The sequence below is a fragment of the Paenibacillus sp. P5_B5 genome (assembly GCF_056400365.1).
Genome location: NZ_JBFULK010000016.1, coordinates 57,672 through 100,016 on the forward strand (window position 1 = coordinate 57,672; position 42,345 = coordinate 100,016).

The following is a 42,345-nucleotide window of genomic DNA, read 5'->3' on the forward strand; positions in this document are numbered from 1 at the left end:
CATTCTCGTACTGCTTCAGAATATCCTGAAGCTTAAGTGCTAAGCCCATTCGACCCTGTACTTTAAGTGAACCTAGCATAAAGGCTATCGTCGTGTTCAGATCATTGTTCAGAGTTTAATGAAATTAGCTGATGAGAGAATCAGTGTACAGGCTGCCTCATATGGAGTCCCTTCGACTACTTCCACAACACCGTTGTCAAAGCGGATTTGGATCGGTGTTTCATGATCCAAATTGAACTGATAGACATCGTGCAGTGGCATGATATATTCCGGATTTTGTTTGGTTTTCTCAATAAGCTCATCTAAATATGGCTTATACGACATCCCATTCAACCCTCTATATAACCGAATATTATAAATTATATAATATTATACTCTATTCTTGTAGACTTCGGTTTAAATTCTACTTCCCAGGGAACTAAAATCTGCACCATTGAACCTCTCATGGCTAAAGCCACGAGATTCTTGGGTAGTCCGCTCTACTGAACAGAATTAGTGCAAAGTGCACCACCAAGCTATCCCCGCAGTTCCTGCGGTTACCGCGATTATGCAGATAGTAGTCTTTTGCCTTCGGCAAGAATATTCAAACTTGCGTTCATGTCCCTATCCCATTCGCTATGGCAAGAAGGGCATTCCCATTGTCGCAAGTTAAGGTTTTTAACGTCTTTGTTTCTGTATCCACAACACGAACAGAGCTGAGAGGAAGCGAATGTTTTGCCTACAACAACTACAATACGCCCATACCACTTTGCTTTATACTCAAGCATCGTTCTAAACTGATACCAAGACACTTCGCTAATCGCTTTGGCAAGTTTGTGGTTCTTCATCATGTTAGATACCTGCAAGTCTTCAATCGCAATGATGTCGTGGTTTTTGACAATATGCGTTGAAATTTTTTGTAAGTAGTCTGTTCGGGCATTTGCAATGTGTTCATGGATTCGTGCAACCTTAATTCGTTGTTTATTCCAGTTTGAAGAACCTTTCACACGTCTGGATAGGGTGCGTTGTTCACGAATGAGTTTTTGTTCCATATTCCGTAGGAATTTCGGATTCTCGTACACTTCACCGTTTGATAGAATAGCGAAATCTTTTAACCCAACGTCAATCCCGACTTCTTTGTTTGTTTTTGGTAATGGTTGCACGTCTGTCTCTACTAACAACGAAACAAAATATTTGCCAGAAGGATTGCGCCTAATCGCAGCATTTAAAATACGACCTTCTACTTCTTTTGATTTCGAAAAACGAACAAAACCAAGTTTCGGGAGTTTGATTTTGTTTCCCTCAATTGCAATATTTCCGTTAGTGTGTTTCGTTGTATAGGATTGAACCTTGTTCTTTTTGCTCTTGAAGCGTGGAGCATCATTCTGATTCTTGAAGAATCGTGAATAGGCATCGGCAAGATTCTTTACTGACGACTGAATAGCTATGCTGTCTATTTCTTTGAGCCATGATAATTCTTTTTTCAGATTCGGCAGTTCAGAAGAACATGCTTCGTATGATAATCCTTTACCCGTTTCTTTGTACGTTTCATTCCACTTCGCCAAGAAGTGGTTAAATACAAATCGACTACAACCAATGGTTTTAGCGATTAATACTTCCTGTTCTTTGTTTGGATAGATACGGAATTTGTATGCTTTATTTACTAACATTGCTTTTCACCTCACTTTCTGATTTTGGATGTATTGTCGTATTTGCGCTTCCGTATGTTCACTTACGGTTGCCACAAAGTAAGAAGGATTCCAAAGATTCCCTCCCCATAGCTTCTTTTTTAGCTGGGGGAACTCTTTAAATAGTAACCTTGCCGAAACACCTTTTAACGCTTTGATGATATTTGGAATTGAATGTTGTGGACTACAATCAACCAAGAGATGAACATGGTCACAATCACTTTCAATTTCTGAAATCGTGAAACCATTATCTATAGCAATTTGATTGAGTATTTGCTTTAACCTTATATCTATATCGCCAAGCAACACTTTATGGCGATATTTCACACACCATACAATATGGTATTGGATAGAGTACACATACCCTCTACCATGTTTAACTTCTGCCATGTTATCCACCTCAATAATAGGATAACATATGTCAAACGATTTTTAAGTTATTACCGCAAAATATCTATGTTTTTATTAATGGATAAGTTAACATATGTCGGACAATTGACGTGTCAAAAGACACGCCTTGTCCGAAGCTGATTCCTCTCATGACTAATGTCACGAGTGTTCTCGGCTAATTCATAAAATAAAAAATCTGTTCAATGGGGCATTCTCCCCCACCAAACAGATTAAGTTCTTAAACCATACTGATCGTAATATCGCACTAGGTTACAGCTCAATCAAACTCCTTGCGCTCCCATTCATCCTCTGGTATGTCTATCGTTTCACCTGAGAATCTCTCTTCCTTGAAAGGATCTGCTTCATTATGAAAGCCTCGTGTCTCCCAGAAACCTTGACGATCCTCTTTCATGAACTCAATTCCAGTAATCCACTTTGGACTTTTCCAGAAATATAACGGTGGGCAAACGAGCCTTAATGGCCATCCATGCTTAGGCGTTAATGGTTCTCCGTCATATTTGAAGGCAAGCATCACATGTTCAGCTATAAATTGTTCTATTGGAAGATTCGCTTCATAGTCATGATCAGCGTGAATCATTACGAACCCGGCTTCTGCAGAATAGTTCACATGCTTTAGCAGATCCTTAATGAGTACGCCTTCCCATTCTGTATCAAATTTAGACCAACGCGTAACACAATGAATGTCACATACCATCTTCGTTCGCGGCATGGACAGAATCTCTTCATACGTGAATTCGAGTTCTGAATCAACTAATCCAAATAGGTTCAATCTCCACTTATTCATGTCGTATTCTGGCACTTCTCCCTCATGAAGAATAGGGAATTTTTCCGTTAAAATCTGCCCTGGTGGAAGTCGATGAGAAAGTGCTGGGTTAACTGGAGGTACTTTTGATTTCTTGATGTGTTCTGCTTTTGTACTCATACCAATCCTCCAAAGTAGTTGATTTCAATTTAAAATGATACTACACCTCATCACGAAGTGTAATACCTATATTCATAAGTTCTAATTTAAACAGCAAAAAAGAGGATGTCCCTATGTCATGTCAATGACGAAGGAATCCTCTTTAACCTATCCAAATCTAGCTAGAAATCTACATGATTAGAGGGCAGAACCAAATAACTTAATTTCTTGCTCGTCAGAGGTACTACTAATCATTCGCTCAAATTGAAGACCGAGCTTCTGAAGCAGCTTAGCTGAACGCCAATTGTTTGAGGAAGTTATAGCCACTATACGATCTAGACCCAAACCATGCTTCGCATACGCTACTACCGCTGAGGCTGATTCATAGGCATAGCCCTGTCCCGAGTACCTCGGAAGAAAGGCATATCCAATATCCACATCTTCTAAAGAGTCTCTCTTGATAAGGCCACAGATGCCCATTGGGAGACCACTCTCCTTCAGCTCACACAAGTATAACCCGAATCCTAATCGGTTATACATATCAACTGGTCCACTCAGAATATAGTTGCTCGCGTCCTCAAGAGTTCTCACACCTCTATCACCTATGTACTGTAACCATGAAGGGTCATTCATGAGCTCAAGCATAAACCCACTGTCTTCAATCGTCAGCCAGCGTAGAATCAGACGATCCTGTTTCAAGTACCTTCAAACGATACACACCCTCTCTAAGCTCTGATAACGGTCAATTACATTTTACCAAAGATCTCAAAGAAATTATTAGTAAAACTCCCGAAGATTAATATTTTCAACAAGTTTAGAAAAAAATAAGAAGAATGAATCAATTTCAGAATAACAATTAATAGCCCCTAAAATCAATAAATTCATCAATAAATGGGCATTATGTCGAATATTAGTGATTTTCTTTGTTGATAATTATGATAAACTAGAAAGTGTGACATTGTTGATGATTTCACAAACTACAAGCATATGGTAAAACAACTTATTTTCAACAACTTAGATTCTTAAAATATTACCGCAAAGGAGAATTGGAAATGTCCGAAACTATTACCCAAACTAAGCCTGAACAAGAATCAATCACATTGTCCGCTACTAGTGAACAAATTGATGTACTTAATCAGCTACTAAAACCCGAGGTTCAACAATCATTAACTGTCTTAGTTGAACAGTTACCTAAATTGACTGAGCTTGTAAGTATACTGACAAAATCATATGACTTTGTGCAAGCAGTCTCAACTGACGAGGTATTGAAGAACGATACTGTCGGAGCGATCAAAGAAATCGTAGGACCCGCTAGAGATAAAGTGAAAGACATCGCGGCAACTGTTATTGAAGCAAAAGATCGTGCAGATGTAAGTAACGAAGTTATTGGCGTCTTTGGTCTTATGAAAATGTTAAAAGATCCTCAAGCACAGAAGATGTTCCGTTTCGTGAATTCATATCTTAAAGTTTCTGCAGAACGTAATCATCAAAAATAGTCTTTCAATAATAATCATTCAGTAAGAATGGAGGATCAACTATGTCAAAACATATTGTCATCTTAGGAGCAGGGTACGGCGGACTTCTAGCTGCTCTAACTGTACGTAAATACTTAAGTAAAGATGAAGCAAGAGTAACCGTAGTAAACCAATATCCTACTCACCAAATCATCACAGAGCTTCACCGTCTTGCAGGTGGAAGCATCTCTGAGAATGCAATTACAATGCCACTTTCCAAGCTATTTAAAGGAAAAGACATTGATTTAAAGATCTCTACGGTTAATTCTTTCTCTGTAGATAATAAAGTAGTAACATTTGCTGATGGACATACCTTATCCTATGACGCACTTGTTGTAGGTCTAGGAAGTAAAACTGCTTACTTCGGTATTCCTGGTCTTGAGCAATACAGCATGGTGCTTAAATCTGCTGATGATGCTAACAAAATCTACAAGCATATTGAAGATCGCATCCGTGCATATGCACAAACTAAAAATGAAGCAGATGCAACCATTGTTATTGGTGGCGGTGGATTAACTGGCGTTGAGCTAGTTGGCGAAATTGCTGATCATATGCCTGAACTTGCCAAAAGCTTTGGTGTAAATCCGAAGGATATTAAACTTAAGCTAATTGAAGCAGGTCCAAAAATCCTTCCAGTTCTACCTGATGCATTAATTGAACGTGCAACAGCTAGTTTAGAAGCTCGTGGCGTTGAGTTCTTAACAGGATTACCTGTAACTAACGTTGAAGGCAATGTAATTGATCTTAAAGATGGCCAAAAGATTGTATCGAATACTTTCGTTTGGACAGGCGGGGTTCAAGGCAATCCGCTAGTAGGCGAATCAGGTCTTGAAGTCAATCGTGGCCGTGCTACAGTTAATGGATATCTTCAATCTACATCTCACCCAGATGTATTTGTAGCAGGAGATAGCGCTGTTGTCTTTGCTGCTGATGGTCGTCCTTACCCTCCTACTGCACAAATCGCTTGGCAAATGGGAGAACTAATTGGCTACAATCTATATGCTTACTTGACGAACAAATCATGTGAAGAGTTTGCTCCAATAAACTCAGGAACTCTTGCAAGTTTAGGCCGTAAAGATGGTGTTGCCACAATTGGTGCTAACTCAACATCTTTAAAAGGACTACCTGCAACCCTAATGAAAGAAGCAAGTAACATTCGTTACTTATCACATATTAAAGCGTTGTACGCTTTAGCTTATTAACAATAAGCCTACTACTTCATTTAAAGTAGCCTCACTAAAGCAGCCTTACTTATTTAAGTAAGGCTGCTTTTTTTTGCCATATGTTGTACGTTGTCGGGCTCCATATGAAAACCCAGTGCTAGCTGTTCAGGCTAATACTGGGTTCTTGTGTTCAATGAATCGTAGCTGCCGCATTAATATTAGCTGGCATTTGCGGGCTACCTGTTGCCGGAATGAAGGTGTTTATCATTTGGGACATATCGGAAGTTTCTAATTGTGGTACTTGATAGTAGGCATGCTTATTTTGATACAAGAAAATTTCATATGCCATTTCAATAAAGTTCTGTACTTGAGAAGCAAGTACGCGACGAACGACAGGATTAGTCAGTTCTACAGCTGACATCGTTAAGAGTGAAGCATGCGGTTTAATTAGACCGAGCATATACGCACTAATTCCTGCATCCTTAATATCGGCAAGTGATTGATTTGGTTTCTTCGGCTGAGTAGGTTTGATGCCATATACCGGATTAGGCAGGTTCTCAATCATATACGTAGAAGTCTCTTGACTAGGTTTGCGCCCTGTTGTAAAGCACTCTGCCGTCAGATTGTACTGGGAAAGGATGAAATTATACTGATGATCCAAGATATCCAGGAGCTCTTGATCCTGTATAAACTGTCTGAAGATCATGAATTGATCAAGCACATTAATTGTTCCGGCTAGCACTTCATGCATATCAAACAGCTCATGACCCCCATGATTCATATTTGGCGTCCCTTGTGTCTGATTATTCAATTGCGTTTGCTGTTGCATCTCGAAGTCTCCTTTGGGTGATTGCTCTACTGTAACTTTATTAATTTGAATGTTATGAGGGCAGTTTATACATCTAGACCTAGAGAAGATCTTAATCGACAGCATATGGTAAATATAGACAAACACTATGATTTGTGGATAATGAAAGAAGATGTATTTTTCTGTCTATTTAGATTGTTATAAAAGTTCCTGATTAAAGGAGGATCTCTAAGGTGGGGTACTATTTTCAAATATGTGCATCCGAAATCTATCAAGAAAAGTATATGAGCTTCTTACTAGAGCATTATAGCGAGCTCAATCTCCCCTATCCGTTCCCGATTACGCTAAGTTATATCGCAAGTCCCGTACTTATGAAGGAAGAGGCTATGTTAGCCTTTAATGATCAGGATGAGTTAGTAGCCGCACTCGGGTATATCTATGGAACAGGAGAGAATTTATATAAGGATTCTCATATTATCCAGATCCAGACGGTATTCCTAGTAGACGAGCAGCGAAGAACTAGACTCTTCTTTGAAGGATTACAATTCCTTACACAGCATTTGGCTGAACTCGATAAGGAAGTCACAGAGATTCGCTACTGGGTTCCCGCCCAGAATGAACTTCGACAATTATTCGACAAGCTAGCTCAGAGGACTTCTTCAAACCCTACTCCCTATGGATTAATTGACGAATACGTTGCTCCACTGTCTCATTGGCTACAGTATGTCAGACTATTAAGTCATGAAATTAAGCGAGGATAACCACATGTTTATTGTAATTAAGAATTTCATCAGCTATATACGTCCATACAAGCTTCTGTCGACTATATTCTTCATTGCTTTATTTCTCGATTTAGCCTTCATCTCTATAGCCCCACTAACCTTTAAATTCATGGTAGACAATGCGATTATCCCTCAGGATTTTAATAATTTCTATCTTATTCTGATTGTGCTTGGAATCGCTGGATTAATCGGTTTCAGCAGTGGTATTGTAAGTGACTATTGCCTAGCCAAATTAAACGCTCGTGTGCAAAATGATTTGAGAACGCGCCTATTTTCTCATCTTCAGCATACGAATATCTCCTTTTTCCAAAAAAACCGTACAACCGAACTAGTCTCGTATATCTCGCATGATGTGTCAGCGATTGATGGTGCAATGTATGCCATCTTAACAACGGGAATCCAGTCGATTTCTGTAGTGATCATAAGCACAATTATTTTATTCTATTTGCAATGGAGTATAGCGCTATTCGTCCTTCTGGGCGCAGTTATTATATTCGCAGGACCGCTCCTACTTGGAAGACGTGCACAAGCTGTTAATTCCGAATTTAAAATTCAGATGTCCTTGATGTCTGGAGATGTACTAGAGAACATTAAGGCGCAGAAGGTTATTAAAGGATTTAATCTTCAGCAAGTGATGATTGAGAAATTCCATAAGAGATTACAGTCTTTTTTCATGATTGATTATAAAAAGAACGTGTTGGATTCGAGTCTGCAGCGTATCCCGATGATGAGTCTACTCCTCATCAACTTCACTATTATTGGTTTTGGGTCTTATCTAGCCCTTAACGATCATATAACCGTAGGTGCATTAGTCGCTTTCTTCACGATGTATACATCTATGGGTAACTCAGTATTTAACTTAACGCTAGCCATTCCTGCCTTTACAGATGCTAAGGTTAGTATGGAACGCATTCAGCATCTTCTTGATGAAGCGCCTGAAGAGAATGGACAATCACAATTACTGGTTAAGCAGGATCAACAGCTAGACATTGAGGTTCAGAATGTAGCGTTCAGATATACAGAGAAGCAGAATATATTGGCTGATATTAATCTCTTTATCCCAGGAGGAACAAGTGCGGCATTCGTTGGTTCAAGTGGCTCAGGCAAAAGCACCATGCTACAGCTCATACTTGGCTTCTATACACCAAATGAAGGACAAATTCGAATGAATGACTGCAGTCTGCAGGATATGGATCGCGGCTCTATGCGAGAGCAAATGGGGATTGTATTTCAAGATAATTTCTTATTTCGTGGGACCATTATGGACAATATTCGGATCAGTAAGCCACTTGCGAGTGATAATGAGGTTCGAGAAGCAGCCCGTAAAGCTGAAATTGATGATTTCATTTACAGCTTACCCGAAGGGTATCAGACCGAGGTTCTTGATGAAGGTAGTAACTTCTCCGGTGGGCAACGACAAAGAATAGCTATTGCACGTGCAATCCTAAGGAATCCTTCGATTCTATTATTGGACGAGGCTACCTCAGCGCTCGACCCCATATCAGAAGAATCGATCAACCAAACCTTCCGTCATCTATCACACGATCGAACCGTGATAACGGTCACTCATCGCTTATCATCGATCACTGATGCTGACCAAATCTTCGTGTTCGATCAAGGCCGGATTGTGGACAGTGGCAACCATCAACAGATGCTACGTAATGGAGGCTTCTATAAAGAACTCTGGGATAAACAGAACGGCTTATCTGTTTCACTAAGTGGTCAGGAAGCAGAGATTGATGAAAATCGACTGGCCAAGCTCCCCTTCTTCATTGATATGCATCTGGAAGTACTGAAGGAAATTAAGAGTTTCTTCGATACCGAGACTTTCAGTAGTGGCCAAACCATTATTCACGAAGGCGAAGTGGGCAATAAGTTCTATATTATTGCTCGTGGCAAAGTCGAGGTCTCCAAACGTTCTTCTGAAATAGGAGCGGATCCTACTTCATTAGCCGTGCTTACAGATGGCGATTACTTTGGCGAAATCGCGTTACTTAAGAATGTACTTCGAACTGCAGATGTCATAGCATTGACGGAATGTACATTCTTGACCTTGCAGAGCAAAGTACTCCATTATGTCCTGTCACAGTATCCCGAGCTCAATGCTCGTGTGAGAGCGAAATTACAGGAACGATATCAATAGGGAGGTTGCATATAGAGATGCAAGCACATTACCGGCTCTGCCAATCGGACGAAGATTACGCACAGTTCACTCTGTTTTTCATTCGACACCGTAAGGATTTCAGTCATCAATTCTCTCTAGCGGATGCTCTTATGCATACACTATTAACGATTGATATCTCCCGCATCCTGCTGATACTAGATGAAATGAATCAAACAATCGGATGGATGCACTATCGATATGTAGCAGCAGACTATGAGCCGCATCCCACTGGTGAGATTGCATTCGTAGATTCTGTCATTATGACAGAAGAATATCGAAGCAGTCGCTTATTTGTCAGGGGGTTTCGACATTTAGTTCATCATATAGCTATAGAGAATCCTCTTGTTAGCAAATTTCAATTCTATACGCTTCAAGACCACTCTTATCTGAACCGATTGTATGCTAAATTTGCCTCTATCATAGGTCAAAGAGAGGGATATCATGGCATAGAGAACATCTTCTCTGCAAACTTTCCTATTCTTCTACAATATTTAAACAATTCTGACAGATGATGTTGACCCATTTTTTACCATATGATATTCTAAATGAAATAGCACTATTATACTTGCATATTTTATATGTTTTATCATGAAGGGGGGTGTACCTATGTATCCACCAAGATCAGATCTTAGCAGTAAAAATGGCAATACGAAAGGACCAATTTTAAAATTCGAGGGCTTGCTTAAACTGAATGAACAACTAAGAGTATCTGCTGCTGCATCCAAATAAGAACTTCTAACTTATACAAATATAAGAACCTGCCCAGTTAATTCTGAGACAGGTTCTTTCTTCTATCATTCAAGTTAAATATAACCTTTAACGAGCCCCATATGTAATGGAGTCGGTCGATCGCAGCTAGTAGCCAGATTCACGAACTTTCCGCTGTCAGAGCTGATTTGGAAAGCATTCATAATCTCTAGAACATGATTCGCTAGATCTCCATTTGCTCTTGGTGTTTCGCCTGTATCCAAACATTTAGCCATGTCTGATACGCCAATTCCTCGGCTATTGTTCGTGTAAATATGAGTCAGCGACATTTCCTTAAAATGACTCTCGTGAGCAGTTTGAAGTAGGACAGGGCCACCATACGTGTTAGGATCAGGTACTATTAAAGTGCCACTCGTACCATAAATCTCGATGCGAGGCAGTGTACTGCTCCAAATATCAAAACTCATAATTAGACTGGCAATGACGCCATTATAAAATCCTATCGTACCCGCAAAATGCGTTGGAACCTCGACATCAATTACCTTGCCGAACTTTTTCTCGCTAGTAATTATTCGTTGCTCGAAACCAGTCTTCGTCATCCCACTTACTATTTGAGCGCTGCCAAGCAGAGAGACAAGAGTCGTCAGATAATAAGGTCCCATATCCAGCATTGGCCCTCCACCCTGCTGATAATAGAACTCTGGGTCAGGATGCCAGCTCTCATGTCCATGACAGATCATGAAAGCAGTAGCTGCTAAAGGCTTTCCTATATATCCATCATCAATCAATTTACGGCAGGTTTGCAAGCCTCCTCCCATGAAGGTATCTGGCGCAGACCCAATTAACAGGCTTTTCTCACGTGCCAAACTAACCAACTCGCTGCCTTGCATAGCGGTAAGAGAAAGTGGCTTCTCTACATAAACATGCTTGCCAGCCATAAGTGCTCGCTTACACACGTCAAAGTGCACCTTCGGAATCGTCAAGTTAACCACAATTTCGATCTGCTCATCTGCCAACAGCTCTTCTGTACTAAGCACATGAGGAATAGAGTATTTCTCAGCTGCCTTCAGAGCAAGACTCTCGACTAAATCTGCACATGCATATACTTCCGTATTCTGAAACGTATTCGTCAAATTATCAAAGTAAATACTACTAATATTGCCACAGCCTACAATACCGATTTTGTGTTTTTTCATTGATCGATCCCATCTTTCCTAGCAGCCCAGATAAACCCTCTTCTCATCATCTCTCTCACTTCAGATATATCAAATAGCTCCGCACGATGCCCAATCGAATGATAAAATACCCTTCCTGCTCCCCAATACTTCGTATAAGCAATAGGCATCTGAATCTGTCCATTTGTACTATGAGGACCATCAGTAATAGGAAAAGTTGTAGTAGCAAGCACATGAACCGAAGGATCCACATGAAGATAATATTGCTCCGTACAAACTTTAAAATCATCGATTCCATCTACAATTGAACTGTTGCTATCCTTGACTATCCGAACCTCATACTCAGTCCCATCATTTCCTGGATGAGCTACCCACTGTGAACCCGTCATAAATTGCCATTCTACAGACTGGCGGAAAGCATCACACATACCTCCATGACAACCTGCAAGTCCTACGCCAGATTCTACTGCTTTCACGACAGGCTTCAGCTGTTCATCCGTTATTTCTCCCATCGTCCAAATAGGAACAATCAGATTGAGGCCCAATAGCTTATCCAAATCTTTAAAGCTATCTAATGTATCAGAAACCTCTGTACGAAACCCCTCTTCTTGCAAAATATCCGCAAACCGTTCAGCTACTTGAACAGGTTCGTGGCCCTCCCAACCGCCTTGAACAATCAACGCTGTCTTCGTCATATTCGCTCCCCCTCTTCAGTGTTACCTCATATTCTATAGCCACGAAGTTAGGCAGTCTCGCAAATTCTGTGCAATTTATAGACAAAAATTGCTGTAGAGCCTAGAATCTAAGAAGAGGTGATCCACATGTTCCAACTGCATCCTTTTTATGAAAAACTGAATTCCGAACAAGGACTCTATTTTAGAATCATGTTGGCAGAGAATCTCACATTTCCTCCCCATCTACACAAAGCAATTGAGCTGATATACGTCTTAGAAGGATCCAATGAGATTACGATTAATGACAATCGCACTTTACTGCATCCAGGACAACTTATGGTCATGATGAGCAATCATATCCATAGTTATGTCACCGAGAAATCATCTAAAGCTATTATCCTCATTTTTGATCCTGAACTCATGGCTGAATATTTTGTAAGTAAGGAAGGCAAGACAATCGCTAACCCTTGTATAACGATCTCAAAGAACAGCGAGATTCCAGTAATTCTGAATCAGCTTCTCCATGAACACGCTAACTCTAATAACACACTTATCATCAAAGGCCTCTTGTATATTTTGTTTGGAAATCTAAATGAGCTGCTGCATTTCACTAATTCCGTACAAGCTAATGATCATACCATTCAGAAACTGATTGCTTATCTGGATGAACACTACTCCGAACAGATTACGCTTGAGCTTCTGGCTAAGAATCTATGTTTAAGTAAATTCTATGTTTCGCGACTCCTCAACCAGCGAATTAAATGCTCCCTAAAAGATTATGTAAATCGCATTCGTATCAATAAAGCACTATGGCTGCTAACAGAAACCAAACAAAGTATAACTGAAATTTCTTATGAATGTGGTTATGATAGTGTGCGCAGCTTTAATCGGGTTTTCAAGCAAATCATGCGAGCAACCCCAACAGAATATAGAAAAAAACTAGAATAAAGGCTTAAGTACACCTTAAATTCTAGTTATTAGTCATTTATTACAATACAGTGCTTACTGTCTTGTTCTCTTCCTCATCTGAATCCATATGGTCAATCAGACGATCGAGTCGATCAATTTGGTACCCATAATCATACATTGCCGCGGCAACAATAATGAGTCGCTCTGAGCCACCATGTTGTTCACCATAATAATTCGTCACTTTCTGGATAAATTGATCATTTACCTCATCAATCGAATCCGAATCCCAGCTACCCCGCTTCAGCTTATCTTCAAATTTCAGAAGCACATGCTCATGAAACTTAATCAGTTTCTCTAAATGTCGATCATAGCTTTTATTCAGATCTGTCGTTCGATCTGCCTGAAAATAATGCTCCTGCACATCTTCAAGCACTTCAAACCCCTTATGTAACGAGTATAGCATCTGCCTATACACGATAAGCTGACGAGAATCACGATATTTAGATCGTTTGAGCTTCTTCAGCTCTTCTTCAAGCAACTTGTATTTATCACTCATTGATTTCAAACTATCCTGAAGTTCCTGCTTTTGCTCCCGGAACACTTTTTCCTTCATTTCATCCGATATCGCCGTCCGTAGAAGTAATGACATCTGGGTAAATGCTTTATGGATTTGTTCCGTAAACTGCTCTTTTGGCTTGGGTGGCATAAATAAGATATTGATGACAAAAGCAGATATAATCCCAATAATACTAAGTAAAAATCGGTTTAATGCAAAATCCCACTGACCTGAAGCTTCCATTACAGCAACAACTGTAACAAGCGTTAATCCGATCGTTTCTACCATCTTGAGCTTAATACACAGCATAATGACGAGTATACACACTACCCCAACGGCAATAGGCTCATTCGATAAAAGCATCCCTGCACCCATAGCAATCGCTGCACCAAGGGTTATCGTCTGCACCTGTTCAAGGAAATAGCGCCAGGATCTATAAATCGAAGGCTGCATCGCAAAAATAGCTGCAACAGCTGCAATCACAGGGGGAGTAAATCCTAGCCATATGCTGATGTATAAAGACAAGGCAACCGCGATACCCGTTTTGAATATTCGTGCGCCGAATGTCATGGCTTCTCCTCCTTTAAATCTGAGCTTGTGTATCTAGAAAAAACATAACTTAGGAGAATTATACAGTTAGAAAGTCGTTTGAACAAGGTGAGCTGAGTTTGTCTATCAATCAGCTGGAAGACATTAAGTACAAGACTTATCTTATTCATTCGCGAGACCTGATATAATGGGAAATAGAACAGAGTAGTTTCAGGCCTAGAATAATAATTTCAGGAGAATAATCGATCATGAAACCAACCCATACCATAGATGATAACGAGTGGCAATTGCTCATTCATCATGTAGCCAAATACTTTGATGACCTCACGATTAAACGTGGGTTTCAATATTATATGCAAGGGCGTGTCCATTCATTAACCATATCAGGTGAAGAGCTTGTGGAAGCCACCGTCGAAGGAAGTAAGAATTACCACGTCGGGATCCATTTAGACTCCTTGTACAATAATCAATGTACCTGCCCAGTTGAAACGAATTGTAAGCATATGATTGCAGTCTTACTTGATTATGCCAAATTACATGAGCGATCCATTCACGCGATCGTGAATGCCAAGTCCTCAGCTGCACTTAAACAAGCTGCTGAAGCTTCATCTACTCATTCAGCAACTGTAGACAGGTTGGCTGGAGGCCTCGCTGACTTAAAGAAGCAGGCGACTCACATGTCTACCCTTGCCATATCAGAGTGGCATCATCTGTTTGAGTTAAGTACGAATATTTTATTAAATAGCACGAAGAATGAACAATATGTTCATCGAATGTTAACCGCTATTCATCAAATAAAGCCTACATTAGTACCTGCAATGGAATGTCTGTTTGAGCTACACGCTCACTTGTACGTGTTAGAGAAGCTTTTTAAACAAGAGCCTAATACTGCCTGGTACAATCCGGGTTCCCATATCGGCTATCACACGCAGATTGCAGCTGATGCTGTATTGCAAAAGATAGAACAAATTTATGCGCAAGAACTTACAATCACTCCTGAATCAGAGACTTGGCAGCGTGTGATCGAAACTTTAGATCATATGCGCATGCTAATGTTAACCGAATCTAAGAATCGGAGATACTTCTCGACTCTCTATGCTCAGCTATGGGTGAACTATATCCATCCTAACCATAATGATTCCCAAATTTATTTAGAAGAGCTCGGTCACTTACAAGCAGCCGAAAATGAATTAGGTGCAGATCTTTCGAGACTTCCCTGGCTAATTGCCCAAAGCTCCATGCACTTCTACCTGTCTCAGGATCAGGAAGCCTTGAAACTCATTCAAGCAGCGGGCGATTCATTTAACATTCATTCCGATGATGTCATTCCTATATTCAATCAATTGGTACAGACGGAAGATTGGTCAAGATTAAAGGAATGGTTAGTTGAAATCGGTCCTGTCTTAGGTAAACATCGGAATGATAATCTACATCCGTACATCAGCTATTGGGAGACAGTTATTCAGCATATTCCTGAAGCTGATCAGCAAATGGTATACACACTTGCACGCATGCTACCTTATTCGAGCAAAGTATATGAAGAGACATTACTCACCTATGGCAAATGGCAGCAATGGATGGACTATCACCTAAGTGCGGGTAATGAGCCGATGGAATTTCGTGTCAGTGTGTTCCAGCCCATTGAGAAGCATGCGCCCGAAATGCTATTGCCATTCTATCATCAGGCAGTTGAGAGATATGTTCTTCAGAAGAATCGAGATAGCTATAAAGCAGCGGTGAAGCTACTGAAACGACTATCCAAGCTATACAAAAAAATGAAGCAAGAAGCACGCTGGGAGCTGTTTATAACCTCATTCAGCAGTCGCAACAGCCGACTTCGTGCACTGCAAGAGGAGCTTCGGAAAGGAAAACTACTACCATGAGCCAATATACAGAAACCATTACGGTTCAGGTTAGCTTAAGTGCATTTGGAGATGCGCTTATTTATGGAGCTAACAGCATGAATAGCAGCGTAACGGGTCTACACTTGAAACAGCGTTTATTCGCATGGCATGAAGCTTCTTTCTATGGTACAGAGCTAGCCATCCAAACAGCACAAGATGTCGAGCTTGTTGTTCTTCCTTCTGAGCTTGTTATCCCCTTCTTTGCAGAATGTAAGCTTCTAGAGCACATAGAGTGGGTATGGAGCGGCGATGCAGCTAAGTTGATTGAGCTAGCTCCCATACTCTCTGCTTGTATAGATAAGAAAAACTATATGCCTAGCTTCTCTGCCTTTCAGGCCGGAAAGCTACAATGGACTTGGGATTATAGAACATTCGATATACAAGAACAAGCCATCTTAGATAAGTTAGCTAGAGATACGCCATTCAGGGAGGGGGTAGTCGCTGCGTTCTCTGATGCTGTTAATCACCGTTACTATAGTACAGAATTAGCAGCTTCAGATTTACGACAAGAATATCCATTATTATTTACCAAAGGTAGTCATATAGCTCCTGGCTTAGATGCTCAGGACTGGCTAATTTCAATTGGCTGGATTGCAGATACCGCACCATTCAGATCACTCTTACAGCTGCTAGAGCCAGATGATACTGAACCCACTTGGCGCCTGAAGCTAGTTCTCCAAGATAAGCAGGATCAGACAGTGCTCGTTCCGCTTCGACTTGCCGAAGATGGTCATGTATCTGGAACATGGTCTGCTCCATGGACGACACATATTCGGCAGCGCTCTGCAAGCTGGCTAGAACGTTTACGAGGCAGTCTGCCTAAGGAGCTCTTGGCAGGTAGCGGAGATAATGTACTCAGCACCCCACTAACTGATGAAGCAGCTTGGCGATTCTTAACAGTAGATAGCTCTCATCTACTCGATTCAGGATGGCAAGTACTGCTTCCAGCATGGTGGGAAGCAGCTAGCCGTAAGAAACCACGGCTTCGTGCGAAGGTTCGCTCGGAGGTTGGAAGCAGCTCAGGTAAATCTTTATTCGGACTTGATTCACTCGTTGATTTCGATTGGCGTATTGCCATTGGTGAGACAGATCTTACCGAGGCCGAGTTCGCCGAACTAGTCGCTCGTAATGAACGCTTAGTCCGCTTTCGGGGACAGTTGATTCCACTTGACCCTGCCTTGCTCGCACAGATTCGCAAAGCTATGGCAGGCATAAATAACATGCAAGGCTTATCCTTTCAGGATGTTCTACAGCTGCATTTACTAGGTAACAGCGATAATCCTGACGATGTTTTACCGGAACAACAACCAGATGATTCGAAACAAATTCAGCTTGAGGTTGAGCTGAACGAACATCTGATGAAGCTCATCCGTCAGTTAGGACAGCAGACAGAATGGCCGACACTTGCCGTCCCAGTAGATTTGCAGGCAAACTTGCGGACTTATCAGCATGATGGGTTTGCATGGCTCGCTTTCTTACGTCGGTTTGGACTTGGTGCCTGTCTCGCAGATGATATGGGGCTCGGTAAAACCGTGCAGTTCATTGCGTATTTATTACATCTTAAGGAAACTAATGTAGATGTAAATGTAGATATTGATACCAATTTCCCTTCTCTCCTTATCTGCCCGACTTCGGTTCTAGGCAATTGGCAGAAGGAATTAACTCGGTTTGCCCCATCCCTTAAGGTTATGCTTCATTATGGAAGCAAGCGATTAAGTGATGAAGCTTTCTATCAAGAAGCTAAGCTTGCTGATGTTGTACTCACATCCTATGCTACTTCAACACTTGATGAGGAGCTACTCAAAAGCTATACTTGGGCATCAATTTGCTTAGACGAAGCGCAAAATATTAAGAATGCCCAAACAAAGCAATCAATTGCCGTTCGGAGTTTCCCAGCGAAACATCGTATTGCACTGACTGGTACGCCCATAGAGAATCGGCTATCTGAGCTTTGGTCTCTCTATGACTTCATCAACCCTGGCTACCTTGGCAGTTCACGAGGCTTTAATGCAAGATTCAGCAATGCGATTGAGAAGGAACATAATGAACAGCGGACGCTAGATTTACAGAAGCTAGTCAAGCCATTTATGCTCCGCCGCAAAAAGAAGGATCCCGCTATTCAGCTCGATTTACCGGACAAGAATGAGATGAAAACCTATATTCATCTTACAGCTGAGCAAGGTGCACTCTATGACCAATCCGTTAATGATCTTATGGAACGTATGCAGAAGCTAGAAGGCATCGAACGCAAAGGCGCTATTCTCGCAGCACTTACTCAGCTTAAACAGCTCTGCGATCATCCGATGCTATTGACTAAGGAACCGATTCATGGAGCTTCGAGCGGGAATAATGACGCGCTTGATACCGAAACACTGATCAGCCGTTCCTCCAAGCTAGAGCGTCTTATCGCGATGGTCAAAGAACTCCGAGAAGAAGGCGAACGTTGCCTTATCTTTACGCAGTATATAGGGATGGGACAGTTACTTCAGCTTGTGCTTCAGCAAGAGCTACAGGAGCCCGTGCTCTACTTAAATGGGAGCACATCCAAATCTGCACGTGACCGTATGATTGATCAATTTCAATCCCAAACACTTCCGCCTGCTGAACAACCCTCTGTATTTATTCTATCGATTAAAGCAGGTGGAGTCGGTCTTAATCTTACAGCAGCGAATCATGTCTTTCACTTCGACCGCTGGTGGAATCCTGCCGTTGAGAACCAGGCAACGGACCGCGCTTACCGCATGGGACAAACAAGGGATGTACAGGTGCATAAGTTCATCTCACTGGGTACGCTGGAAGAACGAATTGATGAAATGCTAGAGAATAAACAGCAGCTAAGTGACAATGTCATCACAAGCTCCGAAGGCTGGATTACCGAACTGTCAACAGAGGCACTGAAGGACCTCTTTACTTTGCGGCGTGATTGGAATGATTGATCGATTCTATTCAGGATAAGTAGTAGCAATTACAAACAAAGGTCTATCGCCAAGAATCAGTTATGATTTTGGGATAGACCTTTGTTCTATTTCACCAATATAGCTGCTGAATTCGATTAATTTGTTCTTTAACAAATTGCCTAAGTAAGGCAGGCTCTATTATTTCTACATAACTGATTAGCTCCAGCACATCCCGACAAGCGGCCTCATAACCATCCATATTAACTGTTAAAATAAGATCATTCCCATCAGATGTAGATTGAATGGTTTCCAAGTTATTCAATACCTTCGCATTCTCCTTACTCACTCTAATAACGACTGGGTAGTGTTCTTCCGCAAGGCAGGCTTGCTTGAAAACAACCTCTTGAGTGTTCCAATAATGCTCAAGTGAAAATTCGGAAGGAATCTCGAACTCATCCTCGAGCAATTCAACCACTAGGATTCTCTCACACTTAAATGTGCGGATTTGCCTTATCTCCTCGCAATAAGCGATCAGATACCAATCACCTTGCTTAACAACAAGCCCATAGGGATGCAATCTACGTGAGGAACAAGCCCCATCCACCTTACGATATTGTATACCTATCTTTCGTGATCTCCAGACCACTAATCTCAACGTTTCTAGACATGGAATCGACACCCGTTCTGTCCACCAAGGCGTATCGTCAAAATAAAATCTAGTCCTTGCTATCCTTATGTCTGATTGATATGAGGTCGGTAACGTTTTTTCCAATTTCAGAAGAGCATTCTTTAGCTTCAAGCCTGACTCGGTTTGTCCACCTGAATAGATCCCCATTCCAGTAAGATAGAGGTTAATCACATCCTCACCATGCAGTTCCTTCAGATTAACGGTATATCCCTCCATCAAATAAATACCGCCACTAGGTCCAGGCGTGGTTACGACCGGAATTCCCGCTTCTGCAAGAACATCAATATCCCTATAAATGGAGCGAACGGAGGTCTCCAAAGCTATAGCTAACTCCTTGGCCTTCATTCTCCCTCTTGATTCAATTAATAATAAAATAGCGATCAACCGATGCAATCTCAAAATATAGCCTCCCTGTCAAAAAGTATATTTAAGGTTGGTTTCAATTGTTGACACTCTGTTGTCAGTAATTGAAGTATATCATTAACCTACATGAAGAAGGGAGCTGTTAAGATGAATATTGGTGTTTTGGGAACCGGGTTCGGAGCGTATCATGCAAAGCTTTGGATAGAGAGTGACCGCATAGACAGAGTAGTTGTTTACGGAAGGAATGAATCCAAGCTTCAGAAGTTAAAAGAAGAATTAGGGGTAGAAATTACGAATTGTATAGATGACCTTATCCTTAATCCCGAAATCGATGTCATTGATATTTGTTTGCCCTCACATTTGCATAAGCAATATGCAGTTCAGGCGCTGAAGCATGGTAAGCATGTATTTTGTGAGACACCCGTTTGTCTGACGCTCGAAGATGCTGCTGCTATGAGACATGCAGAGAAGCAGTACGGCAGGAGAATACTCGTCAACCAATTTATTAAGTTTGAACCTGCCTATTCCTACCTTCAGCACGCCTTCCAAGAGCGGAAATATGGCAAGCTCCTCTCACTGGTCTTAAAAAGAGAAACACCTCCGCTTTGGGGAGATCTTGGACTCAGCTCCATCACAACAAATCTGATGATTCATGAATTAGATTATGTAACAGGACTTGTAGGCCAGGCCAATCTATTGTCGGTCTAGGGATCTGAATCGATAGACAATAAACAAGCCATAGTCCGCGCATTCTTGCAACAACAAGATACGCTCATCGAAATCATAGCTTCGTCCCAAATGCCTGAATCGTACCCATTCACAGTCGGTTATGAAGCTTATTTTGAGAAGGCGAAGCTTGTATTTCATGAAAGTGACCTGAATGGTAAGACCGAACCCGTATTAACCGAATACACAGCGTCTGGGCAGCAAGAGGTTATCTTAGAAGGTGTAAATCCTTACGCCAAAAGTATCGAGCATGCCATTCACTCTTTTCAGGACAATACGGAGTCCTTCAGTACACTAGAGCAGTCCTTACAGTCACTCCATTTAGCAATTGAAATGAAGCAGAGGCTTGTGCAAGGGCGGTTTTCTGCTTAAACTCAAAAAAAGAAACCCCATGAAATCATAGGGTTTCTCGAAACTCAGAGGGGACCTATACGGTGCCCTCTTCTGGTTATATATAGCATTGTGGGAGAAGCCGCTGTTGTTCAGAATTATACTTCTGATGTAGATCTATCGGCTTTCTTACTACTACCGGACTTTGCTCCAGTCGCTTGTTTTTCATCTCTTGTTTTATAAGGTTTTGGGGTACTATTAGCTTTCTTGGCACCAGCTTGCCATCTGTTCCAACCTTTTTTGTCCGTTCCTCTACCTGTTCCACCCTTAGCTTTACTCATATATTCACTCCATTATCTTCAAGGTACTGCAACATACTACTTATTAAGTGATGCCCAAGTGCTCTCAAGCCATGTATCAAAGTCATCGCCCTTCTCACCCTCGTATACATCATACACATCAGATCTCATCTTATTTAACTTCTCTTTGAACTCTACAAATGTATGACCTTCTGGTAAGCTCTTCTTGATCCGTAGCAAGATCTTGGATACACCTTTGATCAATTCGCCTTTCTTTCTTGCTGGAGATGGAACATCTACACCCAATTCCTTGAGCTCATTGTAAGCAGCTAATTGCACTTTATATACAGCATCATTAGTCACTGCATGCTTTAGTAGGTCAATTGTTTGTTTGGTATTCCACTGGCCTAGCTCTTCAACAGCACTTAAACGCTCTCTCCAATTAGACGTGCGATTGATAGATTTTTTTAATTCCTCATAATTCGCCGGTAACTCACTGTTAGTTTCTATATTATTCAAATGATCCAATCTCCTTCAATGTTTGATATCTCATAAGTTTCTCGTATGATTCGGTTTAAACGCAAATGGAAGGGGCAGAAACTAATCCCCTTCCATTATCATTGCCTGTACTATAGAACTATACTCTTTATGTTTCATATATTCAAACTGTTCTTATGGTTTTCCACTGTTTTATTTCGCCATACTGGATAATAGCACAATATGTCCTAACCCTTAATGTTTTTTCCGATAGTAACAGATATCTGACTCTCGGCTTGCGCCGCTATGATTGATATAAAGCCACTTTCCGAATCTGGAAAAGGACGAAGCTCGACTTCGCAAGCATTTGTACTAGAAATCTCGATATCATCCTTGGAGAACGATGCAGCTCGAGGATGGTAGATTACCGTCTCACCGCCTGATGGAATATAGTCCACATTTAATATTTCCAGATCGTAATCATAGTGATACCCAACTAATGTGCCTCCTGTTACCTGTGGATATGCACGGTTTAACGCCTTTATGTAAGGAGATTCTCGAAAACTATCACACCAACGCCAATAGGTGCTACTCCATAGATAACGTTCAAAAATCGCAATAATAGCTTTGGATAATTCATAAGTTGCTGGATGATTACTAAATGCTCCCCACTCCCCGAACAGAACAGGTACGTTTAGACGCTCTTGTACCTTACGATGGGTAGAGAATATCAACTCAACACGTTCCTGATTATAAATTTCATAATGCTCAGTATCGACTACCAGGTCATAACCGTGAGGTGTGTATACCTGATTGTGGTCGACCGTACCATCAGCATGCTGGACAAGATTAAGCCCAGATTCCACACCCATATTCGAGAAATAACTGCTTTCTAGCATGAGAAAACCATCTGGGACAACTGAGCGTATTTCGGCAGCCGTCTTATTGAAGAAAGGTGTAAGAATTTCCTGCTCAAACCTCTGAGAAGATTCCTTCGCGCTCTCTACCAACATTCGGTAAGTATCCATATCTGCCATTCCAGCGAGTATTTCTTGTTTCTTCTCTTCATCGAACCATAGTGTAGCGAGCTGCTCCATATCGATATCGGTCATGCCTATCACATGCTCAGCATAGGCGGCAATAATCGTGCCAAATACCTCCTGACCAGTTGTTCCAGGGTAGGGTTCGTTCATCATGTCATACCCAATGATATTGGTACAACTAGCAAAGAAATTTGCCGTGTGCTTCCACATCGCTGCATAATGATCCTGCAAGCCAATGCCATCTGAAGCAGGTGTGTTTTTCCAAAAATGATCTAACGCACGATTTACTGCTGGGCTTTCCAAATAAGCGTCGCTCCAAAGATCTCCGACTACATGGGGAAGATCATCGGAAATGGTCGCCCAAGGGGGCGCTCCGTCACCATAGAGTGAACTATACAAATCTTGATGCATATCAAGAAATACGTAGATATCATGTTGCTCCGCCCACATAACTTGTTGTTTGATTCTGCTCAGATACTCATCATTATAGACGCCAGGCTCCGGTTCCACGCCATCCCAAATCAAGCCCAAGCGGATAACATTGAATCCTAGTGCATGAAACCATGCAAATAAGCTCTCATCGCAAGGATCAACGTATGCTTTTGCCTTGTCCTTGCAGACCAAATTCACGCCGCTCAAAATAACCTGCGCCCCGTCCTCATTTATCAAATGCTGGCCTTTAATGGTAAGTTTTTTCATCTAAGATCACCCATTCCTTAATTATTTCTTCTTCTTTTGTCGAAGGGATAGAGAGCCATCTGGACTATAGTCCGATAATCACGTGGATGAAAGCACTATACAATTTAACAATATACGCCATTAGAGGTAAATACAAGATTTCATTACTGTTCCAGTGTCCATACGTTGTTTGACAAAGGTTCAATAAAAAACCCAGCATTGGCTTTTCAGGGCCTATACTGGGTTTCCATTAATATTAGAATTCCTATCTTACCCACTCCATATTTGGCAATGGAAACTGGTCATGTTTCTCGGGGTTTAAACCCTTATTTTTCTTAACTAACATGATGAAAATGACCGTAAAGATCAAATTGGTTACTATACTGGCTACAGCAATAGTTAACATGAGAGATTCGTTTCTGGGTAACTGAACTTGCAAGCTTTCTGTAAAACGAGGGAACGTAAAATAATACATAAACCAAGCTGCCAGTGTATAGGCACGAGCTTGCAGCCAAGTACCTTTTTTAATAAAGATACACGGAATTGTACAAGAGAGTAGTACCATTAATTGACCTGAAGCAGAGCCTGGGAAATTGAGATAAACAAAAGCAAAGTTCCAAATATCATACGGTATAATCCACATGAGTGGCATTAAAGGCCATACCATATCTTTATATTCTGAATTGTCTTTACCGACCATTTTCCAACCAAACCACAACGTTAATATGGAAAGAATACCAGCAATACCATTTAGAATATTAGGCAGGTTCCCCATTGAGAAATCTTGCATAACCGCTTCAGAAATATTTAATGCTAAGAATCCCCCGCAGACTAGTTTTGCAAAATTATATTTATCTAGCTTTGAATATCTCATGAAGGTAAACCATATACAAGCGAATACGACAGAATATACTTTAACCCACTTGAACCAATAGGTAACACCGATGCTCGCCCATAATGGCAACAAAGCAAACGGCAAAATAAAGTAAAAGACAATCCCTGCCCATTTACTGTTTCTGAACAATTCATTTAGCGCCATTAGGACTACTAGAATCAAAATAAAATGAATCCAGGAAAGTGGAGCGTGGTGATAGTTAATCGTACCTATATAAATGCCATTCGTATACTCTAATGTACCCGATTCATTCATAATTATTTGAGCAGAATTAAAGTCCTGAATCTCATCGTCTACTTTAGATAAAATGGTAAGCTTATCGTCGGACATCTGCCAGTCGTGCTTCTCATCATAAATATTAACATTTCCCTGTTGCTTTGTAATAAGTACAGTGTCCTCTTCAAAGTTGAGTCGATAAAAGAATGAACCCTCACCTTTGTCACCGTCAATAATACCCTGCCAAGTATTCCCCTCCAGACTGTGTTTCGTTAGTGCGTTAGGAATTCCCATCGATAATGCAATTAACATTGAAACGAGTAAAACAGAGATAATGATTGTTAACCTTGTCTTCTTGGGCATGTCATTAAGATTTGTCAAATTGAAACCTCCCCAATATGATTAAAAACATAACGATTGTTCTGTTTTTTCTAACTTATCATATTAGGTGGAAAAGTCAACCATAAACATAGCGCATATCGATCGTAGATGGATATTTGTCGAACGACTTTTTATTGGTCTTTGAGATCCGACTATCCAATATAAAATGGCTACCAAAATGGTAGCCATACTAGTACCGTTTAAATTTTATGCCTCCTCATTTACCGTTACTTCCGATTTGCAACAAGCTCATCGTTCAGCCATTCAGGCCAATGCCGTTCGATGCCCTGCTTCGAAAGCAGCTGCAAATATTCGTCGAGATGTTCCTTTCGCTCTCGCACTTCATGCGGTGTAACCTTGTTTAGGACGGCATAAGCAGCCAAATAACCTGCCGATTCTCCAATATTCCATTCCGTCGGATGAAGACGGTAGCAGCCGTTGGATACCTGCGTTGTACCGATATTTTTGCATGCTGGCAACAAATTGGTCATACGAACAGGCAGTAGAGCACCTAACGGAATTTCGTACGGGTAGTTAGGAACATAGAACCCTCTCTGCGTAACAGTCGTTGGATGCAAGTCCAAATAATAGCTGCCGATCCCAACGCTATCTTCATAACGTTTAATGCCATCGTCGCCCCGTAAATCCATACTGACATCATGCTCCGTAATCGTATATAACGCTTTTATGCGCCGTGATTCTCTTATGTATACCGATTTAGCCAGTCCATCCTTGGTTCCCAGAGCATCACTATGCAGCCGAATGCCTGGATATCCTACTCCACCATCCAATCGCGGAGCCTCCGTTTGCAGCCAGTAGATCAGAGACAACGTCAGCTGACGTGCAGCTTCAAGATGTTTGTCGCGTTCCTCAGGTGTTACTCCGATAATCGGTCCGAGGAAATAATCATTCTGTGGCCAATTAAGAAGTGTAATATCTCCATCATATAGAGGTACAGCTAAATGTGTCGGATCTAGAACTCTGCGATAATCCCAAAAGGACATAATTCCTTGATCATTAGGGAATAAAGTGAATTCTTTCGTTGCTAAACCTTCTGCATCCATCGCATGCCAGTCTAGAATCGGATACTTGGAGTATGATGGGATGTATGACTTCCAGAATTCGTATTGCTCTGGTTTATCAATAACAAAATGGCCGCCCTCCACATATTCGAGTGCCGCCACATGAGTAATCGATTGCATATCTAACGGATCGGCTACTTCTAGCGCATGCGGTTCGCCTGTTTCGCTTCTGGCCTCTGCGCCAGCTACGAACTCTGCTTGAACAAGTTCTAACAGAGAACCAGTTTCAGTTGCATCAAGAATATAATCACCTTTCAATACAAGGCGATCACCGCTATGGAAGTTCTCGACTGTAACCGATTCGATATGGTTTCCTACCACATCTGCATCGATAGCAACTGTATAATACAGAATTTCAAGTCTCTTGCTATTCAAATATGGTGCCAGCATATCCTCAAGGACACGAAGCGCAACCTTTGGTTCATGGGCAAGACGACTAACCCAGCCGTTGCCGGGGTTTAAGAGCTTATTATTTCTCGCATCCTCTGTAAGGGGATAGTTAGTACGATAATAATCTCTTACACGTTCACGAAACTCACGGTATGTTGCAGTGCAGCCGAACTGTTCGATCCAGCGGTGCTCATCAGGCGGAACTGCTTGAGCCGTCATCTGACCACCAATCCAATCAGTCTCCTCAGTTACAACGACCCGCATTCCAGATTTCAGCGCTGCGAGCGCAGCCGCCACTCCACCAAGTCCGCCGCCGATGACAACAATATCAGCAGTATGCTGTTGCATTTAATCTTCATTCCCTTCTTAACTATCTGATGTCGTGCGCCTGTTGTTTATCTATCAAATCATCCATTAATATATTTTATCAATAACAGCTCGAGCCATCTTCTCTTTCATGTCCTTAGCGCGTACTTGATCTTTCCGAGCAAGCCCTTCGCAGATCAGATCAATCAAAAATAGCTGTGAAATCTTAGCACCGATTGAACCGCCTTCGAGAGGCGCTTCTTTACCAGCGGTAAGCAGAACTACATCTGCAATCGACGTAATCGGTGATTTCGCATAGTTAGTCATGGCTATGACGGTAGCACCACTTTGCTTGGCCTTCATTAGGATATCAATCGTATCCAGCGTGCTTCCACTTAAGCTGATACCGAATGCAACATCTCCTGCTTGCATCGTTACTGCCATCATCGCCTGAAAATGGGGATCGGTAATTGCCTCTACACGGCGCCCTATTCGAAGTAAGCGCATTTTGGCATCAAACGCAGTAAGGCCGGATGATCCTACACCAAAAAACTGTACTTGTTCGGCGTTGTCGATTAATTCGATCACTTGTTCCAATTTGGATTTATCCAGCAAGCTCATGCTATCATGCAAAATACTGAATGTCTCATTTAAGACGAGCTGAGTGAAATCCTCTGAGTCAGGCTCAATATCAACTTTTTTGGTTCTCTGATCTTGAGCAAGTGCAAGCTTGAAATCTTGATAACCTTTAAATCCTATTTTTCGACAAAACCGCATAACAGTCGTTTCACCAACACCTGAGATTTCAGCAAATTCTGTCACGGAGTAGAAAATGACTTTCTCCGCTCGCTCAAGTAAGCAATCCGCCACCTTACGCTCCGCTTTCGAGAATGAAGGGTAATTTGTGTTAACTCTTAATTTCATCTCCATAAGCTTCCAAGCTCCTCCTTTTTGCTGCAGCAGTGAATCTTTGCGTAATCGATTGAGGACGTGTAATTGCTCCTCCAACAACAACGCAGTGTGCTCCAAGATGAAGCATACGCTCCACCTGACTAGGATCATTCACTCTTCCTTCCGCAAAAATTGGAATTTGTAGTTTTCTTGTTGCTTGATCTACCAGATCGAAATCCGGTCCCGATATTTGTGGGGAGTATGAAGTATAGCCAGATAGTGTGGTCGAGACGCAATCGACACCTAGTGACTCAGCGTATATCGCTTCCTCAAGTGTAGATACGTCTGCCATAATGGGTATGTTTCTTCCCTTTATGTAGGCCACCAAGCTCTCTAAGGTACACCCTTCCGGACGACTTTGACGGGTGGCATCCATTGCGATCATATCTACCCCGGCCTCTATAAGCTCATCTACTTCTTTCGACGTGGGTGTAATGTATACCTCTGATCCTTCATAATCTCGTTTCACAATGCCGATAACTGGAAGCGATACTGTACGCTTAATTTCGCAAATATCTTCTTTGGTATTAGCACGAATTGCGACTGCTCCACCAGCTTCGGCGGCTTTAGCCATTCGAGCCATTATCTCGGAGCCATGTAACGGCTCATCGGGTAAGGCTTGACAGGATACGACAACACCATTTTTTAACCGATTAATCAAATTCATAACTTCCACCCTAGTCTCTTCTATTAATAAGCGTTATGACGAGACAGCAATTATTCGTTATTGCTGTGCACCATGCGCTTTTACTGTTAATCCAGTTTCGAACATTCGATTCCATGGCATGTATAAATCCGTAATCTCAACATGAAACGCTGCGGTATTCACATATTCACGAACAAACTGCTCCAGACTTTCCTTAACGAGCGCTGCCACTTGCCCCCGCTCCCCATCAATACCGAAGTAGGAGTAGCCCATTTCTTTAACTACACTATCCGAAATCAATTTTCTGACTCTAGCGCAATAGCCGAAGTCCTCCGTGTAACGAAGTGCAAGAAAATCCAGATGCTCCTGCGTACGTCCATAATGACCGAACGTCATCATTTGAGCAATTACCGTACCAAGTGTATTGGAGCTAGTATTCCATCCTGCATAACCAGCAAGCTCGAATAGGATACCCTTCTGACGGAGCAGCTTAAGCAGCTGTAGATCGCCACCATTCGCATAAGCAACATCAGCTATTGCTACAGGCTTACCATATCGCTTCATGATAAAGCTGCCGTACTCGACCAGTTCTATCGTATTACGCATGACTTGATAACCAACGTCAATGCGGTGCTGATCATTCGATTCAGCCATCGCCTTTCCAGGTGCATTAACAAGAAGAATCATATCAGCCTCTTGCGCGCTTGCTGCAAGCTGTCCGCCAGCTGCCAGTATTTGATATTTCAAGCTTTCAAATAATGGTCTATCCTCATACAATGGTGTTATAAAAGGCGACTCTACACCCGATAGTCTGGGATATATAAGCGGCATTGCATCATTCATTTCATTTAACATTCGAGCTATAAGCGTACAGCCAGCCTCATCCGCACCAGGATACATAAGTGATCGTAACTCCGCATTCCGAAGTGCTATCTCTTTTCTAACGAGCTGTTGATCCTTTGCAGTCCAGCCGAATGGTGCTGAATCATCTTGTGGAATAATAAGAAAGTCAATAACGCCTTCCTGGGCGTATTGCAGCGCTGCTTTATTGGCTTCAACATTTATTGCACGTCGACCCAAATAATCGTCCTCGACTTCCTTCGGCAGTATCGATTGTATATGGAGAAGTTCCTCCAGCTCCGAATCAGTTGCTAATCCAAGTTCCTGTCGATGCAGGATATATCCTTTACGGAACAGCTCTCGCCCATAATGTTCATAATAATCCGGCTCTTCATCTGAGTTCGAGTATTGTGGACAACGCATAATGAGATGAAAGGCAAACAGCTTCAATCGAGGATTTCTCTGTTTCAACTGTTGCAATCTAGCCAGCCGTTCTCTACATTCGTTTGAAGTCAAAGAATGAAGCCTTGATGGTACTATACCGCCGTATAGCAGTGTATCTAAAGAAATAATAGCTCCCTCAGCGTCAGCGCATTCCTCTTCTAGCCAAGTCCAAAGTGCTTCAGTAAGTCCTGGTTGCTTTTTCTTTCCCATCAACTCAAGCTTTGGACGAACCATCGTAGCCTCAGAACCTTGTGCTAACATATAGGGAAATTCATAATTGCACGGCCGTTCATCCAACGGCAAATAGACGATTTTTGCTTTCTCCAATTGTATAACGCTCCTTTATCCGTGCAAGGTCTCTATCCCTTAACGGCTCCAGAAATACCTTCCATATAATACCTTTGAGTGAATAAAAATACGATAATAATTGGAATGACAGAAATAATCGTTCCCGCCGCAATCCATCCAAAATTATATGCGAACTGACCTTTCAAATAAGTTAATGCAGAAGCAATTGGATATTTCTCAGGATTGTCAAGTACAACGATCGGCCACAGGAAGCTATTCCAGTAAGTCATCGCTTCTAGCAGCGTTATAACTGCTATACCCGGTTTAACAGTTGGTAACATGAGCTGCCACCATATTCTTAATTCAGTTGCCCCATCAATCTTGCCTGAATCCCTGATATCATCAGGTACTCCCATGAAGGTTTGACGCATTAGGAAGATGTTAAAGACAGAAACTGCCGATGGCAAAACGACTGCCATAAAGGTACCAAGCAAGCCAAAAGAACGTATTGTCAAATAATGAACTATGATTGCCGTCGATGATGGAATAATCATAGTTGCTACGAGGATTCCGAATACGACTCCTCTTCCTTTGAATCTGAGCTTGGCAAGAGGATATGCTGTCAAACAAGCCAATAGCACATTGATGCTTATACCCATTACCGTAATAATCAACGTATTCCCTATATATTTAGGGAAATTCATAAAGTTCCATACCTCTACGTAATTGGTAAACTTAATAAAGGTCGGAAAAATAGCCGGTGGAAATGTAAAAATATTTTTCCCTGGCATTAACGATGCACTAAGCATCCATAAAAACGGACCCATCATAAAGATAGCAAGCAAAATCAAAAGGACATAGCCTATGGTGTAACTCAAAAACTTCTTCGTTTTTTTAGATAAAGTGGCACTGTTCATCAATATGGATTCACACCACCTTTTTGATTGAACTTGAAGACAAATATACTTAGGACAGCAATGACCACACTAACAACTAGACCTAAAGCGGAAGCATAGCCGAAATTGAACTGCTGAATACCTTGCATATAAATGTATAAGCTTGAGGTAAGCGTCGAATTGCCTGGTCCACCTTCACCGTTCGTAAGAACGTACACTTCATCAAAGACGCGAATGGCAGCCATCAAAGAAATGAGGCTACAAAATAACACATATGGCTTTAAAAGCGGTATTGTAATTTTACGAATTACTTGAAGCTTGCTTGCGCCGTCTATTTTGGCTGCTTCATACAGCTCTGATGGGATCGCCTGCAGACCGGCCAAGTATAGCATCATATAGTAGCCGAGGCCTTTCCACATGGTAATGAACATCAGGACAAATAATGCGGTGCTGCTGTTCGACAACCAGCCGACCCTTTCTTGTATAATTCCTGCCGACATTAATATATAATTCACGATCCCGTTATTGCTAAGCAGCCAATTCCAAATAAGAGCTACCGCAACCATTGAGGTTACGACCGGAATATAGTATGCCGTTCTGAATAATTGAATGCCCGGCAGCTTACCGTTTACGAGAATTGCCATCAGAATTGAAAGCACCTGTATGATAGGAACAATTAACACATACAGTAATGAATTCAACAACGAAGCTATAAAGTTCGGATCCTGAAAAGCGCGAGTGTAATTTGCAAATCCAATAAATTTCGTTTCCCCGATTACAGAATAATTCGTAAAGGAGAGCGGTATGCTGAATATAATCGGCCAGAATACAAAAATTGCGAGAATAATGAGTCCAGGCGCCATAAACATCCAAGCGGTCAATGATTCGTTATTTAGCCGCTTTATTCGCACTAAATGTCACCTCCATTAAAATTTCCTTCACAGTTTATCTGGTGCATTTTACACGTTGATCCAGTGTTAAAATAAGGGGGAGGTACTAGCCTCCCCCTGCTTCAAACAGGATGATTAGTCTTATTTCAATGACTTGTTAACTTCATTAGCTGCTGCATCCAGGCTAGCTTTAACATCAGCATTGTTCAATAAGATTTTTTCTAATTCACGAGCAATTGCGTCATTAATATCTTTAACTTTTGGTACGCCCAAAGTATACTCATCTGCAAATTTCAAGCCATTTGCAGAAGCGATTTTAGCTTGTGCTTCCAAGGAATTATCAGATTGTGAGAAGAATGGATCTTCAATTGTCTTTTTAGTAGATGGAAGTGTATTCGCAACCTTCGAGAATTCTAATTGGTTTGCTGGATTCGTTATGTAAGCTGCAAATTCTGCTGCTTCTTTAACGTTTTGGGAGCCTTTTGGAACAATCATATTCATCGAATTCGAGTAGATTGAGTTCCCTTTACCTTTTGGAAGTGGAACAGCTACAGTATTCTTGTATACATCTGGTGCTGCTGTCTTGATTTTGTTGATAAACGTTGGACCTGAAAGCATGAATGCAACCTGTTCACTCGCAAAGTACTGAACCTGTGCATCGAAGTTCGCAATACTCTTCATCACGATGCCGTCATTAACTAACTGTTTCATCTCATTGATTACTGCTACGCCCTCTGGTCCGTTAAATCCAGCAGCTTTACGATCAGCACTCAGAATTGCAACGCCTTCGTTTGCTAGATTAGCCTTCGCTGTGAATTGTGTAGCATATCCACCAGCACCAGTTTTTTCTTTGATTGTACGTGCCATTGCGTGCATTTCTTCTCTTGTTACTGGAGGTTTGGAAGCATCTAGACCTGCTTTCGCGAGCAAGTTCTTATTCATGTACAGAACTTGAGTTGATGTATACCAAGGCAATGCATATGCTTTCCCATCAATGACTGTAGCATTGAAGATTCCGTCAAAGTATTCTGATTTCACTTGATCTGAAATATGTCCATTCAGGTCAGCTAGTGCACCTATAGAAACCAACTGGGTAGCAAGTTCCGTATTCAGGTTAACTACATCAGGAGCATCGTTGCCTGCTGCTGTTGCGAGTAGCTTCGTTTGAATAGCATCAAGTGGATAATCCTGCCAATCAATTTTGATGTTAGCATGTTCGGACTCATAAGCAGCAATAAGTTTATTAATGTAAGCATCAAACGTAGGCTTTAAAGAGATTGTCCAGAATTTCAATGTAACCTGCTTATTTTCTTTCGGTGCATCTGTTGCCGCACTATTCGTGGATTTCTCCGAATTCCCACATGCAGTTACTACAAGTAACATACATACTAGCAACATCATTGAAAGCCCTTTCACAAACTTCTTCATTTTAACAACATCCTTTCTTTTCCCCTACAAATTATTTAGTTCATTCATCATGTTGTATAAGTGCACTGAAGCTGAAGAATTAACCAGATCGTACCACATAAAATAAAAATAAAAAAGCATAATTTTTTAATTTTTCTCCTTTTTGTGAATATTTCTTCCTTTTTCACTTGTAAAATAGTGCAAATACGTGCAATATGACGGAGCCAATGATATCTCCATGCTTCGTGTATGCGGACTTGGGGTTGCAATGGACAATGCGCCAAATGAAGTGAAACAAATTGCCGACAGGGTTACGGAGTCCAATTCGGAGCACGGAGTCGCGCAGTTACTGCAACACATCATTACCCACAATCATTCGAACTAATCAACAGGCACATCACATCTGACAAACTCATATCTAATAAACTTATACCTGAATAAGGAGCGAATTTCACATGGAAAACCATATACCTTTAGTCATTGCACATCGAGGCGCTGCAGGTGAAGCACCGGAAAATACACTTGCTGCATTTCAACTTGCTCTTGATCAAGGCTGTGATGGCTTCGAGCTAGATGTTCATCTTTCCAAGGATGGAGAAATTATCGTCATTCACGATGCTACGTTAGATCGGACAACGAACGGCACAGGCAAAGTGCAAGAGATGACATTAACAGAGCTTCGTCGCTTCGATGCAGGATGCAAATTTAGTAGCAACTATGCTGGAGAACAAATTCCACTACTGGAGGAAGTTTTCGCACTCTCCCCTTCGGAACTCATTATTAATGTGGAAGTAAAAGGCGGAATTGGATGTGGGATGGAAGAGGCACTCGTTGCATTATTACGCACAGCCAATCGGTTAGAAACCGTTATCGTCTCTTCATTTGATCACAAATGCCTAGCAACAATGAAGCAAATCGAACCAACGATTAAAGTTGGTCTCCTCTACAACCTACGTACCCTGCATCACTGGAAACTTCCTGAGGTTGCTGGTTGTGACGTGTATTCACTCCATCCGAATATGAGCTGGTTGGATGCAGAAGATGTGAATGCTGCACTTGAAAAAGGCTTCTCTATCTATCCTTGGACAGTTAACGCTGAGGCTAGCTTACGTCAAGCTATTGCTTACGGTGTCAGTGGTATAATCACCGATTATCCAGGACGAGCACGCGATCTACTGAACCAAAAAGAGCCCTCGCTCAATGAAGGAGAGTAAATACACGATGGACAGATTAACTAATCCTGTTTATTGGCAAGCTCATCGTGGTGGAGGTGCATATGAGGCACCTGACAACACGATGGGAGCTAACCTTTATGCTTGGAAGCTCGGTGGGATTCCCGAAGCTGATCTACGTACTACCTCAGATGGCGTCATTGTTTGTTTGCATGATTCTACGCCTGCTCGAACGACAGACGCCCCTGATCATCTGAAAGACAAGCACATCTCCGAAATTACATTTGCTGAGACTAAGGAGTGGAATGCTGGAATCAAGTTCCCTGATTCCTTCGCGAAGGAAAGCATCCCTTCGCTCGAAGAAGTGTTTCAGGCTATGACCAATCGACCTGAAAGGCTGATCTATCTCGATTTGAAAGAGGTCGATCTGCATCAGCTCGGACAGCTAATTGATCAATACGAAGTAAATCAGCAAGTCATATTTACCCATAGCAATTTGGATAATTGTATTCGGATGAAAGAGATTGCTGCAGGTGTGCGTACGATGCTTTGGATTGGCGGCAATTCACAACAAATTCAAGACAAGTTCTACCTTGCTCTTAATTCCGAATTTCGCGGATTGGATCAGGTTCAGCTTCATCTCAAGGGTTATAAGCCGGATGCCGGATGGTCTTACGATCTCGATCTCGCTTTCATCCAAGAAGCTGCCGAGTTAACAAGTCAATTTAATGTCGAGCTTGAAGTATTTCCATTTCAATTTGATAACAGCGCGATTCACACTTTACTTGAAATGGGTATACGCTGGTACGCAACAGATGAACCAGCTAAATTCGTTTCCTGCTTATAAGCAAAGAGCACTGACCCTAATGGATCAGTGTTCTTTGTTTGGAAGCGGTGATACGTTGTATGAGGATATCATTCCCCTTACCTCTGAAGCATTGGTAGCAACTCTCTTAGCTCCTCTTCGCTCCACTCGCGACTGTTGTAGTCAGCGATTTCGAACGGTTCCGCATACTGGATGCTTGACCCTCGGTCCTTGCCGTACCAACGTTCGAGTGCTGGAATCATCTCATCCGACACAACGAAGAATTGATCCCAGTATTCTAGAATAAACGCTCTACGCAGCTCCCAGCCCTCTGGCACAAGGTGCTCGATCCTCTTCTGCCAAGGTGCAAGCTCATAAAATTGCGATGCATGAGCGTCGCAGCCAAGCAGCTTCTTCTCTAGCACCGACGTAATGTCGATGGCGATATCCGCTTTGTAGATCGAGCGAGCCGAGAAGTCCGGCATCAGTAAGAATAGTGGCTGCTTACCGAACGTTGCAGCACCACTAGCTACGTATTCAGCAGCTTCGCGTACGATTCTTCCGGCATTGCGGTTGTCGAAGTGACCGCCACCATTACCGTGGAATGTGATCACGACATCCGCTTCCCATTCACGGATATGCTCGATCACTTTATCTCGGTTCTCGGGACTTGGCACTAGCCAACCGTCAGAAATCCCCCAAATCGTATACTCCTGAACACCAAGACGCTCAGCAGCTACAAGTGCTTCTCCATGTCTGCGTTCGGCGAGTTCTGGACCCTTATAATTGTAATGACCGATATCCCCATTCGTCAGCGTTAAGAACTTAACCCGGTGACCAAGCTCTGCGTACAGAGCAGCCGTACCACCCGCATATTCCTCCGGCTCGTCCGGATGAGCAGCGATAACTAACACATTTAGGATGTTTGACATAAGGCATCTCCTGTTTTTTTTATTAATTCAATAAATTAACTATAGGATCAGTCCGATGCGCTTGTCAATCTTCTTCCGAGTCTAATCACAAAGTCCAACTCACCCTACCAGCAGTTCCTAGCCTAGTGGGATTCCAGAGTCTAGATCCCCCGAGTAAACTTAATGTGAGCTCCAACCACTTAAAGTTACAATAAAACACTTTTGTTGACCGTTCGGTACAAAAGTAGTATTCTATTAATGTTATCTTTAAAATGAGAGGAGAATAAGATTGAATAATCGCGGCAGACCCAGAGAGTTTGATTATTCCTCCATTGTAGATGTTGCAATGAAAACATTTTGGATAAGAGGATATGAGGGGTGTTCTACACAAGATTTATGCACTGATACAGGACTTGGAAAAGGAAGTTTATACAATACTTTTGGTAGTAAACATGAACTGTATAAACAAGTATTAGAACGCTACCATGAAATTGGGATTAGGGAACAAAAGAAATTGCTAGATACTCCAATTCCAGTTAAAGAACGATTAAGTAATCTTTTTAAATGGGCATTGAAGGAAGACTTTGAGAATATGGATCAAAAAGGATGTTTATTGATTAATGCCAGTGTAGAACGTGCTAAACACGATTTAATGGTACAAGAAATTTTCTCAAGGCATGTTGAGCTTCTTAAACAAGCTATTGGAACAGTAATGGAGGAAGGATTGAAGACAGGTGAAATTTCAAAGAATCAATCAGCTGAAGAATTAGCTAGTCTGCTTTTAAGCAGTTATTACGGATTCCGTGTTCTTAATGTATCGTTGCAAAATCAGATGTTAGCTGAACAGGTTATCAAAGGAACAATGGAGTCTATTTTTGGCGCTTAGTGCGCTCTTTTTTCGCACTATTTTTGTACCAACCGTTACAATAATGAATAAGGAGTGTTTTTATGCCATCGATTATTTATTTACTAGCTTTAGCAATCTTTTGTATGACTACATCAGAATTTATGGTTGCAGGTATGATGAACGAACTTGCTCTTGCATTTCAGGTTTCTGTATCATCTATTGGGTATTTAATTACAGCTTATGCAGGAGCAATGGTGGTAGGAGGCCCCATTTTAACTGCAATTCTCTTACGAATGCGCAGCAAACAAGCATTATTGTTTTTAATGTTTGTATTTTTAATTGGTCAATCGCTCGGAGCTATTGCTTGGAACTATGATATTATTATGATTTCACGTATTATAACTGGTATTGCTTCAGCTTCAGCTTTTGGAGTTGCGATTTCCTTTTCTGCAACATTGGTACACTCTGACTCAAGGGGAAAAGCTGCATCAATTGTACTTGCAGGTTTAATGTTCGCAACTGTATTAGGTTTACCTATAACAACCGTTATTTCGCAATATTTTGGCTGGCGTATTAGTTTTGGGGCTGTTTCTGTTCTTGTGCTAGTATCAGGGATTATGATTCAATGGTTGCTACCATCATCTTCAAATAAAGAGCAATTAAACTGGAAGAACGAACTTCTACGATTTAAGAATATTCATCTTTGGGCAGCGTACGTAACAAGTATGTTTATTATTGGTGGTACGTTTGCAGCATTTAGTTATTTCACTCCTATCTTTACAAATGTCACAGGCTTTTCAAGTGCAAGCATTCCATATTTACTTGCTCTCTATGGTAGTGCGACGGTAGTTGGGAATATAGTGATTGGTAAGTTTGCTGATAAATATACAATGAAAATACTGGTGAGCGGATTGATTATATTAATAGTAGCATTGTCTTTATTTGCTTTAGGTGCAGAGAATAAATACATTGCGGTTATTTCTACGATTTTTATTGGTTTAACTGGTGTAGCATTGAATCCGGCTATGGTTGCGAGAGTAATGAAAACAGCTAGTAATGGAACAATGATAAATACCGTTCATAGTTCTTTTATTACGCTGGGTATTGTTATTGGCTCGTCACTAGGTGGTCTTGGAATCAGTAAAGGATATGGTTTTGTATCTCCGCTGTGGATTGGATCTTGTTTAGCTATCCTTGGGGTAATTTCATTATTACCATATTTATATAAGAGAAAGACGGATTAAGTGGTTTAAAGTTTCTTTACATCCCCCATCTTTTGAATCCATCCTTTTCTCTTCGATCTTCAAATTATATGTGCTGGTTACACCAGTAATGGTGTGCTCCCGTAGTTGTTAGTTTCACTGAATTGTTTCATTTCTTCTATCTTGTTTATTTCCAGCAGTGCATCAAAGAACAGATCAGGCTGTTCCATCATGGTCATATGTCCAGCATTAGGAATGATATATATCCCTTTGTTTGGAGCTTCGATCTCTTCAAAATACTTTTGGGCAATGACATAAGGGGCCTGCCAATCCGTATCGCCCAAAATATAATACATGGGAACTTCATAATTCGCCGCTTCCGTACGGAGATTGAAATCACCTAGAAATTCATGCAGCTTGGCATTTGCCCGAAAAATCTTCATGAACGCAATAAGGTCTGAAAATTTAAAGATAGGGCTCTTGAACACCGTTATCCAAGTCGAAAGGCCCAGCTTTATACCTATTTCATATTTTCCTTGGAGCTTTCTTACCTTCTCAACCTTTTTCAAAAATGCTTTCTTAAAAACAATGCGATTGCCAGGATATTCACCGATGGACTCCAGCTTTTTCATTGACTTGATATCACCAGCTTGCTCAATCAACTCTTTAACTTTGTTATACCCGACTCTCTCATTTTCCAGCATATCGACAACTTGCGCGGCACCTATATAATAGGCTACCTCTTCCGGATGCTTCCTAATAAATACGGAGCCCAATACACTTCCCCAAGAATGACCGATAAGGACGATCTTTGGCTTGTTATATTTCTTCTTCAAGTGTTGGATGACTTCGAACAAATCCTGCAGCACCAAATCAATTGTAGGGAGCTTATCCGGATTTCTAGTTAATGTTTTCCCCGTCCCGCGCTGGTCCCAATGAACAACCGTACAGATTTCCTCCCATTTCTCCTGGAATACCCTAGTGAATAAGGATTCAGCCGAGCCGGGTCCCCCGTGCAAAAATAAGATGACGGGATTCGCATAGCTAGTTCCCAGGTGATACAAATATTGATTGATTCCATTGATTGGTGCGTATTCTTCAATATTAATTAGCCCTGCAGTCTTATTCTTCATGGCTATTCTCCGCTCCTCGATGAGTTCTTCGTTTTTCAAATTCCTTCAGTACCTTCATCTGGGTGGCGTTTTGATTCTCCGTCAATTCCAAACTACCGTCTTCTTCAAAGCCATCTTGTTGCTCACCGTCAAAGCGGTATAGTTTCTTTAATTGACCCCACATTGTTTCCAGTTCCTCTGTAGAAAATTCCGTAAAAAGTTCTACTAAGAAGAATGCTCCTTTTTCGCTATCTTCCAGAAGGGCCTGTTTGCCCAAGTCAGTAATCGTCACATTAATAGCTCGTTTATCCTTAGTACTAGGTACAACCTTGACGAAACCCTTATTCTCTAGAATTACGACTATCTGTTTTACACTCTGCTTGGTGGAACCTAACTTTATAGCAATGTTGTTCAACGTCGATTCATCTTCGGACAAATGAGCAACAGCCATCATTGCCATAAACTGTCTAGCTGTCAAATGATCCAGGTAGCTATCCCCTTTACCCTGAATCTTATTGGTAAGAGAGAATAAAGTCGCATATATTTGTTGCATCAAAAATAACTCTCTATAGTTATCCATGAGTCCTCTTTCAATTAGGCAGTATAATGTCTTTATTTATAATAGCAGATTGTTTAAAATAGTCAATATATTGTCTAATTTTTAAATGGGCGGACTCCCTATAGAAGCGAACTAGTAAAAGATCATATTGCAATATTAGTTGTGAATGTCCAAACAACCTGTACATGTTTGTCATATTATTTCTTTATGATGCACTTTAGAAAATACACAAACAAACAAAAAATTAATTGTTGGGTTGGTGATATTCCTATGATCTATACAGCGCTTGGAGATTCTATTACATTTGGGGAAAGTGCCTCTTCTTTGGCGAATGCGTATCCCCAATTAACCGTATCTACTTTAAATGCATGCTCATATAAGGTTAGTGGATGTGTTTTGGCTCGACCTGGTTGGACTAGCAGTGATCTGTTAGATGCAGTAATATATCGGGGGGCCTCAATTATTCGTCGCTCTAATGTTGTTACAATATGGATTGGAGGAGTGGATTTAGCAAATGCCGCACTGTTTTCACTTAAAAACCAGCAGCCATTACCTGTAACACAAATCGCAACGATCTATAGTCGAAATTTACGTACCCTAATAACTCTAATACAAAAAGGAAGCCATGCCCGCATCATTTGCTGCACACAATACAATCCATTTCCAAACAGTCCTCTTGCAATTGAATCGATAGAACGATTAAATCGTTTGACGTATGAAATCGCACAGAGTTGCGATGTATATATCGCTCCTGTTCATAAGTGGTTTGAAGGAAAACAAGCACATCTAATCTATGGATATCGCAGAGGAAAGATTGAAGATGCACTGAGCGGAACTTTGCCCATCCATCCAAATGATCAGGGGCATCAAGTTATTGCATCGGGAATCGCCCCCTATATTATCACTCGCAATTAGCTGGGTCACACCGATCTACTGTTTATGCTCGTTTGCAATGGCATAGCGATGAACCAGTAAGAGTTGCCGAGTATTTCCTGAATGATCCAGGAACTAGCTAAAGAAGTGGGTAACCAAGTCGTTACTGCGATAGTAAACATTGATCAAGAGACTGAGCTTGCAACCGAATACAACATAACGACTCTTCCTACCTTACTTATTTTTAGAGTTTATTCAAGATATAGAATCAATTTACTAATTAATACTGCTGATTCAGCCCTATCTCAGTCTGGATCGCAATTTACTGGATAATGCGATTCGTTACGGAAACGAAGGTCAAGGACTCGGCATTGGTCTCTCCATTGCGCAGGATATTGTTGAAGCTCATCAAGGTAGCGTTGAAATGTCACGCAATCCTTATATAGAAACGGTGTAGTCATGAAACAAGGAGCCCCCTACTTCTAGAGGTCTCCTTATTCACGATTACGGCTATTTGATTCTCTTCGCTTGTAGCAAGTTCATGATCATCGTCACAGCCTCGGCTCGTGTCGCCGTTCCCATAGGGGCAAAATTGTTACCACCGCGTCCCTTTACGATACCTAATTGCTTGATCGTGAACACCGCTCCTTTGGCCCATTCTGGAATCTCACTTTCATCGGAGAAGCCAGTCGTAACAGTCGCCAAGTGCTTAGCGCCATATGCCTTAGCGATCATCATCGCCATTTCCATCCTTGCGATGTTCGCGAATGGTTGGAAGCTTCCATCCGCATAGCCAGACAAAATCCCAGCTTCTACAGCATCGGCGATTGCTTGCTTCGTCCACGCAGGGATCTCTTGCGCATCTGTGAAGATTAACGTTGTGACTTCATTTACAGGCTTCAGTGCATTCATGAGCATCGAGACAAATTCCGCGCGCGTAACCGTGGCATCCGGTCTGAAGCTTCCATCCGTATAGCCTTTGACGATTCCCTCCTGCACCGCTCCTATTATTGTCGCTTCCGCCCAGTGACCAGTAATGTCGCTAAACTTAACTTCCGTCAACTTCGGTGCTACGATGGGCAAGCCCGACGTCTTATCTATCACAAGCATCACAATTTTAGATAAGTTATTAACCTCTACTCGGATGCGATTTCCGTCTATCTTGCCTCCGTTTATTTTCATCCATTTTTTCGTAACTTCATCATAGTAAAAGATCGCCACTGTTTGTTCGCTACTCAATTTGGCCCCATCGAATACCATGCTCAGCGTAGCTGGCTTGTTGAATTCTTCAGAGAAATTCTTCTGTACATCGAACACCGAGCTCGCCAAAGCCTCATTGTGATTAAACAAACTTGACGGATTCGTTACTTCCTTAATGGTGATTTCCAATGATTTGCTTGTCGCATTAACTGGAATGGTAATGAAGATCTTGCCACCTAAGCTTATCTCACCGATTCTTCCGACTGGAAGCTTAAGGCTACCGTTCGTTGATCGAATAGGACTAGTGCTCTCGCCATACCCTGGTACACTAGGCGGAGTAATTGGTGGTGTAATTGGTGGCTCAACTGGTGTGACACTCGCCGATGCCACTGATGCTACAGAGTCGCCTGCAACATTCTTCGCTACGACCGTGAATGTATACGCTGTTCCGTTCGTCAAACCCAAGACCGTAATTGGAACAGCGCTTGTTCCTGTTTCCGTGAAGCCTCCCGGACTAGACGTAACTGTGTACAGTGTGATCGCACTTCCTCCATTACTCGTTGGTGCGTCAAATCTCACCGTCGCTGATCCGTTACCTGCGGTCGCAGTTACATTCGTCGGGGCACTCGGCACAGCAATCGGCGCG

The 42,345-nt window shown here is 41.6% G+C and carries 44 protein-coding genes (1 of these 44 cut by a window edge); 18 read left to right on the forward strand and 26 right to left on the reverse strand.

The genetic code is table 11. From position 1 onward, the window contains the following. The 6 genes from AC1DOK_RS19420 to AC1DOK_RS19445 all read right to left on the reverse strand — a co-directional run. A protein-coding gene (locus AC1DOK_RS19420) for a hypothetical protein (protein ID WP_477556018.1) crosses the window boundary here: on the reverse strand, positions 1 to 79 show its 5' portion. Its footprint begins 5 nt before the window's first position; only the first 79 of its 84 coding nucleotides appear in the window; its start codon is at positions 77 to 79; its stop codon lies off the left edge, out of view. Between the two features lie 29 nt (positions 80 to 108). After that, entirely contained in the window at positions 109 to 324 is a 216-nt protein-coding gene (locus AC1DOK_RS19425) for an SCP2 sterol-binding domain-containing protein (protein WP_477555975.1), read from the reverse strand. 221 nt (positions 325 to 545) lie between these two features. After that, positions 546 to 1,649 carry an IS200/IS605 family element RNA-guided endonuclease TnpB gene (gene tnpB, locus AC1DOK_RS19430; protein ID WP_477555976.1) on the reverse strand — a complete coding sequence of 368 codons (1,104 nt, stop codon included), beginning with the start codon at positions 1,647 to 1,649 and terminating at the stop codon, positions 546 to 548. A gap of 6 nt (positions 1,650 to 1,655) precedes the next feature. After that, positions 1,656 to 2,057, reverse strand: a complete 402-nt coding sequence (gene tnpA / locus AC1DOK_RS19435; protein WP_477555977.1) for an IS200/IS605 family transposase — start codon at positions 2,055 to 2,057, stop codon at positions 1,656 to 1,658. 277 nt (positions 2,058 to 2,334) lie between these two features. Further along, positions 2,335 to 3,000, reverse strand: coding sequence for a sulfite oxidase-like oxidoreductase (locus AC1DOK_RS19440; protein WP_477555978.1), 666 nt, complete (start codon positions 2,998 to 3,000; stop codon positions 2,335 to 2,337). 177 nt (positions 3,001 to 3,177) lie between these two features. Continuing rightward, the gene (locus tag AC1DOK_RS19445; RefSeq protein ID WP_477555979.1) at positions 3,178 to 3,678 is read right to left on the reverse strand and encodes a GNAT family N-acetyltransferase; all 501 of its coding nucleotides are present in this window, start codon (positions 3,676 to 3,678) and stop codon (positions 3,178 to 3,180) included. 353 nt (positions 3,679 to 4,031) lie between these two features. Here AC1DOK_RS19445 and AC1DOK_RS19450 point away from each other — a divergent pair, with 353 nt between their 5' ends. After that, positions 4,032 to 4,475 (forward strand): helical membrane plugin domain-containing protein, encoded by a 444-nt coding sequence (locus AC1DOK_RS19450; protein ID WP_477555980.1) that lies wholly within the window; start codon positions 4,032 to 4,034, stop codon positions 4,473 to 4,475. A gap of 41 nt (positions 4,476 to 4,516) precedes the next feature. Beyond that, on the forward strand, positions 4,517 to 5,695 hold the full coding sequence (locus tag AC1DOK_RS19455; RefSeq protein WP_477555981.1) for an NAD(P)/FAD-dependent oxidoreductase: 1,179 nt from the start codon (positions 4,517 to 4,519) through the stop codon (positions 5,693 to 5,695). Positions 5,696 to 5,846: 151 nt separating this feature from the next. On the opposite strand, the gene AC1DOK_RS19460 is transcribed toward AC1DOK_RS19455, so the two are convergent. Then, positions 5,847 to 6,485 carry a spore coat protein gene (locus AC1DOK_RS19460; protein ID WP_477555982.1) on the reverse strand — a complete coding sequence of 213 codons (639 nt, stop codon included), beginning with the start codon at positions 6,483 to 6,485 and terminating at the stop codon, positions 5,847 to 5,849. A gap of 212 nt (positions 6,486 to 6,697) precedes the next feature. Here AC1DOK_RS19460 and AC1DOK_RS19465 point away from each other — a divergent pair, with 212 nt between their 5' ends. The 4 genes from AC1DOK_RS19465 to AC1DOK_RS19480 all read left to right on the forward strand — a co-directional run bounded on the left by AC1DOK_RS19465 (position 6,698) and on the right by AC1DOK_RS19480 (position 10,139). Continuing rightward, positions 6,698 to 7,225, forward strand: coding sequence for a hypothetical protein (locus AC1DOK_RS19465; RefSeq protein WP_477555983.1), 528 nt, complete (start codon positions 6,698 to 6,700; stop codon positions 7,223 to 7,225). A gap of 4 nt (positions 7,226 to 7,229) precedes the next feature. Then, positions 7,230 to 9,389, forward strand: a complete 2,160-nt coding sequence (locus tag AC1DOK_RS19470; RefSeq protein WP_477555984.1) for an ABC transporter transmembrane domain-containing protein — start codon at positions 7,230 to 7,232, stop codon at positions 9,387 to 9,389. A 17-nt stretch (positions 9,390 to 9,406) separates the two neighbouring features. Beyond that, positions 9,407 to 9,922 (forward strand): GNAT family N-acetyltransferase, encoded by a 516-nt coding sequence (locus tag AC1DOK_RS19475; protein ID WP_477555985.1) that lies wholly within the window; start codon positions 9,407 to 9,409, stop codon positions 9,920 to 9,922. A gap of 94 nt (positions 9,923 to 10,016) precedes the next feature. Then, a complete protein-coding gene (locus AC1DOK_RS19480) occupies positions 10,017 to 10,139 on the forward strand; it encodes a hypothetical protein (protein WP_477555986.1) in 123 nt (40 codons plus the stop codon). A 74-nt stretch (positions 10,140 to 10,213) separates the two neighbouring features. On the opposite strand, the gene AC1DOK_RS19485 is transcribed toward AC1DOK_RS19480, so the two are convergent. Beyond that, positions 10,214 to 11,314, reverse strand: coding sequence for a Gfo/Idh/MocA family protein (locus tag AC1DOK_RS19485; protein ID WP_477555987.1), 1,101 nt, complete (start codon positions 11,312 to 11,314; stop codon positions 10,214 to 10,216). After that, positions 11,311 to 11,988 carry a ThuA domain-containing protein gene (locus tag AC1DOK_RS19490; RefSeq protein WP_477555988.1) on the reverse strand — a complete coding sequence of 226 codons (678 nt, stop codon included), beginning with the start codon at positions 11,986 to 11,988 and terminating at the stop codon, positions 11,311 to 11,313. Before AC1DOK_RS19490 ends, AC1DOK_RS19485 begins: the two co-directional genes overlap by 4 nt. A gap of 126 nt (positions 11,989 to 12,114) precedes the next feature. Here AC1DOK_RS19490 and AC1DOK_RS19495 point away from each other — a divergent pair, with 126 nt between their 5' ends. Then, entirely contained in the window at positions 12,115 to 12,915 is an 801-nt protein-coding gene (locus AC1DOK_RS19495; protein WP_477555989.1) for a helix-turn-helix domain-containing protein, read from the forward strand. Positions 12,916 to 12,955: 40 nt separating this feature from the next. Here the strand turns inward: AC1DOK_RS19495 and AC1DOK_RS19500 are convergent, their stop codons facing one another. Further along, positions 12,956 to 14,002, reverse strand: coding sequence for an FUSC family protein (locus tag AC1DOK_RS19500; protein ID WP_477555990.1), 1,047 nt, complete (start codon positions 14,000 to 14,002; stop codon positions 12,956 to 12,958). A gap of 227 nt (positions 14,003 to 14,229) precedes the next feature. Here AC1DOK_RS19500 and AC1DOK_RS19505 point away from each other — a divergent pair, with 227 nt between their 5' ends. Both AC1DOK_RS19505 and AC1DOK_RS19510 read left to right on the forward strand, forming a co-directional pair. After that, positions 14,230 to 15,864 (forward strand): SWIM zinc finger family protein, encoded by a 1,635-nt coding sequence (locus AC1DOK_RS19505; protein WP_477555991.1) that lies wholly within the window; start codon positions 14,230 to 14,232, stop codon positions 15,862 to 15,864. Beyond that, positions 15,861 to 18,821 (forward strand): DEAD/DEAH box helicase, encoded by a 2,961-nt coding sequence (locus AC1DOK_RS19510; protein WP_477555992.1) that lies wholly within the window; start codon positions 15,861 to 15,863, stop codon positions 18,819 to 18,821. The genes AC1DOK_RS19505 and AC1DOK_RS19510 overlap by 4 nt, the downstream gene beginning before the upstream one ends. Positions 18,822 to 18,912: 91 nt before the next feature. Here AC1DOK_RS19510 and AC1DOK_RS19515 read toward each other — a convergent pair whose 3' ends face one another. Further along, complete coding sequence (locus tag AC1DOK_RS19515) at positions 18,913 to 19,869, reverse strand: helix-turn-helix transcriptional regulator (RefSeq protein WP_477555993.1); 957 nt, start codon at positions 19,867 to 19,869, stop codon at positions 18,913 to 18,915. 111 nt (positions 19,870 to 19,980) lie between these two features. Between AC1DOK_RS19515 and AC1DOK_RS19520 the strand changes: the two genes are divergently transcribed. Next, positions 19,981 to 20,541: a Gfo/Idh/MocA family protein gene (locus AC1DOK_RS19520; RefSeq protein WP_477555994.1), complete on the forward strand. Its 561-nt coding sequence runs from the start codon at positions 19,981 to 19,983 to the stop codon at positions 20,539 to 20,541. A gap of 45 nt (positions 20,542 to 20,586) precedes the next feature. Continuing rightward, positions 20,587 to 20,931, forward strand: coding sequence for a hypothetical protein (locus AC1DOK_RS19525; protein ID WP_477555995.1), 345 nt, complete (start codon positions 20,587 to 20,589; stop codon positions 20,929 to 20,931). Positions 20,932 to 21,047: 116 nt separating this feature from the next. Here AC1DOK_RS19525 and AC1DOK_RS19530 read toward each other — a convergent pair whose 3' ends face one another. From AC1DOK_RS19530 to AC1DOK_RS19580, 11 genes are all read right to left on the reverse strand, one after another. After that, positions 21,048 to 21,230 carry a DUF3934 domain-containing protein gene (locus AC1DOK_RS19530; RefSeq protein WP_477555996.1) on the reverse strand — a complete coding sequence of 61 codons (183 nt, stop codon included), beginning with the start codon at positions 21,228 to 21,230 and terminating at the stop codon, positions 21,048 to 21,050. A 36-nt stretch (positions 21,231 to 21,266) separates the two neighbouring features. Beyond that, positions 21,267 to 21,707, reverse strand: coding sequence for a HEAT repeat domain-containing protein (locus tag AC1DOK_RS19535; protein WP_477555997.1), 441 nt, complete (start codon positions 21,705 to 21,707; stop codon positions 21,267 to 21,269). A gap of 206 nt (positions 21,708 to 21,913) precedes the next feature. After that, complete coding sequence (locus AC1DOK_RS19540; RefSeq protein WP_477555998.1) at positions 21,914 to 23,407, reverse strand: cellulase family glycosylhydrolase; 1,494 nt, start codon at positions 23,405 to 23,407, stop codon at positions 21,914 to 21,916. 244 nt (positions 23,408 to 23,651) lie between these two features. After that, positions 23,652 to 24,878, reverse strand: a complete 1,227-nt coding sequence (locus AC1DOK_RS19545) for a DUF5692 family protein (protein ID WP_477555999.1) — start codon at positions 24,876 to 24,878, stop codon at positions 23,652 to 23,654. Positions 24,879 to 25,105: 227 nt separating this feature from the next. Continuing rightward, positions 25,106 to 26,698 carry an FAD-dependent oxidoreductase gene (locus AC1DOK_RS19550; RefSeq protein ID WP_477556000.1) on the reverse strand — a complete coding sequence of 531 codons (1,593 nt, stop codon included), beginning with the start codon at positions 26,696 to 26,698 and terminating at the stop codon, positions 25,106 to 25,108. Positions 26,699 to 26,764: 66 nt separating this feature from the next. Further along, positions 26,765 to 27,586, reverse strand: a complete 822-nt coding sequence (locus AC1DOK_RS19555; RefSeq protein WP_477556001.1) for a MurR/RpiR family transcriptional regulator — start codon at positions 27,584 to 27,586, stop codon at positions 26,765 to 26,767. Continuing rightward, positions 27,564 to 28,274, reverse strand: a complete 711-nt coding sequence (locus AC1DOK_RS19560; protein WP_477556002.1) for an N-acetylmannosamine-6-phosphate 2-epimerase — start codon at positions 28,272 to 28,274, stop codon at positions 27,564 to 27,566. Before AC1DOK_RS19560 ends, AC1DOK_RS19555 begins: the two co-directional genes overlap by 23 nt. A 57-nt stretch (positions 28,275 to 28,331) precedes the next feature. Continuing rightward, positions 28,332 to 29,864, reverse strand: a complete 1,533-nt coding sequence (locus AC1DOK_RS19565; RefSeq protein WP_477556003.1) for a DUF4127 family protein — start codon at positions 29,862 to 29,864, stop codon at positions 28,332 to 28,334. A 32-nt stretch (positions 29,865 to 29,896) separates the two neighbouring features. Next, complete coding sequence (locus tag AC1DOK_RS19570) at positions 29,897 to 30,742, reverse strand: carbohydrate ABC transporter permease (protein ID WP_477556019.1); 846 nt, start codon at positions 30,740 to 30,742, stop codon at positions 29,897 to 29,899. After that, positions 30,742 to 31,632: a carbohydrate ABC transporter permease gene (locus AC1DOK_RS19575; RefSeq protein ID WP_477556004.1), complete on the reverse strand. Its 891-nt coding sequence runs from the start codon at positions 31,630 to 31,632 to the stop codon at positions 30,742 to 30,744. Before AC1DOK_RS19575 ends, AC1DOK_RS19570 begins: the two co-directional genes overlap by 1 nt. 120 nt (positions 31,633 to 31,752) lie before the next feature. Beyond that, entirely contained in the window at positions 31,753 to 33,039 is a 1,287-nt protein-coding gene (locus AC1DOK_RS19580; protein ID WP_477556005.1) for an ABC transporter substrate-binding protein, read from the reverse strand. 187 nt (positions 33,040 to 33,226) lie between these two features. Between AC1DOK_RS19580 and AC1DOK_RS19585 the strand changes: the two genes are divergently transcribed. The 3 genes from AC1DOK_RS19585 (at position 33,227) to AC1DOK_RS19595 (ending at position 35,037) form a co-directional block, all read left to right on the forward strand. Continuing rightward, entirely contained in the window at positions 33,227 to 33,403 is a 177-nt protein-coding gene (locus AC1DOK_RS19585; protein WP_477556006.1) for an HAD family hydrolase, read from the forward strand. A 70-nt stretch (positions 33,404 to 33,473) separates the two neighbouring features. After that, complete coding sequence (locus AC1DOK_RS19590) at positions 33,474 to 34,232, forward strand: glycerophosphodiester phosphodiesterase (RefSeq protein WP_477556007.1); 759 nt, start codon at positions 33,474 to 33,476, stop codon at positions 34,230 to 34,232. A gap of 7 nt (positions 34,233 to 34,239) precedes the next feature. After that, positions 34,240 to 35,037 (forward strand): glycerophosphodiester phosphodiesterase, encoded by a 798-nt coding sequence (locus AC1DOK_RS19595; RefSeq protein WP_477556008.1) that lies wholly within the window; start codon positions 34,240 to 34,242, stop codon positions 35,035 to 35,037. Between the two features lie 77 nt (positions 35,038 to 35,114). Here AC1DOK_RS19595 and AC1DOK_RS19600 read toward each other — a convergent pair whose 3' ends face one another. Beyond that, complete coding sequence (locus AC1DOK_RS19600; protein ID WP_477556009.1) at positions 35,115 to 35,927, reverse strand: PIG-L deacetylase family protein; 813 nt, start codon at positions 35,925 to 35,927, stop codon at positions 35,115 to 35,117. Positions 35,928 to 36,195: 268 nt separating this feature from the next. On the opposite strand from AC1DOK_RS19600, the gene AC1DOK_RS19605 reads away from it, so the two are divergent. Further along, a complete protein-coding gene (locus AC1DOK_RS19605; RefSeq protein ID WP_477556010.1) occupies positions 36,196 to 36,792 on the forward strand; it encodes a TetR/AcrR family transcriptional regulator in 597 nt (198 codons plus the stop codon). 62 nt (positions 36,793 to 36,854) lie between these two features. Beyond that, positions 36,855 to 37,997 carry an MFS transporter gene (locus tag AC1DOK_RS19610; protein ID WP_477556011.1) on the forward strand — a complete coding sequence of 381 codons (1,143 nt, stop codon included), beginning with the start codon at positions 36,855 to 36,857 and terminating at the stop codon, positions 37,995 to 37,997. 77 nt (positions 37,998 to 38,074) lie between these two features. Here AC1DOK_RS19610 and AC1DOK_RS19615 read toward each other — a convergent pair whose 3' ends face one another. Then, a complete protein-coding gene (locus AC1DOK_RS19615; protein ID WP_477556012.1) occupies positions 38,075 to 39,088 on the reverse strand; it encodes an alpha/beta fold hydrolase in 1,014 nt (337 codons plus the stop codon). After that, positions 39,078 to 39,620 carry a MarR family winged helix-turn-helix transcriptional regulator gene (locus tag AC1DOK_RS19620; RefSeq protein ID WP_477556013.1) on the reverse strand — a complete coding sequence of 181 codons (543 nt, stop codon included), beginning with the start codon at positions 39,618 to 39,620 and terminating at the stop codon, positions 39,078 to 39,080. The genes AC1DOK_RS19615 and AC1DOK_RS19620 overlap by 11 nt, the downstream gene beginning before the upstream one ends. 276 nt (positions 39,621 to 39,896) lie before the next feature. Between AC1DOK_RS19620 and AC1DOK_RS19625 the strand changes: the two genes are divergently transcribed. Together AC1DOK_RS19625 and AC1DOK_RS19630 are read left to right on the forward strand one after the other, a co-directional pair. Further along, positions 39,897 to 40,541 carry an SGNH/GDSL hydrolase family protein gene (locus AC1DOK_RS19625; protein WP_477556014.1) on the forward strand — a complete coding sequence of 215 codons (645 nt, stop codon included), beginning with the start codon at positions 39,897 to 39,899 and terminating at the stop codon, positions 40,539 to 40,541. Positions 40,542 to 40,622: 81 nt separating this feature from the next. Then, the gene (locus AC1DOK_RS19630; RefSeq protein WP_477556015.1) at positions 40,623 to 40,832 is read left to right on the forward strand and encodes a thioredoxin domain-containing protein; all 210 of its coding nucleotides are present in this window, start codon (positions 40,623 to 40,625) and stop codon (positions 40,830 to 40,832) included. A gap of 177 nt (positions 40,833 to 41,009) precedes the next feature. Here AC1DOK_RS19630 and AC1DOK_RS19635 read toward each other — a convergent pair. Beyond that, positions 41,010 to 42,345, reverse strand: a 1,336-nt coding sequence (locus AC1DOK_RS19635) for an S-layer homology domain-containing protein (RefSeq protein ID WP_477556016.1), incomplete at its 5' end; no start/stop codon positions are given.

Excerpts from the sequence above, each read along its gene's own strand:
- AC1DOK_RS19425 (WP_477555975.1), bottom strand. The coding sequence starts at position 324 with ATGTCGTATAAGCCATATTTAGATGAGCTTATTGAGAAAACCAAACAA.
- tnpB (WP_477555976.1), bottom strand. The coding sequence starts at position 1,649 with ATGTTAGTAAATAAAGCATACAAATTCCGTATCTATCCAAACAAAGAA.
- tnpA (WP_477555977.1), bottom strand. The coding sequence starts at position 2,057 with ATGGCAGAAGTTAAACATGGTAGAGGGTATGTGTACTCTATCCAATAC.
- AC1DOK_RS19440 (WP_477555978.1), bottom strand. The coding sequence starts at position 3,000 with ATGAGTACAAAAGCAGAACACATCAAGAAATCAAAAGTACCTCCAGTT.
- AC1DOK_RS19450 (WP_477555980.1), top strand. The coding sequence starts at position 4,032 with ATGTCCGAAACTATTACCCAAACTAAGCCTGAACAAGAATCAATCACA.
- AC1DOK_RS19455 (WP_477555981.1), top strand. The coding sequence starts at position 4,517 with ATGTCAAAACATATTGTCATCTTAGGAGCAGGGTACGGCGGACTTCTA.
- AC1DOK_RS19460 (WP_477555982.1), bottom strand. The coding sequence starts at position 6,485 with ATGCAACAGCAAACGCAATTGAATAATCAGACACAAGGGACGCCAAAT.
- AC1DOK_RS19470 (WP_477555984.1), top strand. The coding sequence starts at position 7,230 with ATGTTTATTGTAATTAAGAATTTCATCAGCTATATACGTCCATACAAG.
- AC1DOK_RS19475 (WP_477555985.1), top strand. The coding sequence starts at position 9,407 with ATGCAAGCACATTACCGGCTCTGCCAATCGGACGAAGATTACGCACAG.
- AC1DOK_RS19480 (WP_477555986.1), top strand. The coding sequence starts at position 10,017 with ATGTATCCACCAAGATCAGATCTTAGCAGTAAAAATGGCAATACGAAA.
- AC1DOK_RS19485 (WP_477555987.1), bottom strand. The coding sequence starts at position 11,314 with ATGAAAAAACACAAAATCGGTATTGTAGGCTGTGGCAATATTAGTAGT.
- AC1DOK_RS19490 (WP_477555988.1), bottom strand. The coding sequence starts at position 11,988 with ATGACGAAGACAGCGTTGATTGTTCAAGGCGGTTGGGAGGGCCACGAA.
- AC1DOK_RS19495 (WP_477555989.1), top strand. The coding sequence starts at position 12,115 with ATGTTCCAACTGCATCCTTTTTATGAAAAACTGAATTCCGAACAAGGA.
- AC1DOK_RS19500 (WP_477555990.1), bottom strand. The coding sequence starts at position 14,002 with ATGACATTCGGCGCACGAATATTCAAAACGGGTATCGCGGTTGCCTTG.
- AC1DOK_RS19505 (WP_477555991.1), top strand. The coding sequence starts at position 14,230 with ATGAAACCAACCCATACCATAGATGATAACGAGTGGCAATTGCTCATT.
- AC1DOK_RS19510 (WP_477555992.1), top strand. The coding sequence starts at position 15,861 with ATGAGCCAATATACAGAAACCATTACGGTTCAGGTTAGCTTAAGTGCA.
- AC1DOK_RS19520 (WP_477555994.1), top strand. The coding sequence starts at position 19,981 with ATGAATATTGGTGTTTTGGGAACCGGGTTCGGAGCGTATCATGCAAAG.
- AC1DOK_RS19530 (WP_477555996.1), bottom strand. The coding sequence starts at position 21,230 with ATGAGTAAAGCTAAGGGTGGAACAGGTAGAGGAACGGACAAAAAAGGT.
- AC1DOK_RS19540 (WP_477555998.1), bottom strand. The coding sequence starts at position 23,407 with ATGAAAAAACTTACCATTAAAGGCCAGCATTTGATAAATGAGGACGGG.
- AC1DOK_RS19550 (WP_477556000.1), bottom strand. The coding sequence starts at position 26,698 with ATGCAACAGCATACTGCTGATATTGTTGTCATCGGCGGCGGACTTGGT.
- AC1DOK_RS19555 (WP_477556001.1), bottom strand. The coding sequence starts at position 27,586 with ATGGAGATGAAATTAAGAGTTAACACAAATTACCCTTCATTCTCGAAA.
- AC1DOK_RS19560 (WP_477556002.1), bottom strand. The coding sequence starts at position 28,274 with ATGAATTTGATTAATCGGTTAAAAAATGGTGTTGTCGTATCCTGTCAA.
- AC1DOK_RS19570 (WP_477556019.1), bottom strand. The coding sequence starts at position 30,742 with ATGAACAGTGCCACTTTATCTAAAAAAACGAAGAAGTTTTTGAGTTAC.
- AC1DOK_RS19580 (WP_477556005.1), bottom strand. The coding sequence starts at position 33,039 with ATGAAGAAGTTTGTGAAAGGGCTTTCAATGATGTTGCTAGTATGTATG.
- AC1DOK_RS19590 (WP_477556007.1), top strand. The coding sequence starts at position 33,474 with ATGGAAAACCATATACCTTTAGTCATTGCACATCGAGGCGCTGCAGGT.
- AC1DOK_RS19595 (WP_477556008.1), top strand. The coding sequence starts at position 34,240 with ATGGACAGATTAACTAATCCTGTTTATTGGCAAGCTCATCGTGGTGGA.
- AC1DOK_RS19600 (WP_477556009.1), bottom strand. The coding sequence starts at position 35,927 with ATGTCAAACATCCTAAATGTGTTAGTTATCGCTGCTCATCCGGACGAG.
- AC1DOK_RS19610 (WP_477556011.1), top strand. The coding sequence starts at position 36,855 with ATGCCATCGATTATTTATTTACTAGCTTTAGCAATCTTTTGTATGACT.
- AC1DOK_RS19615 (WP_477556012.1), bottom strand. The coding sequence starts at position 39,088 with ATGAAGAATAAGACTGCAGGGCTAATTAATATTGAAGAATACGCACCA.
- AC1DOK_RS19620 (WP_477556013.1), bottom strand. The coding sequence starts at position 39,620 with ATGCAACAAATATATGCGACTTTATTCTCTCTTACCAATAAGATTCAG.
- AC1DOK_RS19625 (WP_477556014.1), top strand. The coding sequence starts at position 39,897 with ATGATCTATACAGCGCTTGGAGATTCTATTACATTTGGGGAAAGTGCC.
- AC1DOK_RS19630 (WP_477556015.1), top strand. The coding sequence starts at position 40,623 with ATGATCCAGGAACTAGCTAAAGAAGTGGGTAACCAAGTCGTTACTGCG.